Source organism: Mycobacterium sp. NGS48 (genome assembly GCF_059812585.1).
Window position 1 is genome coordinate 112,676 of record NZ_JCALCY010000008.1, and the last position, 50,841, is coordinate 163,516.

Below are 50,841 nucleotides of genomic sequence, written 5' to 3' on the forward strand. Positions count from 1 at the left end.
GCCTGGTCGGGGTACTGGTGCTGCTCAAGGCGGCCGCCTACTGGTTGGACCGCTACGAACTGCTGTCGCACACCCGCGCCGGTAAGCCGTTCACCGGTGCCGGGTATACCGACATCAATGCGGTGCTGCCCGCCAAGCTGATTCTGCTGGCGATCGCGCTGATCTGCGCTGCTGCGGTGTTCTCCGCCGTTGTGCTGCGAGATTTGCGGATTCCGGCGATCGGGCTGGTGCTATTGCTGTTGTCGTCGTTGATCGTCGGCGCCGGCTGGCCGCTGATCATCGAGCAGATCAGTGTCAAACCCAATGCCGCGCAAAAGGAAAGCGAGTACATCGGTCGGAGCATCACCGCTACGCGGCATGCGTACGGCCTGACCGAGGACGTCGTGAGCTACCGCAACTACAGCGGCGACGCCCGGGCAACCGCCGAACAGGTAGCCTCCGATCGCGCCACCACGTCGAACATCCGACTGCTCGACCCGACGATCGTCAGCCCGGCGTTCACTCAATTCCAGCAGGGCAAGAACTTCTACTTCTTTCCCGACCAGCTGTCCATCGATCGATACGTCGACCACGACGGCAATCTGCGCGACTACGTCGTCGCCGCGCGCGAGCTCAACCCGGACCGGCTGATCGACAACCAGCGCGACTGGATCAACCGGCACAGCGTCTACACCCACGGCAACGGGTTCATCGCATCACCGGCGAACACCGTTCGCGGTATCGCCAACGACCCCAACCAAAACGGCGGCTATCCGGAGTTTCTGGTTAACGCCGTCGGCGCCAACGGCGGCGTGGTCTCCGACGGTCCGGCGCAATTGGACCAACCGCGCGTGTACTACGGCCCGGTCATCTCCAACACGCCCGCCGACTACGCGATCGTCGGACGCAGCGGTGCCGACCGTGAATACGATTACGAGACCAACACCGAAACCAAGAACTACACCTACACCGGCACTGGTGGTGTGCCGATCGGTAGTTGGATTTCACGCAGTGTGTTCGCCGCGAAATTCGCTGAGCGAAACTTCTTGTTCTCCAACGTGATCGGCTCCAACAGCAAAATCCTGTTCAACCGCGACCCCGCCGAGCGGGTAGAGGCGGTCGCGCCGTGGCTGACCACCGACAGCGCGGTGTACCCGGCGATCGTCAACAAGCGCCTGGTGTGGATTATCGACGGCTACACCACGTTGGACAACTACCCGTATTCCGAGCTGACGTCGCTGTCGTCGGCCACCGCCGACTCCAACGAGGTGGCGTTCAACCGGCTGCTGCCCGACAAGCGGGTCTCTTACATCCGCAACTCGGTGAAGGCCACCGTCGACGCCTACGACGGAACCGTCACGCTGTATCAGCAGGATGAGCAGGATCCGGTGCTCAAAGCGTGGATGAAAGTCTTCCCCGGCACGGTCAAGTCCAAGAGCGACATCACACCGGAACTGGCCGACCATTTGCGCTACCCCGAAGACCTGTTCAAGGTGCAGCGGATGCTGCTGGCCAAGTACCACGTCAACGACCCGGTGACGTTCTTCTCCACGTCCGACTTCTGGGATGTGCCGCTGGACCCGAACCCGACGGCCAGCAGCTATCAGCCGCCGTACTACATCGTCGCGAAAAACCTTGCCAAAGGTGATAATTCGGCGTCGTATCAGCTGACCAGCGCGATGAACAGGTTCAAGCGCGACTATCTCGCCGCCTACATCAGCGCCAGCTCCGATCCGGCGACCTACGGCAAGATCACCGTGCTGACCATCCCGGGCCAGGTCAACGGGCCGAAGCTGGCCAACAACGCGATCACCACCGACACCGCAGTGTCCCAAGACCTTGGGGTCATCGGTCGCGACAACCAGAACCGCATCCGCTGGGGCAATCTGCTGACGCTGCCGGTGGCCCAGGGCGGGTTGCTCTACGTCGAACCGGTCTACGCCTCTCCGGGCGCCAGCGATGCCGCCTCGTCGTATCCGCGGCTGATCCGGGTGGCGATGATGTACAACGACAAAATTGGGTACGGCCCGACCGTCAGCGACGCGCTCACTGGGCTGTTCGGGCCCGGTGCCGGTGACACCGCGACCGAGATCGCACCCACCGACGGCGGCGTTCCCGCCAGCTCGTCACCGGGAACCGAGCCGCCGGCCGAGTCGGTGCCGGGCGCGACGGAGCCGCCGGCCGCCGCTGCTCCGCCGGCGCCGAACGCGGCCACGCCGTTGTCTCCGGCAAAGTCCGCCGCGCTGAAGGAGATTCAAGCGGCGATCGGCGCAGCGCGCGACGCGCAGAAGAAGGGCGACTTCGCCGCCTACGGGTCGGCGCTGCAACGAGTCGACGACGCGATCACCAAGTTCAACAACGCCAAGTAGCTTTTGGCGAGCGCCCACTACCCGCGGCGAGCGTGCGCGTTCCCGGCCGACACGCCGAGCTAATTTCCGGGTCGACGCACGCTCGCGCATCAAGCGGCCCGCTCGACTGGCCGCAGCACGTGTCAGATTCTGTGGGAAAGACGGCTGGAACGGCGCCGTCGGGTCGCCGCGTACCGCCGCACAATGGGCCACGACGAATAGCGGAAAGGAGTAGACACGTGCACGAGGTTTCATCCCGAAACGGCTGGGACAAGCCGTTCGGTGTCGAAGTACCGCAGCCGCTCTGGCCCACTCAGGACGACATGACGACCGAACTACCCGCAGTTGGGTTCTGAAGGAGGACACCAGATGGCCGATGCGAACGAAATCGGAGTCACCGTTGTCCAGCCTGGGGAAGGGGATTACGTTGCGCTGCCCGGCTTTGGAGCGGTCTTTAAGCTGTCCGGCAAGAGCAACGGCGGCGAGGTGTCCATTGTCGAGCACCCGTTTGAGGTCGGCTTGCTCACCGCGGCGCACCGGCACACGCGCGAGGACGAGCATTCGATCGTGTTGGCAGGCGAGATCGGCTTCCGCTCCGACGACAGTGAAGTCGTCCTCGGGCCGGGCGGCTACATCACCAAGCCGCGCGGCCAGATGCACGCGATGTGGAACGCCGGCAGCGAACCCGGTCGCATCGTCGAGATCATCACCCCGGGCGGGTTCGAGAATTACTTCCGCGAATTGGGTGAGCTGCTCCTCGACCACGCCAACGATCCGGTCAGCAAGGTGCTGCACGAGTTGCCCGAGTTCGGCGAACTCGCCGACAAATACGGGCTGACCTACGGGTCACCCGCCTGGATGGACGACATTGCACAGCGATACGGGCTGAACCCGCCGTCGCACTGACCGGACATGATCGCGATGCCGCCCCCGCGATTTGGCTGCCCCAACCGGGTTCGGTAACCTGGTACTTACCCGTCGCGGGGTGGAGCAGCTCGGTAGCTCGCTGGGCTCATAACCCAGAGGTCGCAGGTTCGAATCCTGTCCCCGCTACTAAGTGAACGGCCCTCGGAGACAATTCCGGGGGCCGTTCTCATTGTCGCGAAATGCCGACGGCCGCTCGTGGTACAACCTGGAACCATGACTGGTCTTGCCGACGAGACGCGATGGATGGACGCCACCGACCAGGCGGCGCTGGTGGAAAAAGGGGAAGTCACGCCGTCCGAGCTGCTGGAAGCGGCGATCGAGCGGATCGAGCAGTCCAACCCACTGCTGAACGCCGTGGTCATCGAGTGGTTCGACCACGCCCGTTCGCTGGCCGCCGATCCCAACCTGCCCAACGGCCCATTCCGCGGCGTCCCATTTCTGCTCAAGGACCTCTACACCAGCTTCGCCGGCCAGACCCTGTCGAACGGAAACGTCGCACTCAAAGCCGCAGGCAGAATCGACACCGCCGACACGACTCTGGTCGCCCGGTTCAAGGCAGCCGGGCTTGTCATCGCCGGGCGGACGAATACCCCGGAGATGGGCAGCCTGCCGACCACGCAACCGCTGGCATGGGGCGCGACCCGCAACCCATGGGCACTGGACCGCACCCCGGGCGGGTCGAGTGGCGGGGCGGCCGCAGCGGTGGCCGCCGGGATGGTTCCGTTCGCCAACGCCTCGGACGGCGGCGGCAGCATCCGCATCCCGGCGTCCTGCTGCGGGCTCGTGGGGCTCAAGCCAAGCCAGGGGCGGATCACGGTCGGGCCGCTGCGCGCCGAAGTGGGGCTGGGCGTCGAACTGTGCGTCAGCCGCACAGTGCGCGACACCGCGCGGCTGCTTGATGCGGTGCGCGGTCCCGGTGTCGGCGATACCGTGATCGCGCCGGCGCCGCAACGGCCCTATGCCGACGAGCTCGGCGCCGACCCTGGCCGGCTGCGCATCGGACTGCTCGACGTCCATCCGCGCGGCGATTTCCTGCACCAGGACTGTGTTGCGGCGGTGCGCGCCGCGGCGTCGATGCTGGAGGGCATGGGGCACACCGTCGAGCCGGCCTGGCCAGAGTGTCTGGCAGACACCACGCTGGTCGACAAGTTCATGGCACTGTGGGCGACGCAGATGGCGGTGGCCACACGGGGTTTCAGCGAAATGCTCGGGCGCGAAATGACCAAAGACGACATCGAGCCGGTGAACTGGGTGCTGGTCGAGCAGGCTCAGCGGTTGACCGCCGTGGACTACGCGACCGCGCAGGCGGCGGGCTGGGCGTTTCGGCGTGAGCTGCAGCAGTGGTGGGCCGACGGCTGGGACCTGCTGCTCACGCCGACGTTAGCCGAGCCCCCGCTACCGCTGACGGAGTTCGAGAACGATCCCGACCAGCCCACGGCGCCGATGCGCCGCGCCGGGCATTTCGCGGCGTTCACGCCGCCGTTCAATATGAGCGGCCAGCCGGCGATCAGCCTCCCGTTGCACCGCAATGCCGAGGGCCTGCCGATCGGCGTTCAGCTCGCCGCCGCTTACGGCCGCGAAGACGTGCTGATTCGCGTTGCGTCTCAACTAGAGTCGGCCCACCCGTGGCTGTCTCAGCACCCGGAGATGCCCTGACGATCCGCCGTTATTCGGTGAAAGTGCAGGCTGACTGCCGTCAATCGGCCTAGACTCGAAGCGTCGACGCATGCGGCTGGGAGGGCGTATGCGGAGGGGAGGCGGCGATGAGTTCTCATCAAGCACAGCGCAAATCTGTCCCGATACCGCTTGAATTGCCGCCGAGCCGAATAGTGCCGGTGCGCGCCCCGGACGGCACCTGCCTGCATACCGAGGTCTTCGGACCCGACGACGGCTATCCGATCGTGTTGGCGCATGGCATCACGTGCGCGATCCGGGTATGGGCGTACCAGATCGCGGATTTGGCCACCGATTACCGCGTCATCGCCTTCGACCATCGCGGCCACGGCCGCAGCGGTCTGCCACCGCGCGGCAATTACCGGCTCCATCACCTGGCCTCCGACGTGGACGCCGTGCTCGAGGCCACCCTTGCCCCAGGGGAGCACGCCGTCATCGCCGGCCACTCGATGGGCGGAATTGCGATCGCCGCTTGGTCGGAGCGGTATCGCCACAAGGTGCCGCACCGGGCCGATGCCGTCGCGCTGATCAACACGACCACCGGAGATCTGCTGCGCGAGGTGAAGCTGCTGCCGGTGCCCGCGCCATTCGCGGCGGTCCGCGTGTTCGGTGGGCGCGCGCTGGTCAACATCTTCGGTTCGTTCACAGTGCCGCCCGCGGTACGGCGTGCGACCCGCGAAATGATTTCGCTGCTGGCAGTCGGCGGCGACGCCGAGCCCGACATCGGGGATCTTATCTACGAGCTGTTCGACGCCACCTCACCGGCGGGGCGCGGCGGCTGCGGCAGGGCGCTGGTCGACGCGCTGGGGTCGCGGCACATCAGCTTGTCCGGTCTGACGGTGCCGACGCTGGTCATCGGCAGCGAACGCGATCGGCTTACGCCGCTGAGCCAGTCCCGTCGGATCGCAGCGGCCGCGCCGAACCTGGTCGGGCTCGTCGTGCTGCCCGGTGGTCACTGCGCGATGCTCGAACGCCCCGCCGAAGTCAACCGCCAGCTGCGCGAACTTTTGGAATCAGTCGCCGACGCGCGGCGCATCAGCTCGTAGCCGGTCAGCCACCTCGGCGGCGGCACGCTGGCCGGATCGCACCGCCCCGTCCAGGAACCCGGTCCACTCGTCGGCGGTCTCGGTGCCTGCCCAATGAATCGGCCCGACCGGCCGGCGCAACCACGGCCCGTACCGGGTCCACGACCCTGGCGGCACCGCGGCCGTCGGGCCACCGGCCGCGAATTCTTCTGCGCCCCAACGGTGATCGACGTAGTCGAGCGGCTTGAGGGCGTCGTCGCCGAACAGCGAGGCGAAGCAGTCCAACGCGCGCTGGCGTCGCTGCTCTGCGGGTAATGCATCGAAGCTACGGGCGTCGACGAATCCCAGCAGGATGCCCGGACCGTCGGGCTGCGGGCTCACGTCGAACGTGATGAACACCGGGCCTTCGTCGGACAGTGCTTCACCTGAGCACCCGGTGTCCCGCCAGAACGGAGTGGGGTAGGCAGCGTAGGCCTTGGACAGTCGGCCCTGCGGCCAACAGGTGGCCAGCCGCTCGTATTCGGCGGGCAGCGCAGGAGCGAACTCGATGTCCGCCCGATGCTCCGGGGGGACCGCCACGACCACGAATCTGGCTTCGGCTCTTCCCTTTTCGCAAGCGATAAGCGCAGCGCCGTCCCGGTGCTCGATACCGCGCACCACGGCGCCCAGCACCACCCGGTCGCCGAGTTCGACGGCCATCCCGTCGGCGATCTGCTGAGTGCCGGCCAAGAAGCGGTCTTGTTGGGCACCGTCGTGCACGTCGAGCAGCCGATCCAGGCCACCGGCCGCCCGCACATATCGGGCGGCGTGCAGCATCGACACGTCGTCGGGCTCGCAGCCCCAGGTCACCCGGGCCATGATCGCCAGCAGGTCGCGGGCAGTGGCACCGGCATGCACCGACTGCAGCCAGCCGCCCAGCGACTGTTCGTCCAGCCGGGCCGCTCGCCGCGCGGTCCACGGTTCGGCCAGCGGTACTTGTCGGGCAATGCGCTCGAATTGCCAACGCACACGACCGATGTCGAGTAATCCGCTCAGCGACAACCTCGGGATGGTGCCGGAATACGAGCGGGTTTCGCCGCGCCACCGGATCAGGTTGGCGCCATCGGCAAACGTCGGGGTGGTGTCGACGCCGAGTTCGGCGGCCAACTTCAAGACCGCGTCCTGCGTCGGGCCGACGAACGTGCCGCCCAGATCGACCGGGATGCCGGCGACATGTCCGGTGTAGGAGCGCCCGCCCACCCGATCGCGGCCCTCGAGGACCAACACCTCGTGCCCAAGCCGCATCAGCTCACGGGCGGCGGTGAGCCCGGCGAAACCGGCCCCGATTACGACAACGTCGGCGGTCCAGTCCATGCCTCTCAGTGAACCGTCCAACGTCGACTTGTTGCGCCCAAACGCCCGAAATATCCCAACAAGTCGACGTTCGCGCCGTTCAGGGCGCCACTGTCAACCAGTCGGCGAATCCCGACGGGTCGTGTCGGCCCAGCGCGCCGTGCTCGTAGAGCCCCCAGCCCTCCACCGGATCGGCGTCGCCGTCGCGGCACACCGCCCGGCCCACATGGTCGATCACCCCGAACCCGGAGCGCGCGACGACGGCCGGGTCGGTCATGTCGTAGGTCAGTCGTTCGGTGAACTTCTCGCCCTTCCACATGCCGTGCAGCCAGTCCGAATCGCCGCCGTAGCCGCCACCGACGTGGATTGGCACCGGCAGCTTGGACTCCACCTCGAACTGCACCGGGGTGCCGTCCGGCCTGGACGCCTCGATCGTGGCGCCGGTCGGGATGCGGGTGCCCGACCGGTAATGAATCTTGACCCGCGGCCAGCCCAACTGCTCGACGCGGCCGTCGCGCCAGACCCGGGTGCAGTCGTTGAGGGACCGGAATCCGTTGGGTTCTTCCTGAATGATCAGCACGATGGCGAACTCGTCGAACGCCATCGGCACGTAGAGCCACCACATGCCCTCGAACGGCGGGTCGGCCGGACGTCCCGCCGGTTCGGCTTCACCGATCGGCCGGATACCCCAGGAACGGTCTCGGCTACCGATCCAGGTCGCCGGATCGACGGCGATCTCCTCTCCGTCGAGCAAGATCCGTCCGCTCCACGAGCCCAGCTGAGCGAAGCGCTGTGCGTTCAGCGTCACCCGATTGCCCGCTCGCAGGATGTGCGGCTGCTCCTGGACGGGGTCGAACAACCCCTCCCAGGCCAGGTCGACGGCGATGCCCTCGGTTTCCTCCAGGATCACCCGGAGCTTGCGCAGCGGTTCGCTGACCTCGACCCGGTAGCCGCCCACGTGCTGGTTGAGCCGGTTCTGGTCGATGGCGTCCGACAGGTGCACCGCGGTTTGGGTGTCGCCGCGGCGGATCAGGACAAACGCGTCCTTGACTCCAAGGTTGGGGTAGTAGCCGATGCCGGTGACCAGGAAGATGTCGCCGGTGCGGTCGTGGGCGTTGAGGTAGGACCGGTCGTAGAAGTTGCGGTCCGACGAGCCCGGCCAGGCGATCGGTTGGGGGATCTGGTGTACCGGAAACTCGTCGAGCGGTCCGAGCATCAGTCTTCTCCTATGAGTCTTTTCATCAATCCGGCGTGGTAGAACAGCGACTCGACCTCGTCGGGCTTCTCCACTTCACCGAAATGCACCCGCCGCGCGCCGGTGCGCATGAACACACAGGCCCACATCACGCCGGAATACACGTAAAACCAGTGCAGGTCACCGATTTCAACACCGGAGAGTCGCAGATAACTGGCCCTGACATCGTCCTCGCGCATCACCTCCGGCAGCCCCGGGAGGGTGGCCAGACCGGCGAGCTCTTCAAAGACCGTGTGCGCGAAGATCATCCACGCCACGTCGAGTTCGCGCGGCCCCAGCGTCACCATCTCCCAGTCCAGCACCGCCACCGGTTTGAAGTCGCGGTAGAGCACATTGCCGATCCGGGCGTCGCCCCAGCACAGCACCGGCTCGGCGGCCGCCGCCTGATGCGGCCAGTGAGTCTCCAGCCAGTCGAAGCTGCGTTCCAGCAAGGCGGAGCGGCCGATGTCCGGAACGGCGAAGTCGTACCAGGACTGCACCCACTCGAAGTGCCGGCGCAATGCTGTATCGCCGGATCGGCCCTCGTCGAGAAAGCCGAACATCTTCTGCGGGTCCGGAATTGAGTGCAGCTTGGCCAGCACCTCGACGGTGCCGTCCTGCAGTTCGCGCTGGCGTTCGGCGGGAGCGTCGGCGAACCAGTTGTCGCCGAAGGTGTAGGGCATCACGTCGGGCGGCACCACGCCCTCGACGTGGTCCATCAGGAAGAACGGCTTGCCCAGAACGTCGCCGGTGGTCTCGATCCAACGCACCAACGGGACGGCCACGTCGGTGAGTTCGCCGACCCGGCGCATCACCTCGAATTGATGATCCAGCCGGTACGACGGGAACACCGGCACGTCCTCGGCGGTGGGCGCCACCCGCGCCACCCAGCGCTGCTCGACCGCAGTCCCGCGGTCGTCCCAGCGTCCGGTCAGAATCAGCGTCTCGGAGGACATCCCGTTGGCGTCGATGCCGCTTTCCACGGTCACCTGCGGAGCAACGCCCCCGGGCATCATCGTGGAGAGCCATCGCGACATCACCGCCGGCACGGTGGTCATGTCGCGGCTGGACCGTTGCATACGGCCGATGTCGCTGACAGCAGGTTGGTTGGCCACAATCGCCTCCGACAATTACGATACGGTGGGTAGCGTTATGAAAGCAGACCTGACTTCGGTTGACAAGTCGGCGAGTGCCGGACGGCCCCGGGACCCGCGCATCGACGCTGCCATACTGGCGGCGACGGCGGAACTGCTTGTGCAAATCGGCTATTCGAACCTCACGTTGGCTGCCGTCGCCGAACGCGCCGGGACCACCAAGACCGCGCTGTACCGCCGCTGGTCGAGCAAGGCTGAGTTGGTGCACGAGGCCGCCTTTCCGGTGGCGCCCACTGCTTTGGTCAGCCCGGCCGGTGATATGGCCGCCGATGTGCGGGCGATGATCGCCGCCGCGCGCGACGTGTTCACCAGCCCGGTAGTGCGGGCGGCGCTGCCCGGACTGGTCGCCGACATGACCGCCGACTCCGAACTCAACGCCAGGGTGATGTCGCGGTTCGCGGATTTGTTCACCGCCGTGCGGGTCCGGTTGCGTGAGGCGGTCGGTCGCGGCGAGGTCCATTCGGACGTAGACCCGGACCGGTTGGTCGAACTGATCGGGGGAGCGACGTTGTTGCGGTTGCTGTTGCGCCCCGACGAGGGCCTCGACGACACCTGGGTGGACCAGACCGCTGCGATCGTCGTGCACGGCGTGATTGCGTAACGATCATGGCGGCAGTGCAGGCATTCCCTACTGACTGGCGCACCGCGCTGGTCTTGGTCCCGCACCCCGACGACCCCGAATACGGCATCGCCGCTGCCGTTTCGAAGTGGACGGCACAGGGCAAGTCCGTCCGCTACGCGTTGGCCTGTCGTGGCGAAGCCGGCATTGCGGGCATGCCCCCTGAGCAAGCCGGGCCGGTCCGGGAAGCCGAGCAACGGCGGTCGGCGGCTATTGTCGGCGTCGCCGACGTCTATTTCTGGGACTTCCCGGACAGCGAAATCCGCGATACCAACGACCTGCGGGCGAGGATCAACTTAGCCATCAGCGACACCAAACCCGATGTGGTGGTGACCATTTACGGCGGGCCGGAATGGGCGCCGGGGATGCCCAACCAACGCGACCACATCGAGTTCGCAGCCGCGGTCAGCGCGGCCTACGATGCCCTGCCCGATCCGCCGCGCTGGTTGTTTCAGAACGGCCCAGATGGCACCCACGCCGAGGTGGTGGACGGCTACATCGACGTCGCCGTGGCCGCGCTCGCGGCCCACACGGTCTATCTTTCGGTACTTGATCCGCAGACACCGGTCATCGAGCAGGCCCGGCGGCAGGTCGACTTGGCGGTACCGACACGGGCAGGCGGTAGGGCGGTGCAATTCATCGTGGAGAGGAGCAGCAGTCGATGACAGGACGACTCGACGGTCGCGCGGCGATTGTCACTGGCGCCAGCCGTGGATTGGGCCGAGCGATCGCACTGGCGCTTGCGGCCGAGGGCGCAGCCGTGGCCGTCGGCGGGCGCACCGAACAGGTCTGGGACGAACGACTGCCCGGCACAATCGGGCAGACCGTCGCCGACATCGAGTCCGCCGGCGGGCGCGCCGTCGCCATTCGCGCCGATCTGCTCGATAGCGGTGACATCGACCGGTGGGTCAACGAGACACGAGACGCATTGGGCCCCATCACAATTCTGATCAACAATGCGGCCTTCACCGCACCCGGACGCCCGCCCAAGCCCGGCGCTCCGACCAGTCCCGCCAAGCCGGCCAAAGCACCGTCGGCTGCGGCCAAACCAGGCTGGCCGCCACTGCTCGGCACACCATTGGCTGCATACCGGCGGCACTTCGAGATTTCGGTGTTCGCCGCCTACGAGTTGATTCAACTGGTGTGCCCCGACATGATCGCCGCCGGTTTCGGGTCGATCATCAACATCACCTCGGTCGCGGCGCGCCTACCCGGCGACGGGCCCTACGCGGACCGCAGCGGCGGTGTCCTGCCCGGCTACGGCGGATCCAAAGCGGCGCTTGAGCACCTGACGTGGTGCGCCGCGTTCGATCTCCAGGGCCACAACATAGCGGTCAACGCCCTCTCGCCGTCCAAAGCCATACTGACGCCGGGACTTTCGTATTACACCCGCGATTTCGACGAGGTGGCGACGGCAGAGGAGTTCGCGCGCGCGGCCGTGGAACTGACGCTGATGGACGCTGCCAAAGTCACCGGACGCACGATCGGGCATCTGCAGGTACTCGACGGCAGCTTTCGGGCCTACGAGTGAGCCGCGGCATAGCTCCGATCATCGGGATCGCTTGTCCGCAAGGACACTGATGCGCAGAGCGACGGCGAGCAGGATGGTGCCGAGCGCAAGGCCGATGAACTCGAGCCATCCGATCAGCCGGCCGTCGGCGTGGCCGGTGTCGACGATGTGGCTCAGCGAATGCAGCACCCAATGCGCCACCGCGAACGCCAGGGCCGGAACCCGCCAGGTCGGCCACCGCAGCGCGGCGAATAGCAGCAGACCCAACGGCAGCTCGAACGACGCGTTGTCGAAGATGTAGTGGTTGTTGCGCGGCCCGAACGCGCCAAGAGTGTCGAAGAAGGGGCCCGGTGCGAACAGCATGAACAGGCCGAGAAGCGTCGAATACAGTCCGAACCCGATCAGTACCGCGTCGACGAAGCGTGAGCGTGTCGTCATGGCTGTGACCTTAGACGCTGGTTCGTCCCAGAGCATGTACCGCCTCGGCTACCGCGTCAGCGAGTGGATCAATCTCGGCGGCAATAAGATTCGAGACGGTAATCCGTATGCCGGGCGGCGTGTTGATTCGGAATCTCGTTCCCGGGGCGGCCGCCCAGCCGGCGGCGAGTAGCCGGGTGATCGCGACGGTTTCGTCGGGCACCGGAATCCAGACGTTGAGGCCGGACCGACCGTGGGAATTCACGCCGCGCTCGGCCAGCGCTGACTGCAGCGTCGCGCGGTTGCGACCGTAGATGTCTTCGGCCTTGTGTACCAGCTGAATTGCCGCCTTGTCGCGCCACAAGCTGGCCGCGAGGTCTTGTAGGAGGTAGCTGACCCAGCCGGGCCCCAGCCGCAGCCGGCCGTGCACCCGTTCGACCGTCCGGCGGTCGCCGGCCAGAACTGCCAGCCGCAGGTCGGGGCCATACGCCTTGGATGCCGACCGGACGAAGGCCCAATGGCGCGTCGATCCGGCCAAGGTGTGCAGCACTGCGCCGGCGATACCGGCGCAGTGGTCGTCTTCGATCAGCAGCACGTCGTGGGCACGGTCGGCCATCAGCCGCCGCAGCTGCGCGGCCCGTTCAGCGGAGATCGCCGCGCCGGTCGGATTTTGGGCGCGAGTGGTCACCACCACTGCCCGTACGCCACGGCGCAGCGCCCCCGCCAGATCCGCGACCAGCGGCCCGTCGTCGTCGACGCGCAGCGGCTCGACCGAAAAGCCCATCGCGGCAAGGAGATCCAGCAGATTCGCCCAACCCGGATCCTCGACTGCCACTCGATCACCAGGCCGCAGGTGAGCTGCGAGAACGCGTTCGATCCCGTCGAGCGCGCCGGCGGTCACCGCGAGGTGCTCGGCCGGCACGCCCTCCGCGCGCAACGACACCTGGACGTACTCGGTCAACTCGGGCGACATCGCGGGCTCGCCATACAGCAGCGGAGTCCGTCGTTGCCGCACAGGTTGGGCGTGGGCGATCGGCAGCAATGCGGGATCCGGGTTGCCCGTCGAGAGGTCGCGCACACCTTCGGGGACGGTCAGCCCGCGCAGGGATCGCGGTGTGGTCGCAGGCCGTTCGCGCACCCGGGTGCCTCGCCGTCCCGCAGTCTCAACCGCTCCGCGGTGACGCAGCAGGCGGTAGGCAGCCGCGACGGTGTTGGCGTTCACGTTGAGCTGCGCGGCGAGTTGCCGGATGGGTGGCAGCTCGGCACCGGGGGCGAGCCCGCCCGTGGAGATGGCCTCCTCGACGCTGGTCGCAATTGCCTCGGCGCCCGAACCGCGAATGATGTATCGTACTGGCACGTAAGACAGTATGCACTAGTACAAACTACTGCGAGGCAAAATTGGAATCGTCGCCGACCTACGCGCCCACCGCGCGCAGCACGCCCACCCGGTATCGGGAACGTGCCCGCTACGAGCGCGCCACCGTCCACCGCATCCTCGACGAGGCGCTGATCTGTCACGTCGGTTACCTCCAAGACGGCCGACCGTTAGTCCTGCCGACGACGCACGCCCGGGTCGGCGAGGTGCTGTATCTGCACGGTTCCACGGGCAGCGGGCCGATGCTGGCGGCCTCATCGGAGGGCCTGCCCGTCTGTGTCACGACCACGCTGGTCGACGGCTTGGTGTTGGCCCGCGCCGCGCTGCACCACTCAATGGCCTACCGGTCGGTAGTCGTGCACGGCAACGCACGCCTTGTCCGGGACCGGCAGGAGAAGCTGCGCGCTTTGCATGCCCTGCTCGACCACGTGGCTGCCGGTCGGGCCGCTGATAGCCGACCTCCTAATGAGCGCGAGTTGGCCGCAACCGCCGTGCTCGCGGTGGACTTGCTCGAGGTTTCGGCCAAGGTACGCGACGGCGGGCCGGTCGATGATCCCGAAGACCTTGCGCTGCCGCTGTGGGCCGGCGTGCTGCCGCTGGCCCTGACCGCCGGGGCGCCCATCCCGGCCGAGGGCCTCGACCCGGCTGTGCCGCTGCCGCCTTACCTGGCGTCCTACCGGCGAGGCTGACAACTACGTGGACAGCGGGTCCATCGCGTCGGAGATGTCTTCGTCATGACGCTCGCCCTCGGCAGCATCCGCAAATTACGTCGTGGCACACCTACGACTGGTCGAAATTGACCGACAAAAACCGCCTCCCGCGGCATCGCTGAACCGGCTCGCCGAGCTCGTTGAGAAGGCGTAACTATCAAGGGCCCGGCTTCGTGCGCTTCTCCGCAAGCCGGGCAGCGCCTCTCGTGCCCAACCGAATGGCGATCGGCCCGAAAATTTGGGTGCCGGGAATGCGTGTCCTGAAGCTGATTTCGGTGGTCAACCGGGCGCCCATTTCCTCGGGTTCGATGGTCACTTCGCCGACGTAATCACGGAACGGCAGCCCGGATAGCAGTGTGTAGCGCAGCCGCTGCAGCGGTTCGAACTCGATGATCTGTTCTCGCGTTGGTGGTCCTATCAAGTAGAGCGCCCGCACCGCCCCTGTTCCGTTCGGGTATGGCTCGCCCGGTCTTTCGACGACGGATCTGCGGAAGGGTGTCCACTCAGCCATGCCGGCATGATCCGACACGACCTTCCAGACGGTCTCTGGATCGGCCGCCACGTGACGCGACACCCGGTAGTGATGAAGCTTGCTCACTTTTCGAACATCATCGGAACGTTGAGCGGCCCGCGGATCGCAGTGGTGTCGCGCCAGGCCACTGAGCCTGCCAACGCCGGTTTGCGGGCGAAGATTTCGCGCAGTGCCACGGTGGTTTCCAGCCGCGCCAAGGTCGCACCGAGGCAGTAATGCGCGCCGTGCCCGAACGACAGCGGTGCCGGCCCGGTGCGCTCGGGCTGGAACTGGTCAGGCTCGTTGAAGACAGCGGGATCACGGTTGGCCGCGGCGATGACCACCACAGCTTGCTGGCCGCACGCTATGTCGACGCCGCCGATCCGCTGATCCTCGGTGGCGGTGCGCGCGGTGGCCTGCACCGGGCCGTCGAGCCGAAGTAGTTCAGTGATCAGCGACGCGTCAGCGGCCTCGACCCGATCGGTGATACGTGTGCCGTCTGGCATCGGAGTCAACAGCCGAAGCATCGCTGCTCCAAGGAGATTTGCGGTTGTCTCATGACCCGCGACGGCAATAAGGATCGCGGTGATGACGACGTCATCGAGCTGCAGGTCGGGGGCAGACGCGATGAAGCTGAGCAGGTCGTCGCGTGGGTTCGTGCGACGGTCGGCAGCGAGGGGAAGAAACGCGGTGACGAGTGCCGCGGAGGCCGCTGCGCCGGCGGCAATCTCGTCGGGATCCGCGAGTGTACCCAGCATCCGGATAATCGCCGGCGATTGTTCACGGAGCAGCCGAGAACTCTCGAGATCTAAGCCAAGCCACTCTCCGGCTACAGCGAGCGGCAGCGGTAAGGCGACATCGGCCATGAAATCGAAGGCCATACCCGTCACCGGGTGGTCGATTACCGCCGATGCAATGGCGTCCACACCAGCAGTAAGACCCGTGATGAACGAGCGGGTGAAGACGTCGCGCACCGCCCCGCGCAAGCGGTCGTGATTAACTCCGTCGGCGAATAGCATCGAGCGGTTGACCAGATCGGAACTCATGGAATCGATCGCCGCGCGAGCATTTGGATTTGCCAGCGGATTACTGGTCCAGCCCGATCCGCCCAACACCTCTCGCGCGGTATCGTAGCCGAGAACAAGCCAGGCTCGGGCGGTTTCGTCCCATACCACATCGCCGTCGCGCCGTCGTTGTTCGTAAAACGGGTAGGGGTCTGCGGGGTTCCATGGGAGGTGCGGAGCAGTGGTGGTAAGGATGGTCATCGGCCCTCCAATCCGTATCGCAAACCGCGTTCGCGCACCCAGGCACCGTGTTGCTTGCCCAGCGGCGTGATCGGTTCGGCGACGCCGTCCATGTCGTCGACCATGGCTCGGGCGTAGATAGTGGCGCCTAGTGCGGCGGATATTGCGTTGACGCTGAGGTTCAGTCGCGAGAAGAAGACGAAGTCGTCGGGGATTGACATGCGGCGAACCGGATGATCTGGCGAACGGGCATCGATCAGACCACGAATAGCACGACGCGAGGTGTCTTTTGTATAGGTCACAGGTTGAGGCGCGAGCAACTCGTAGAGGATTTCGGCCCACCACTGGTATGTCTCATCGACAGTCAGGGTGGAATCGTCTGCCAAGAAACCCGATTCGATCATCAAGTCGTGGAGATCGTGTTTCCGGCCTTCGATTGCCGCACGGTCCAGCTCGACGATTCGGCGGCGTTGATATTCGGCCACGGCCTTGACACAGCCGAAGTCGACGAAACCGACTGTACCGTCCAGACCGAAGCAGTAGTTACCAGGATGAGGATCGGCATTGAACAGATTGGCGTGCCGGTACGAGCCCGCCGCAAACCGCCAGATCACCTCTGCCCAAGTATTTTTCAGCTCCTGGTCAGCCTGTTGCGCGGCGGCCCAGCCCAGTCCGTCGAGATAGGTCATGGTCAGCACCCGATCACCGGACGCCTCGTCGATGACTTCCGGTACCCGGATGAAGGGGTGGTCGCGGTACAGCTCGCTGAAGGCGGTGATGTTGGCGGACTCATGCCGGTAGTCGAGTTCTTCAGAAATGCGAGCAGCTATTTCCTGAGTGGCCTGTCGTAGATCGGACTGCATAGTGGTCCCCGACGCCGAGGCAGCCAATCGGAAAAACGTCCCCAGCAGTTCGGTGTTGGCCAGATCATCGCGAATCGCCGCCGCGGCGCCAGGATATTGAATTTTTACCGCTACTTGGCGCCCGTCATGCAGCACGGCATGGTGCACCTGGCCGATGGAGGCCGCCGCCATCGGTTGTTCGGCGAAGTCGGCGAACACATCTTCGGCGGGGCGACCGAGATCGGCATGCAGGATTCTTTTGGCCAGCGCAGGATCCATCGGTGGCGCGTCAGCCTGCAACCGAGTCAGGGCTTCCTGATAAGGCGAAAGATTGCCCTTCCCAACCGAACCCACGTCTACCATAGATAATATCTGGCCGGCCTTCATCAGCACGCCCTTGGAGTGGCCAAGTAGCTCGGTGTAGCGCTCAGCCGTCCGCTCGTGGAAGCGCTGTACGGCATCCGCGTCGCCCGTCTTCTCCCGGAGGGCGGCGACCATCCGTCCGCCGGCCGCCCGCGCGGTGAACCCGGCCAACGGCATGGTGCGACGGATCCGCCCACGCGGCACCGAGTTATCCCTAGGGGCGGTCATGAGGATCCAATCCGTACGGCAAGCTGCGCTCACGCACCCAGGCATCGTGCAGCTTGCCCAGTGGTGTGGTCGGCTCGGCCACGCCGTCCATGTCGTCCGATATCGACCGGGTATAGACGGTGGCGCCCAGCGCCGCGAAGAGCGGGTTCAACATGAGGTTGACCCGGGGGAAGAAGACCAAGTCGTCGGGTGCCGACATGCGACGGACCGGGTGGTCGGCTGGGCGCAGATCGACCAGGCCGCGGATGGCGCGCTGTGCGGTGTCCTGGGTGTAGGTAACTGGTTGTGGCGCAAGCACCTCCCAGGCAAGGTCTGCCAGCCACTGGTAGGCCTCGTCCACAGAGAGTGTGGAACCACCGGCAAAGTAGCCCAATTCGGCCATCAGATCGTGCACATCACGTTTGCGTCCGTCGATGGTGGCGCGGCTCATCTGAATGAATTTCAGGCGCGCACGCTCGGGCAACACCTTGACACAGCCGAAGTCGAGGAACCCGACCCGCCCGTCCAGTCCGAAGCGGTAATTCCCGGGATGGGGGTCGGCGTTGAACAAATTGCCATGCCGGATAGCACCACCGCCAAATCGCCAAATCACCTCGGCCCAGGTGTTCTTCAGCTCCTGATCGGCCTGTTGCGCCGCAGCCCAGTCCAGTCCGTCGAGATAGGTCATGGTCAGCACCCGGATACCGGATGCCTCATCGATGACCTCCGGTATCCGGATGAACGGATGACCGCGGTAGAGCTCGCTGAACATCGTTATGTTGGCCGCCTCGTGGCGGTAGTCAATTTCCTCGGCGATGCGCGCAGCGATTTCCCGCGCCGTCTGTCGTGGATTGGTCTGGATAGCGACGCCCGCGGCCGAGGTCGCGAACCGAAAGAACGTTGCCAATAGTTCGGTGTTCGCCAGATCGTCACGGATCGCTTGCGCCACACCCGGATATTGGATCTTGACCGCGACTTGGCGACCGTCGTGCAGCGCCGCACGGTGGACTTGCCCGATGGAGGCTGCTGCCATCGGTTCGTCGCTGAACTCGGCGAACACCTCCTCGGCGGGTCGGCCGAGTTGGGTCTGCAACACCTCTTTGGCCAGTACTCGATCCATGGGCGGCGCGTCGGCCTGCAGGCGAGTCAGCGCTTTCTGATAGGGCGAAAAGCTCCCGTTGCCAATAAAGCTGGCGTCGACCATGGACAGTATTTGCCCCGCCTTCATGAGCACGCCCTTGGAGTGCCCGAGTAATTCGGTGTAGCGCTCCGCAGTCCGTTCGTGAAAGCGCTCTACGGCGTCGAGGTCGCCGGACTTCTCCCGGAGCGTGGCCACCATCCGTCCGCCGGCAGCGCGGGCAGTGAAGCCTGCCAATGGCATGGTGCGACGGATCCTCCCCTGAGGGACCGAGTCATCCCTATCCGCCATGGCCGACCTCCTAGCGGCGCTACCACTGAGGCGCTAAAGTATTCACTTGTCGATACTAAGTGAACACTTGGGAGCGGTCAATGCCACCGATGCCGACCCGAGAGCGGCTGGTCACCGAGGCAATGCGGCTTTTCGGCGAGCGGGGATATAACGCCACCAGCGTCGCGCAGATCGAAGCCGCCGCCGGTCTGGCGCCGGGCTCGGGAGCTCTCTACCACCACTTCAAATCGAAGGAGGCGCTCCTGGACGCCGGCATTGACCGGCAGTTGGACCGTCGGCGTGCGATGCGCGATATGCGTGCACTTTTCGCTGGCCTAGGCGACTTGCGGAGCGAACTTACGATGCTGGGCCGATACGTGCTGGCCGTGCTCGACGAAGAAACGCAACTCCTTCAGATCGCCTCCCGCATCCCATCGGGTCAGTCGGCCAGACTCACTGACGCCTATGCAGCATTGTTCGACGGGCTATATGCCGAACTTGCTGATTGGGTCACCGGATGGATCCCAGCGGTTAGCCAACAGGATGCTGCGGCCATCGCCACGGTCGGGGTCAACGCGCTCCATGGCAAACGGGCGACGAGCACCGTGTTTCACGAGCCAGGAGCAGCCATGCCCGACGAACAATACATCGCGGAGTGGACAGCGATGCTCGGCAGCCGGATCGATTCGCTGCGGCAATAGCGGCCAGCGTGCCAGGATGACGCCAGGCCATGCCGCAAACGCGGCAGGCAACCGGTCGAGTGGTGTGCCGATGCCCCTGATCGATAAGGCGACAGGCCGCGTCGTCGCCGTGATCGTGCTCTTGATCGTCGTGGCTGCGGCGTTGCGCGGATATCTGCCCGGCGTCGAACGCGCGCCGCGGCACGAACCGCCGCGCAGTTCGGCCTCACTGGTGTATGTGGTCGCGCTGCTGGCCATCTCGCTGGTGATCGTCGGCGCGGCCGTCATCGCCCGACTCCGTGATCCGCGCACGCCGGCTACCAGCGCCGGCGGTCTGCCAGAACGTTTCGGCGGTAGCGCCGGACGGCCCGGCTGGCGGGTATTGCTGGTCGCAGCCGCGGTCCTGGTCGGGTGGCTGCTGCTGGTGTGGCTGCTGACGCGGTTTTTCGGGCCACACGGCATTGCACAACTCCCAGATGGAACCGCGCCGAACACCCAGCTGCCGACCGGTGACACCGTGCCTCCGCCTGAGCAGCCGCGGGAGCCAGACACTGACGACGACGTGCTGGATTATCTCGTCGCGAGCACGGTGGCGCTCCTGGTGTTACTCGTCGGGGGCGGAGTCGTCGCCGCCCGCCGACGACGCGGCACCGAACCGCGCATTGCCCCCGTCGAATCGGCTGAGCTGCCCGCTTCCACCGCAGCCTCCGAAACACTTGTCCGCGCAGCAGAAGTCGGCCTCGTCGAAGTCGGCGACCTGAGCCGCGAGCCGCGGGAAGCGATCATCGCGTGTTACGCGGCGATGGAGCGCGAACTGGCCAAGGTGCCCGACGCTGCGCCGCAGGAGTTCGACACTCCGACCGAAGTGCTGGCCCGGGCCGTCGAACATCGTGCGTTGCATGCCGATAACGCCGCTCAGCTGGTCCAGCTATTCGCCGAGGCGCGGTTCAGCCCGCATGTCATGAACGAGAGCCATCGCCAGACCGCGGCAGACGTGCTGCAGTTGGTTCTCGCTGAATTACGGAGCCTGGTGTGAAGCGCCTGGCGATCTTGAGTGTGTGCGTTGTCGTCGCGGTGGAGGCGGCGATGTTGGTGTTGCCCGACCGTCGACTCGTGCTGTGGATGTCCGGCGCGGCGGTGGCGTTGGCGGTGATCAATATTCGCCGGTTCATCGGTCACCAGGACGAGTCGCCGCGCGTCGCCACCGGAAATGAGCTGGGGGAGTCGTTGCGTAGCTGGCTGACCCGCAACGAGACACTGATTCGGTGGTCGGAATCCAATCGGGCCGACTGGGATCGGCATCTGCGTCCGATACTGGCCCGGCGGTTCGCCATCGCTACCGGGCAGAAGCAGTCCAAAGACCCGGCGGCGTTTTCTACTACCGGGCGAATGCTTTTGGGCCCGCAGCTGTGGGCATGGGTGGACCCCAACAACGTCGCGCAGACCGGGGGCAAAGAACCCGGCCCCGGTCGAGCAGCGCTCGAGGAAATTCTGCAACGGTTGGAGCAGGTATGACTGGAGGTACGGTGGGGCCCGCCGAGGTGACTACTGCCCGCTGCGAGGCGGTGCTCGACGAAATCGAGCGCGTGGTGGTCGGGAAGCGTTCCGCCCTGACCCTCATCCTCACTACGGTGCTGGCCCGTGGTCATGTGCTCATCGAGGACCTCCCCGGTCTGGGCAAGACGCTGATCGCGCGATCGTTTGCCGCGGCGCTGGGGCTTGGCTTCACTCGCGTCCAGTTCACCCCCGATCTGCTGCCGGCCGATCTGCTTGGCTCGACCGTCTACGACATGCAATCGGGACGTTTCGAGTTCCGTTCCGGACCGATTTTCACCAATCTGCTGCTGGCCGACGAGATCAACCGGACGCCACCCAAGACCCAGGCGGCGTTGCTGGAGGCGATGGCCGAAAACCAGGTCAGCATCGACGGTCAAACTCACCGGCTCCCAACACCGTTCATCGTGTTGGCTACCGACAACCCGATCGAATACGAGGGCACCTATCCGTTGCCGGAGGCGCAGCTGGACCGGTTCGCGGTTCGCCTCGAACTGCGCTACCTCTCCGAGCGTGACGAGACGTCGATGCTGCGCCGGCGCCTCGACCGTGGCTCGGCCGAACCGACGGTGAACCAGGTTGTCGATGCCCATGATCTGCTGGCGATGCGGGAATCGGTGGAGCAGGTAAGTGTGCACGAAGATGTTCTGCACTATGTGGTCTCGCTGGCCGCGGCGACCCGACACCATCCGCAGGTCGCGGTCGGTGCCAGTCCCCGCGCCGAACTCGACTTGGTGCAGCTCGCACGCGCCCGCGCGCTGCTGCTCGGACGCGATTACGTGATTCCCGAAGACATCAAAGCGCTCGCTGTCCCGGCTGTGGCGCACCGGATCACGCTGCGCCCGGAGATGTGGGTGCGGCGGATTCAGGGTTCAGACGTCGTAGAAGAACTGTTGCGCCGCTTACCGGTTCCGCGGGCGCGCGGTGCGGCGACGTGACCCAAATCCACGAGGTCACGTTACGTTGGCGCGCGTCGGCGCTGACTAGAGCGGTGGCCAGTTGCGCGGGCGCGGCTTTGGTGGCGGCGCTGGTCGCGTCGCAGTGGCAGCTTTTGGCGTTCGCCGCGCCGTTGCTGGGCGTGTTGTGTTCGATCGGCTGGCAGCGGCAGCTGCCCAAGGTTCGGGTGCACGCCGAACCTGGTTCGCTGCGCTGCTTCGAGTCCGAGCAGACGCAGCTGAGCGTGACTGCGACCACCGAAAGCCCCGGTGTGGCAGTGGGTCTCACGGTGTCGGCGGTCGACGGCATGCAACTCGCAGTGCTCGACCGGCCCTCTGCTCAGCGACAAACCGTCGCCGCCACCGCCGACCGCTGGGGCCGCTACCCGATCCGGGCCACGGTCGACGTCGTCGCGCATGGCGGGTTGCTGGTCGGGACCGCCACCGCAGATGCCGCCCACGTCAACGTGTTTCCGATAGCGCCCCCGCAGCCCACGACGCTGCCGCAGACCGAACTGCTCGATCGCCTGGGCACCCATCTCACCCGGCACATCGGCCGCGGTGTCGAATACGCCGATATTCGCGCCTACGTGCCCGGCGATCAGTTGCGCACGGTTAACTGGCCGGTGAGCGCTCGGCGCGGCAGCCTGCATGTGACCGAACGGCTGACCGATCGGGCTGCCGACGTGGTGGTGCTCGTCGACACTTATTCGCAACCACCCGGCCCGGCGACAGAAGCGACCGAGCGCACCGTGCGAGGCGCCGCTCAAGTGGTGCAGACCGCACTGCGCAACGGTGATCGCACCGGCATCGTGGCGCTTGGCGGTCGACGGCCGCGATGGCTGGGCGCCGACATCGGCCAGCGCCAGTTCTATCGGGTGCTCGATACGGTGCTTGGCGAGGGCGATGAATTCGAAACCACCACCGGCACTCTCGCACCGCGCGCCGCCGTTCCGCCGGGCGCGATCGTCGTCGCATTCTCCACCTTGCTGGACACCGAGTTCGCACTGGCGCTGATCGACTTGCGGAAGCGCGGTCACGTCGTGGTGGCCGTCGACGTCCTGCAGGGCTCGCCGTTTGAGGATCGGCAGGACCCGCTGATCGGCCGGTTGTGGACCTTGCAGCGGTCGGCCATGTATCGCGACATGGCCACCATCGGTGTCGACGTGGTGGCATGGCAGGCCGATCACACCTTGGACCAATCGATGCGTGCGGTCCCTGACCATCGGCGCCCGGTGTCGGGGCGACGATGATCGCCCGCGTGTTGTCGATCGCCTGCGGGCTGCTGATGGTGGCAGCTGTCGGAATAGGCTCGCAGGCCGCCACATTCGTCGTCACGCTCCTTGCGCTGGTTGCGGTGGTCGCCGGAACACTGATTCGGCCGGCCGCAACACTTGCGGTGCTGCTGACCGTGGTTGCCGTCATTGTGTCCAATCCCGCGCCCACGCTGGTCGCGGCGTCCGGGCTGGCTGCAGCGGCCTATCTGCTGTTACGGCACGCCGTCAGTACAAGCACCGGGCTCGATACCCTCAGCGGGTCGGCTCTCATTGGGGCCGTTGGTTTCACGCTGGTCGGATTGGTCGCGACCGCGTTTCCCTTGCAACTGCCATGGCTGCCGTTGGCCGCGCCGCTGGCGATCTTGGCGATCTACCTGTTGGCGATCCGGCCGTTCACCGTTGATCCGGCGCCGGCGGGTCAGGGCCGCCCCGCAGAAGTTCGACCGGATGATGAGCATGGTTGATTTCGGGCGGGCCGGTGCCGTCGGTCCAGCCGAGCCGGCCGCTTTCGGTGACTGTGGTGCGTTGTTCGCCGCGAGTGGTCATGCCGTGGTCGCAGCCACACGCAAAGAACAGCTTGTCGGCGTCGGTGCGGCCGCCCCGCGCCCACTCCGGCTCGTGGTGGACTTCGCAGCGATAACCGGGTACTACGCAGTTGGGGCGGGTGCAGCCGCGGTCACGGGCGTAACAGATCAATCGTTGGTCGGCGGTGGCGACGCGTTTTTGCCGACCCAGATACAGTGGCCGCTTGATGTGGTCGTCGAACACCGCCAGATAGTGGATTCCGTTGGCGGCCATCCGGATCAGATCGCGCATCGGTAGCCTGGACCCGCCACCGGTGCTGGCGAACGCGGGCATCGGGATCGACGGATCTGCAACAGCGTGGGCAGCACGGTCCAGTTCGGCGAGCGTGGTGGCGACGACCACGGTGACCGGGTGGCCGCGATGCACACCGAGTCCGCCCGACGCGATGGCGGTTTTCAGGCCGAGCTTGAGCGCGTCGTGGCATCGTTGGGACGGGATGCGGTCATCGGGCGCCTCGGGACGGTTACCCTCGGGTTGGTGACGGCCTGGCCGCACGGCCGCTTCGATGGCTTCGAAATACGCGCGGGTCTCGGGATCGAGCAATCCGGACAACCGAGACATGCCATCGGGACCCTGCGCGCCGAGGTGCAAGCCGCGGCGGCGCGCACGATCCTCGTCGGTGAAGTTGCCATCCGGATTGAGGTAATCAACGATGCGCTGCCCCACCCTGGTAACGATCCCGGCATCGCTATTAGTCGCTTCGTGGACCAGCCTGCGTTCAGCCTGTGCTACCTCGGTGGGCGCTACCCGGGCAGGTAGCTCGTCGACAGCCCGGCACACCGCACGAATGTGATCGTCGCCGACAGCGCCGGCCTGCACCGCCGCCGCCAACTCCGGTAGCTCCGGGGGCACCGGCGGGCCGGTCAGCGAGCGGCGGGGTCGAATTCGGGCCGCGAGCCTACAACGGCGGGTGATTTCATGCGGGGTGATCCGCAGCCGCTTCCATAGCGCGGCGCGCACCTGTGCGGTGGACTCGGTCTCGTCGGGAGGGTCTGCGATCTCGCCGAAGAATCGGTACATCAGTCCGCGGTTAGTTCGCTCCTGGGTTTCCAGCCGCTCCGCGACATCCACCCGAAAGTTGTTGCCCACCAGGTCCGACGACGTTTCGCGCAGGACGTCATGAGCAGCATCGATCGCGTCGAGAGCGGCGCTGATGCGCTCCCGTGCCAACTCCGCGCCCAATGCTGCACCCATGCTTCGACGCTATGAAACACCGGTGACAACTACGCGACCAGCGCTCAGCGCGAAGACCGGCCTGTGGATGAAACCGCAACTGTGGATAAGTGCCCGAGGGATTACCGACGGATCTGCCGGCGGTTGCGTTCGCTGATCGCGGCATAGCGGGCACCAAGATCAGTGGTGTCCGACCGCGCACCGGAGATCGCTTGCTCGGCGGCCAGCGCCGGATCGGTCACTGCGGCCGATCCTTTGAGGTAGATCTCCTTGAGCCCAGCCATGATCGGGGCAGGAACCTCGGCGATCTGGCCCGCCAACTCGACCGCCCGAGGTAGCAACTGCGCATGCGGAACGACCCCGGTCACCAGTCCGATCTGCTCGGCACGTGACGCGTCGACGACCTCGCCGGTCATCGACAGTCGACGCGCCATCGCCAGGCCGACCAACTGCGGCAGCCGTGCCGTCATTCCGCCGCCGGGCAAAATACCTACCCGGGCGTGGGTATCGGCGAAGACCGCGCGCTCCGAGGCGATCAGGAAATCGCAGCCCAGCGCCATCTCCAGGCCACCGGTGAACACCGGGCCGTTGATCGCGCCGACAACAGGCTTATTCATCTGCGCCACTCGTGCGATGCAGCTGCGTGAGCGGATTCGTTCGAAATACGCCACGCCCTCGCGCTGCGCCTGCTTCAAGTCGATCCCGGCACAAAACGCCGGGTCGACACCGGTGAGCACCACCACCCGCACCGACGGGTCGTCGTCGGCCTCGCACAGCGCGGCATACACCGTCTCGACCAGCTGGCTGTTCAACGCGTTTCGCGCTTCGGGACGGTTCAGGCTCAACACCCGGACCGGACCGGCGTCGTCGACGAGGACCAGCTGTTGAGTGGTCATGGTCATCTGACGAACTGGGTGGCTTGATCCACTAGGTCGAACAACGGCTGGGGGATGATCCCCAGGACGACGGTGACCGCGGCGCAGACCGCGATGGCGGCCTTGCTCAACACTCCCGGCACCACGACATGCGGTGTGTCAGGCGATGGTTCGGTGAAGAACATTAACAGGATCACCCGCACGTAGAAGTACGCTGCGACACCGCTGGCGATCACGCCGATGACTACCAGCGGTACCGCACCGCCCTCGGCGGCGGCCTTGAACACGGCGAACTTGCTGACGAAGCCGCTGGTCAACGGTATGCCCGCGAAGGCCAGCAAGAACATCGAAAACATCACGCCGACAATGGGGGAACGCCTCCCCAGCCCGGCCCATCGCGACATGTCGGCGTCCTCGTGGCCGTCGGTGCTGCGGACCAGGCCCAGGATGGCGAATGCGCCGACCGTCGAGAAGCTGTAGGCGATCAGGTAGAAGATCGTCGATGAGACACCGGCCGGGATGTTGGCGATCACGCCCGTAAGCACGAAGCCAACGTGGGCGACCGACGAATACGCCAGCATGCGCTTGACGTCGGTCTGGTTCACCGCAGTGATGGTCCCCACCACCATGGTCAGAATCGCGATCGTCCATAACACCGGCCGCCACTCCATGTGCACCGGCGGCAGCGCGACATAGACCACGCGTAATAGCGCGCCGAACGCGGCGACTTTGGTTGCCGCGGCCATGAATCCGGTGATCGGAGTCGGAGCTCCGACGTAGACGTCCGGAATCCAGGAGTGGAACGGAACGGCACCGACCTTGAACAGCAGTCCGACCGCCAACAGGGCGACGCCGATCAACGTCAACGAATCAATACCGCGCGCGGCCAGTTCATCCCGGATGCCGGATATCGCCAGTGTGCCGTTCGCACCGTAGAGCAATGCCGCGCCGTAGAGGAAGAATGCCGACGAGAACGCTCCGAGCAGAAAATACTTCATCGCCGCCTCTTGAGACAGCAACCGACGGTGCCTGGCCAGCCCACACAGCAGGTACAGCGGCAGCGACAGGACTTCCAGCGCAATGAACATCGTCAGTAGGTCGTTGGCGGCGGGGAAGACCATCATTCCGCCGACGCTCAGCATGGTCAGCGGGAAAACCTCGGTCTGAGTCACCCCTACCCGTATCGCATCCTGCTCGCCCTTGCTGCCGGGGATCGCGGATGCTTGCGGCGTAAAGGAATCCAGCCCGGTGGCATGCTCGGCGACCCGTGCACTCGTATCGCTGTCGCCGGTCACCACGGCGGCGGCACCGGGTCCGGCGGCATTGGCTACCAGAGCACGTTCGCCGATGAAGATGACCGCCATGATCGCGACCAGGACCACCGTGCCCTGCAAGACCAACGCCGGGCGGTCGACGCCGACCGCCCCCACCAGGGCGCTCCGACCCGCCACCGGGATGTTGGCGGCGACCACGATGATCGCGGCGAACGCGGCGACCAATCCGCCGAGGGCCAGCGTCATCTGCGCGCCGTAACGGAATCGGCGCGGCAGGAACGCTTCTACCAGAACGCCGATCACAGCAACGCCGAAGACGATCAACATCGGTAACAGAAGGGAGTATTCGACGCTGGGCGTGTTCATCGTGCCGGTCCTTCCGCATTATGCGGCGCGGGATCGTACTGTCCGATCGTGGTCATCGTGTGCCCGACCGCCGGGTTGATGATGTCCAGCACCGGTTTGGGGTAGAACCCGAGGAATAACAACAGCGCGAGCAGCGGCGCGACGACCACGACCTCGCGGGGCACCAGGTCACGAATCCGTTCGTTGCCCTGGGTGACCGGCCCGGTCATCACGCGCTGGTAGAGCCACAACATGTAGATCGACGACAGCACCAGCGCGGTGGTGCCGAACACCGCCGCCAGCCAGTATCTGTTGAATGTGCCCAGCAGAACCAGGAATTCGCTGATGAACGGCGCCAGCCCGGGTAGCGACAGGGTGGCCATCGCGGCGACCAGGAAGGTGCCGGCCAGCACCGGTGCCACCTTCTGCACACCGCCGAAGTCACTGATCAATCGGGTGCCGCGCCGAGTGATCAGGAATCCCGCGATCAGGAACACCGCCGCGGTGGACAGTCCGTGGTTCACCATGTAGAGCGTCGAACCGCTCTGGCCCTGGCTGGTCATCACGAAGATACCCAGGATGATGAACCCGAAGTGTGAGATCGACGTGTAGGCGATCAGCCGCATGATGTCGGACTGGCCGATCGCCACCATCGCGCCGTAGACCACACCGATGACTGCCAGTACGACGATCAGCGGCCGGAAATACGTTGAGGCGTCGGGAAACAACTGCAGGCAGTAGCGCAGCATCCCGAAGGTGCCGACCTTGTCCATCACCGCCATCATCAACACCGCACTCGCCGGCGTGGCTTCTACTGCGGCGTCGGGCAGCCACCGGTGGAACGGCCACAGCGGCGCCTTGATCGCGAAGGCGAACATGAAGCCGCCGAACAGCGCTTTGAGTACCAATGGATCGACGCTTGTCGAACCCGGCGAGAATATGTGCACGACTTCCCGGAAATCGAATGTGCCGGTACCGTGCTGCGCGGTCACTACATACACCCCGATCACTGCGGCCAGCATGATCAGGCCGCCGAACAGGTTGTACAGCAGGAATTTCAATGCCGCACGGGAGCGGTTTTCGCCGTTGCCGAAGCCACCGATCAAAAAATACATCGGGACGAGCATCGCCTCGAAGAACACATAGAACAGCAACACGTCCAGTGAGATCAGCGAAATCAGCACCATCGACTCGACGGTCAGCGTCAGCGCCACATAGGCGTGCACGCCGCGGGTGCGTTCGCCGCCGTCGTTCCAGCCGGCCAAAATCAGCAGCGGCACCAGCACCGCGGTGAGCAGCACCAGCACTATGGCGATACCGTCGACGCCGAGGGTGTAGCCCGCGCCGAATGCCGGGATCCAGGAATGGGACTCGACGAATTGATAGGGTTCGCCACCGGTCTTGAAACCCGCGGTGATCACGATCGCCAGCGCCAGCACCAGCAGACTGACGACCAGGCCCGCCCACTTGGCCAGCCGCGGCGATGCGGCCGGCAGCAGGATCACCAGTACCGCACCGGCGATCGGCACCAGCCACAGCACGCTCAGCCAGGGAAAGGTGTTCACAGCTGCACCGCCAGGATCACCGCGACGACCAAAACCGCGCCTGCGAGCATCGTCAGCGCGTAGCTACGGGCGAAGCCGGTCTGCACACCGCGTAGCCGATCCGACATTCGGCTCACCCCGGTCGCCAGCGCGCCGACCGTTCCGTCGACGCCTCTGTCGTCGGTCTCGACCAGCGCGTGCGCGAGTTGCCCACCGGGCCGCATGAACACCTCCTCGTTGAAGGCGTCGCCGTACAGGTCCTTGCGGGCGGCGACCGTGAGCGCGGACACATCGGTGGGCGCCGTTTCGGGTATCGGTCGGGTCGCGTACATCCGGTAGGCCACGAAGACGCCTACCAGCACGACGGCCAGAGTCACCACGGCGCTGACCCACGCCGGGATGGCATGTGCGGCTTCATGGTTACCGGCGATCGGTTCGACGACCGGCGCGAGCCAGTGCTGCAGGGTGCCGCCGATCGCCAGCAGACCGCCGGAGAACACCGCGCCGACCGCGAGCACGATCATCGGCCATGTCATCACCCGTGGCGCTTCGTGCGGATGCTGGAGTGCGCGATCCGCAGTCACCTCGCTCTGCTCTGTGGCCCAACGCTTTTCGCCGTGGAAGGTCAGCACCATCACCCGGGTCATGTAGAACGCGGTGATGCCGGCGCCCAGTACCGCCGCGACCGTAAGAATCCCGCCCTGTACTCCGCCGGTGCCCAGCGCGGCCTCGATGATCGCGTCTTTGGAGTAGAAGCCGGCGAACGGCGGTATCCCGATGATCGCCAGATAGCAGAACCCGAACGTAGCGAACGTGACCGGCAGGAACGCGCGCAGGGCGCCATAGCGGCGCATGTCCTGCTCGTCGTTCATTCCGTGCATCACCGCGCCGGATCCGAGGAACAACCCGGCCTTGAAGAAGCCGTGGGTGAGCAGGTGCAGGATCGCGAACGCGTAGCCGGCCGCGCCCAGGCCGGCGGCCAGCACCATATATCCGATCTGGCTGATCGTCGACGCGGCCAGCGCGCGCTTGATGTCGTCCTTGGCGCAGCCGATGATCGCCCCGAACAGCAGGGTGGCCGCACCGACCACCACCACCGCGAGCCGGGCGTCGGGGGAAAGGTCGTAGAGCGGGCCGGACCGCACGATCAGATACACCCCGGCGGTCACCATGGTGGCGGCGTGGATCAACGCGGACACCGGGGTGGGACCCTCCATGGCGTCGAACAACCACGCCTGCAGCGGCACCTGGGCCGACTTCGCGCACGCCCCCAGCAGCAGCAGCAATCCGATCGCGGTCAGCATGCCGCGCCCGGCGGTATCCGCCGCGGCGAAGACGCCGTCGAATTGCAGTGTGCCGAAGCTGGCGAACATCGCGAACATGGCCAGCGACAGGCCGAAGTCACCGACGCGATTGCTCACGAACGCTTTCTTGCCCGCGGTGGCCGCCGTCGGTCGCTCGTACCAGAAGCCGATCAGCAGGTAGGACGCCAGCCCGACGCCCTCCCAGCCGACGTAGAGCCCCAGATAGTTGTCCGCGACCACCAGCAACAGCATCGCGGCGACAAACAGGTTCATGTACGCGAAAAACCTTCTGCGGTCCGGATCTTCGGCCATGTACCCGATCGAGTAGATGTGGATCAGCGAACCAACGCCGCTGATCAACAGCACGAAACAGATTGAGAGCTGGTCGATCTGCAGCCCGAAGTCGACGTGCAGGCCGGCGACCGGCACCCAGCTGAACAAGTTGGGATGGATGGTCCGCTCGGACCCGGCCCGACCGAGCATGTCGGTCAGCAGCAGCAGACCCATCACGAACGACGTCAGGACGGTGGCGCAACCCAGCAGGTGTCCCCATCGGTCGGTACGCCGGCCGCCCAACAGCAGGATCAACGCGCCCGCCGACGGCAGTGCCACCAGCAACCAGCTCAGATGTGTCAGATATGTCATGGAGCCGCGGTCTCACCCTTTGAGTAGGTTCACGTCGTCGACCGAGGCCGACTTGCGGGCACGGAAGATCGTCATGATGATGGCCAGACCGACCACCACTTCGCATGCGGCGACGACCATTGTGAAGAACGCGACCATCTGGCCGTCGAGATGCCCGTGCAGGCGGGCGAAGGTGACGAACGCCAGGTTGACGGCATTAAGCATTAACTCGATGCACATGAACATCACGATCGCGTTGCGCCGCAACAGCACACCGGCCGCGCCGATGGTGAACAGCAGCGCCGACAGGTAAAGGTAGTTCTGCGGGTTCATGACTTACCGTTCCGCTCCGAGCCGTCAGGTGAACCGCTGGACGGCCCGGGGCCGGTGGCGTCGCCCGACGTGTCGACCTTTCGGTGCTCCAGCACCGACGACACCGAGAGCTTCGAGAAGGAGCCGTCAGGCAGTAGCGCGGCCACGTCGACTGCGTTGTGGCGGGCGTAGACCCCGGGAGTCGGCAACGGTGTGGGATAGTGACCGTGCTGGAAGCGCCGAATAGACAATTCCCGCTGAGTCATCCGGGGCTCCAACCGTTCCCGGTGCGCCAAGACCATCGCGGCGATCACCGCGGTGATCAGCAGCGCGCTGGTCAACTCGAACGCCCACAGGTAGCGCGAGAAGATCAGCGCGGCCAACCCTTCGACGTTGTGGGTCTTGTCGCCGGCCGACAACCCGGCGAAAGACATTGCCGTTGACCCGATCCCGGCGATCAGCAGGATGCCGAACCCAACCCCGGCGACAACCGAGGCGATCCGCTGTCCGCGAAGCGTTTCCACCAGCGACTCCGCCGAATCGACCCCGATCAGCATCATCACGAACAGGAACAGCATCATCACCGCGCCGGTGTAGACGACGATCTGCACCACACCGAGAAACATTGCGTCTTGCACGAAGTAGAACACCGCCAAGATGAGCATCGTCATCGCCAGAAACATCGCGGAGTACACGGCTTTGGCGGCCATCACCACCCCCAGCGCGCCGATCACCGCGAGCGCTCCCAGGAACCAGAATGTCGCCGCCTCACCGGTGGAGGTGCGGACGAGGGTGTCGGCGGCCAGCAGCTCGGTGGTCAACGCGCTCATCAGGCTTTACCTTGCCTCGCCCTGTCGAGCAGGGCAAAGAGATCCGGATTGTCACGCAGGCCGTCGGCGGTGACGTTTCCGAGGTAGTAGTCGGCCTGGGTGGCACCGTCCGGCATCGGGTGCGGCGGCGCGGTCATGTCGGGTTCCAGCGGTGCCAGCAGCATGTCCCGGTCGTAGATCAGATCGGCGCGGTTGTCGTCGGCCATTTCATACTTGTTGGTCATGGTCAAAGCCCGTGTCGGGCAGGCCTCGACGCAATAGCCGCAGCCGATGCAGCGCAGGTAGTTGATCTGATAGACGCGACCGTAGCGCTCCCCGGGAGAGAACCGTTCCTCGTCGGTGTTGTCGGCGCCCTCCACATAGATCGCGTCGGCCGGGCAGGCCCAGGCGCACAACTCGCAGCCGATGCACTTCTCCAGGCCGTCGGCGTACCGGTTGAGCTGATGGCGACCGTGCCAGTGTGGCACCCGTTTCTTCTTCTCCGGATAGCCGTCGTTGATCGGCCGTTTGAACATCGTCGAGAGTGTGACGCCGAATCCGGCGAGGGCGTCTTTGAAGCTAGCCACCGGCATCCTCCTTGCTGACCCCGGTTGACGCCGGCTCGCGCGTGCGTAGCGGCAGCGGTGGGGTCGGGAATCCTTCGCTCGGAACGGCCGTAGTTACCGGCACCGTCTTCGATGCGCGAATATTTACCGCGCTGAACCGTCTATGCAGAAATACCAATAGCGCCAGCGTGGTGACCGTACTGATGATGGCCAGGACGATTTGCCAGTGCGGGTAGCCGTCGTTGCGGATGCTGCGCATCACCGCGGCGGCCATCACCCACACCAGCGCCACCGGAATGAGCATCTTCCAGCCCAGCGCCATGAACTGGTCGTAACGCAGCCGCGGCAGGGTGGCACGCAACCAGATGAAGACGAACAAAAAGCCCCACACCTTGATGGTGAACCAGAGCACCGGCCACCAGCCCTGGTTGGCGCCGTCCCACATGTTGAATGGGAATGGCGCGTGCCAGCCTCCGAAGAACAGCGTGACGGCCAGCGCGGAGACCGTGGTCATGTTGACGTACTCGCCAAGGAAGAACAACGCGAACTTCAGCGACGAGTATTCGGTGTGAAAGCCTCCGACCAGCTCGCCCTCGGCTTCGGGCAGATCGAATGGCGCCCGGTTCGTTTCACCGACCATCGAGGTGAGGTAGACCAGGAACGACGGCAGCAACAGAAATGCGAACCAAACCCGGTCTTGGGCGGCCACGATGCCCGACGTCGACATTGTCCCGGCGTAAAGGAACACCGCCGCGAACGACAACCCCATCGCCACCTCGTAGGAGATCACCTGAGCGGTGGACCGTATCCCGCCCAGCAGCGGGTAAGTGGAGCCGGATGACCAGCCGGCCAAGATGATTCCGTACACCCCGATCGACGACATCGCCAGGATGAACAGCACCGCGACGGGGAGATCAGCCGTCTGCAACGGGGTGCGATGGCCCAACACGCTCACTTCGGGACCGAACGGCATCACGACGAACGCGGTCATCGCCGGCACCACCGAGATAACCGGAGCCAGCAGGTAGACCACTCGATCGACCTCGGTGGGAGTGATGTCCTCCTTGAGGGCCAGCTTGATTCCGTCGGCCAGGCTCTGCAGCCATCCCCTGGGGCCGACCCGGTTGGGGCCGGGCCGCATCTGCATGCGGCCCAAAACTTTTCGTTCGATGACGATCGCCAGGAGCACGGTCAGCACCAGGAACCCGAAAACGGCGATTGCCTTGGCGATGATCAGCCATAACGGGTCGTGGCCGAAGGTGCTCATGCGCTCGTTCCAATCTGCACGAGGGCACCGGCGGTGACACCCAGCTGGTGATGCAGCGCCGAGCCGGCCGAATTCATCGGCAGCCACACCACGCGCGGCGGCAGGTCGGTGATGTCCAGCGGCAGGCTGATCGACCCGCGCGAAGTGGTAACGCTGACCAGATCGCCGGCGGCCGCGCCAATCTCGGCCGCCGTTTCGGTCGACAGGCGCACCACCGGCTTGCGTGCGGTGCCGGCGAGGTTCGGTTCGCCGTCCTGCATCCGGCCGGCGTCCAGCAGCATTCGCCAGCTGGCCAACACCGCTTCGCCCCGACCTGGGCCGGGTACCTGGCCCGGCGCAACATCGGGAGGAGCGACTCGGTCCCCGGCCCAGGCGCCGAGCCGCTGCAGTTCGTCGCGTGCTGCATCGACGGTGGGTAGCCCCAACGCGACACCCATTTCGTCTGCAATCGAGTCGAGCACCCGCCCGTCGGACAGCGCATTGCTATCACGCAGCGCGACGCCGAAGCGGCGGTACCGGCCCTCCCAGTTCACGAACGTGCCCGACTTCTCCGCCGCGGGTGCGACCGGCAACACCACGTCCGCGCGCTCGGTGACCTCGCTGTGCCGCAACTCCAGGCTGACCAGGAAATCCACCGCATCCAGAGCGGCCAGTGCGGCGCCGGGATCGGTGAGGTCGCCCGGTTCGACTCCACCGACCAGCAGTGCGCCCAACGTCCCGTCGGTGGCAGCGGCCAAGATCGCATCGGTGTCTCGGCCCGGAGTCGACGACAGGTTGTCGACGTGCCAGTGTTCGCAAAGCTGTGACCGGGCGTCCGCGTCGCCCACCGGACGGCCACCGGGCAACAGCCCGGCCAGCGCACCGACATCCAGTGCGCCGCGCTCGCCCGCGCGGCGGGGCACCCAGGCCAGCCGGGATCCGGTGGCGTCGGCCAACCGAACCGCGGCCGACAAGGCGCCCGGTGATGTCGCCAGCCGCTCTCCGACCATGATCACCGCGCCGCGTTGCCGCAGCAGGTCGCCGATCTCTCCGTCGTGCAGTCCGTCCAGCACTTTCGCCTCGGCACCCGGCACGGCGGGTATCAGGGTTCCCGACATCTTCGCCACGGCGCGGTCGGCGAACGGCGCCACCGCGTAGACCCGGGTGCGGTGCTTGTTGACCGCCTTGCGCAACCGCAGGAAGACGATCGGCGACTCCTCCTCGGGTTCGAACCCGACCAGCAGGACGACCGGTGCGGTTTCCAAGTCGGTGTAGCTGACATCGATTGGCTGTCCGGCGACCCGCGCCGACAGGAAGGCCGTCTCTTCGTCCGAATGCGGGCGCGCACGAAAGTCGATGTCATTGCTGCCCAATGCGATTCGAGCGAATTTGGCGTAGGCGTAGGCGTCTTCGGTCGTCACTCGGCCGCCGACCAGGATGCCGGTGCGCCCCTGGGCGGCGGCCAGTCCACGCGCCGCCACCACCAGCGCATTCGGCCACGCGGTGGGGACCAGGGTGCCGTCGGCATCGCGGATCAGCGGAGTGGTGATCCGGTCGCGTTGCCTGGCGTAGGTGAACGCCCACCGGCCCTTGTCGCAGTTCCACTCCTCGTTGACGTCCGCGTCGTCGCCGGCCATCCGGCGCATCACCTTGCCGCGGCGGTGGTCGGTGCGCTGCGCGCACCCCGACGCGCAGTGTTCGCACACGCTGGAGTTGGAAACCAGGTCGAACGGTCGGGCCCGGAACCGGTAGGAGGCTCCGGTCAGCGCGCCCACCGGGCAGATCTGCACAGTGTTGCCGGAAAAGTAGGAATCGAACGGTTGGTCGGTGTAAATGCCGACCTGTTGCAGCGCACCGCGTTCAAGCATTTCGATGAAGACGTCACCGGCGATCTCGTTGGAGAACCGGGTGCAGCGCGCACACAAAACGCAGCGGTCGCGGTCCAGCAATACCTGCGAGGAAATGTTGATCGGCTTGGGATATGCCCGTTTGGCTTCCTCGAAGCGAGTCTCGGGGCGTCCGTTGGTCATGGCCTGGTTCTGCAGGGGGCATTCGCCGCCCTTGTCGCACACCGGGCAGTCCAGAGGATGGTTGATCAGGAGCAGCTCCATGACCATGTGTTGGGCCTTGTCGGCGACTTCTGAGGTGTGTTGAGTGCGCACCACCATGTCGTCGGTCGCTGCCACCGCGCACGATGGTTGCGGCTTGCGTTGACCCTCGACCTCGACAAGGCATTGCCGGCACCACGCCACCGGATCGAGCAACGGGTGGTCGCAGAAACGCGGTATCTCGATGCCGATCTGCTCTGCTGCCCGAATGACCAGCGTGCCCTTGGGCACTGTCAACTTCTGGTCATCGATGGTGAAGGTCACCATCTCGGGCCGCGGCTCATCAGCGCCGGCCGAAGTGTTGGCCGCCGACGTCACGCTGTTCCTCCCTCGGGTTCCCGCTGCGGCACGAAAATGCTCGCGTTCGGGTCAAATGGGCAGCCGCCCTGCTCGACGTGTGCGATGTACTCGTCACGGAAATACTGGATGGACGACTGCACCGGCATCGCTGCGCCATCTCCCAAGGCACAGAACGACTTTCCGAACAACACGTCAGCGATGTCGAGCAAGGTGTCCAAATCCTCGCGCGTGCCACGGCCGGTTTCCAGCCGCTCGTAGATCGGCACCAGCCAATAGGTGCCCTCCCGACACGGCGTGCACTTGCCGCAGGATTCGTGTTTGTAGAACTCTGACCAGCGCTGGGCAGCGCGAACGACACAGGTGGTCTCGTCGAAAATTTGCAGGGCTTTGGTGCCCAGCATCGATCCGGCCGACGACATGCCCTCGTAGTCCAGCGGGATGTCGAGGTGCTCGTCGGTCAGGATCGGTGTCGACGACCCGCCGGGCGTCCAGAATTTCAGCCGGTGCCCGGTGCGCACCCCGCCGGCGTACTCGAGCAACTCCCGCAGTGTGATGCCCAGCGGCGCCTCGTATTGGCCTGGGCGGTTGACGTGTCCGGACAGCGAATACAGCGTAAAGCCAGGAGATTTCTCGGTGCCCATCGAGCGGAACCAGTCGACGCCGTTGAGCAGGATCGGCGGCAAGCTGGCGATGGTCTCGACGTTGTTGACGACGGTCGGACTGCCGTACAGCCCGGCCACCGCCGGGAAAGGCGGCCGCAGCCGCGGCTGGCCGCGGTAGCCCTCCAGGGAGTCGATCAACGCAGTCTCCTCGCCGCAGATATAGGCGCCTGCGCCGGCGTGCACCGTGACGTCGAGGTCATAGCCGGAACCGCCGATGTCACGTCCCAGGAACCCGGCGGCGTAGGCCTCGGCCACCGCCGCCTGCATGCGCCGGAGCACCGGCAGCACCTCACCGCGCACATAGATGAACGCATGGCGGGCGCGGATCGCATAGCAGCAGATGATGACGCCCTCGATGAGGACATGCGGCGTCGCCAGCATCAGCGGCATGTCCTTGCACGTTCCGGGTTCGGACTCGTCGGCGTTGACGAGCAGGTAGTGCGGCTTGGCGGCCGCCCCCTCGTCTCCCTGCGGGACGAACGACCACTTGCTTCCGGTCGAGAATCCCGCGCCGCCGCGTCCGCGGAGCCCGGAGTCCTTGACCTCTTTGATCACCTCGTCCGGCTCCATGGCGAGGGCCTTTTGCAGCCCGACATAGCCGTCGTGGCGGCGGTAGGTCTCGATCGTCCACGATTCGGGTTCGTCCCAGTAGCGGCTCAACACGGGGGTGAGCTGGGTGGTCGTCATTGACCGCCTCCGTCGGCTGAACTATCCGGCTCGGGGGCCTGCATCCCGTTTTCTCGAGCGACCCGAAGCCCGGCCAACGTGGCCGCCCCGGGGCCGCCCTGACCGTCGTCGGGGCGCTCGTCGGGGAAACCCGCCAGGATGCGCTCGGTCTCCCGGAAGCTGCACACCGGCAATCCGCGGGTGGGCCTGGGAGGTTCACCGGAGCGCAGCGCATCGACGAGCGCACGTGCCGATTCCGGTGTCTGGTTGTCGAAGAACTCCCAGTTGACCATCACCACCGGTGCGTAGTCGCAGGCGGCGTTGCATTCGACGTGTTGCAGGGTGATCGAACCGTCCGACGTGGTCTCGTCGTTGTCGATGCCCAGATGGTCTTTGAGCGCATCGAAGACGGCGTCGCCGCCCATCACCGCACACAACGTGTTGGTACAGACCCCCACCAGATAGTCGCCGGTGGGGTCGCGCCGGTACATCGTGTAAAACGACGCCACCGCGGCGACGTCGGCGCCGGTCAGCCCAAGCTGATCTGCGCAGAACGCCAGGCCGGCCGGGGTGAGGTAAGAGTCTTCGGCCTGCACCAGGTGCAGCAGCGGCAGGATCGCCGATCGTGGTTGCGGATAGCGGCCGATGATCTCCTTGGCTTCGGCTTCCAGTCGGGCCCGCACCTCGTCCGGATACGACCGGGGGGCATCGGGGTCGCTCTCGAACTGGCCCGGCTCCTCCGGCGGGCGGCCGAGCTGGATGAAAACGCGCTCACCGTCTGTGCCCGCGGTCGGCGGCATCAGCTTGCCCCGGCCGGTCTTGTTAGGCGCCGTCACCGGTCGACTCCGCCCATGACCGGGTCGATGCTGGCGACCGAGGCGATCACGTCGGCGACCAATCCGCCCTCGCACATCGCAGCGACAGCCTGCAGATTGGTGAACGACGGATCCCGATAATGCACGCGATACGGTCGCGTGCCGCCGTCGCTGACCATGTGCACCCCCAGCTCACCGCGCGGCGACTCCACTGAGATGAAGACCTGGCCGGGTGGCACCCAGATGTCTTCGGTCACCCGCTTGAAATGGTGGATCAGGCCTTCCATCGAGTGGCCCATGATCCACGCGATGTGTTCGGGGGAGTTGCCGAGCCCGTCCGGGCCGAGCTTCAGGTCGGCCGGCCAGGCGATCTTGCGGTCTTCGATCATGACTGGGCCCGGCCCCAGCTTGCCGAGTTTATCCATGCACTGCTCTACGATCTTCAGTGATTCCTTCATCTCGTTGATGCGAATCAGGTAGCGGCCGTAGGCATCACAGCCGTCGTCGGTGATTACATCGAATTCGTAATTTTCGTAGCCGCAGTAAGGCTCCACGCGGCGCAAGTCATAAGGCAGTCCGGTGGAACGCAGGACCGGCCCCGTAATACCCAGCGCCATGCACCCGGCCAGGTCGAGGTAGCCCACGCCCTTGGTGCGGGCCTTCCAGATGTAGTTCTCGGTGAGTAGGTCTTCGATGTCTTTGAGCCGTTTCGGCATCAGCTTGAGGAAGTCGCGAATTTGAGGGAACACGTCGTCCGGCAGGTCCTGCGACACCCCGCCGGGCCGGATGTATTGGTGGTTCATCCGCAAACCGGTGATCGTCTCGAAGATGTCGAGCACCAGTTCGCGTTCGCGGAACCCGAACAGCATCACGGTCAGCGCGCCCAGTTCCATGCCACCGGTGGCCAATGCGACCAGATGCGACGAAATCCGGTTCAATTCCATCATCAGCACCCGAATCACGTTGACGCGCTCCGGGATCGCCTCGGTGATATCGAGCAGCTTCTCCACACCCAGGCAGAAGCCGACCTCATTGAAAAACGGCGACAGATAGTCCATTCGGGTCACGAAGGTCGGACCCTGAGTCCAGTAGCGGAATTCGAGGTTCTTCTCGATACCAGTGTGCAGATAGCCAATCCCGCAGCGGGTTTCGGTGACCGTCTCGCCCTCGAGCTCGAGGATCAAACGCAACACGCCGTGCGTCGACGGGTGTTGAGGCCCCATGTTGACGACGATGCGTTCGCCCGGATCCGCAGCTTTGGCTGCCTCGACGATCTGTTCCCAGTCCTGCCCGCCGACGCTCAGGACCGTCTCGGCAGTGCCGTCCGTGCCAGGGGACGGGGTGGTGGGCTTGCTCATCAGGTGTATGCCCTCCGCTGGTTGGGCGGGGGGATCTGTGCGCCCTTGTATTCGACTGGGATACCACCGAGGGGGTAGTCCTTGCGCTGCGGATGGCCCTGCCAGTCGTCGGGCATCTGGATACGGGTCAGCGACGGGTGGCCATCGAAGATGATTCCGAAGAAGTCATAGGTCTCACGCTCATGCCAGTCAGTGGTCGGATACACGTTGAACAGCGACGGGATATGTGGATCTGCATCGGACACAACCACTTCCAGTCGCACACGCCGGTTGTGGGTGATCGACTTCAGCGGGTATACCGCATGCAACTCACGGTCGGCGTCGTCCGGGTAGTGCACTCCACTCACGCCCAAGCTCAGTTCGAAGCGCAGGTCCGGCTCGTCGCGCAGCAACTGGGCGACGGCTGGCAGCAACTCCCGACGGACGTAGAGCGTCAGTTCGCCACGAAACACCACGATGTTCTCGACGGCATCGGCGGCTTCGATGCCGTCGCGCTCCAAAGCCTCGGTCAAGGTGTCGACCACCTCGTCGAAGTATCCGCCGTAAGGTCGTTGGCTGCGGCCCGGCAACGCAACCTCGCGTACCAACCCCCCGTACCCGGAGGTGTCGCCGGTGCCGCGCGCACCGAACATGCCGCGGCGAACCTCGATCACCTCTCCAGCTTCGGCGTCGTGGTTGTTGCCCGGCTGGTTCACCGCAATAACCCCTTCATCTCCCACGTCGACGGAGCCGACAGTGCGGCCTCTTCGGCCGCGGCGATCGCTTGCTCACGGTTGACGCCCAGTGGCATCGTCTGGATCTTCTCGTGCAGCTTGAGCATTGCGTAGATCAACATCTCCGGCCGAGGCGGACAGCCGGGGAGGTAGATATCGACCGGGACGATGTGGTCCACCCCCTGCACGATGGCGTAGTTGTTGAACATCCCCCCCGACGATGCGCATACGCCCATGGACAGCACCCATTTGGGCTCGACCATCTGGTCGTAGATCTGGCGGAGCACCGGCGCCATCTTCTGACTGACCCGGCCGGCCACAATCATCAGATCCGCCTGCCGGGGCGACGCCCGGAACACCTCCATCCCGAACCGGGAGATGTCGTAATCCGGGGCCATCGACGACATCATCTCGATCGCGCAGCACGCCAAACCGAAGGTCGCCGGCCACAACGAGCCCTTACGGAAATACCCGGCCAGAGACTCAACGGTCGACAGCAGAAAACCGCTGGGCACTTGCTCTTCCAGGCCCACTGCTACCTCAATCCCAATTCAGGCCTCCGCGGCGCCAGACATACGCATAGGCGACGAATACGACGACGACGAACAGCACCATCTCGACGAGTGCGAACAACCCCAGCGCGTCATAGCTGACAGCCCAGGGATAGAGAAAGACGATCTCGATGTCGAAAACGATGAACAGCATCGCGGTCAGGTAGTACTTCACCGGGAAACGCTGACCTGGCGCCGCATGTGGGCCGCTGACCGGCTGATCGATCGGTTCGATGCCGCACTCGTAGGCTTCCAGCTTGGCCCGGTTGTAGCGGGACGGGCCGGTCACTTTCGCGATCGCCACCGAGAACACCGCGAACCCCATCGCGATCGCGCCGAGTACCAGGATGGGTACGTAGAGGTTCATCCTGCGTGACGCTCCCTCGTGGCTGTCGGTGTGAGCTCAAGCACAGCCTAGCGATGATGTGCGCGGCTCCGCTCACGGGTCTGGTTGTGAGCTCGAACACAGCTTGACGAATGTGATGTCTCGGCTTATCGCGCTTGCATCAAGTCCGGTCGTGGCCGCCAATGGCTGCCTCGTTCAACGCGAATTACCGACGGCAACACAACGATTCGCGTTAGCTGTGGTCGCAGGAACGACTGGCCATGCCGAGGCGCTACTGAACAGGCGCGCGCAACAGGCCGAGCACGGTCCGGCCCAGCCGAATGGGGTCCAGCGGATGCGGGACGGCCGCCTCGGCACGTGACCAGCGGGTCAACCACGCGTCGTCGGCGCGCCCAGTGAGGACGACGATCGGCGGGCACTGCGCAACTTCGTCCTTCAGTTGCTTGGCGATGCCCAGTCCGCCTTCCGGGGTGGCTTCGCCGTCGAGTATGGCCACGTCGATACCGCCGGCGTCGACGTGCTGGATTACCACCGGCCCCGTCGCGACTTCCACGTAGCTCAGCTCCGGTAGATCCGGGTGCAGCCGTTTGCCCAGCGCCAACATCACCTGTTCGCGGGTGTGCGCATCGTCGCTGTACACAAGGATCCGAAGAGCATCAGTGGCAGGCATGTGCAGATCGTATTACTCCGCTATGTCGCCCGGACGAAGCACGCGTCGGCCGTGGCCGTCGCGGTCTGGCCGATCATGCCCACCCGATTCCAGTCCAGGTTGAACTGGGCCCGGTCGAGCTTCGTTTCCGCCGTTATCCGCACCGTGCCGTCGCCGAGCACGGTGATCTTGGCCGGCAGCGGCAGCGGTGCGCTGACACCCTTGATGGTGAAATCGGCCCGCAGGTCGGCGCCGTTGCCGGTGGTCGGTTGCACGGCGGTGACGACGACGCTGATCTGCGGGTAGTGCTCGACGTCGAAGAAATCGGCCGAGTGCAGGTGCTCGTCGCGTTTACGGATGCCGGTGCGCAGCGACGCGGCATCGATGTCGAGGCGGCCGAAGACGGCGCCTTTGGCGGTCACCTGGCCGTCGCCGCTGACCTCGGTGAACTGGCCTTTGACGTTGAGCAGACCCCAGAAGTTCTTGATCTTGAAGGTGACAGTTGAGTGGTCGGGAACCAGGTTCCACACCCCCGCGGCGTCCGGGTCGCTCAGCAGTGTTTCCACAGTGGTCATACATGCCTCCGTTGACCGAGCTCAGCTCAACAGCGGCGCCAGCTCGGCCGGGTCGAAGTACTCATCGATACGGCTGATCAGGGCTCGAGAACCCGAGGAGCCACCCAACTTAATCACGATGCAGACCCGCAAGGCGATCGATCCGCCGTTGTGGCCGGTGGCGTGCAAGATGTGCTGCTGGACGAAGCCGTTGGGAAAGAGCTGGCGGTCGAGGATCTCGTAGCGCCGGTCGGCGGTGACGTCGATGAACCAGTGCAGCACCCGGAGCGCACGTTTCTTGTCGTTGTCGCGACCTGCCCCGACCCGCCAGACCGCGATGTCGTCGTCGAAGATCTGCTCGAGCGTTGCCACGTCGCTCTGCTCGATCGCCGCGAACAGCTGATCGGCCACGTCGACAATGACTTCTGCACCCTGGCCGGACTCGGTAGCGGACATCGGTCGCCTTCCTATTCCTCGTGGTATCCGGGGTGTGCGACGGCCAGCCGCTGGCTGACCAGGACATGCAGAGCCCGCAGCACCTCGTCGCCGCGCGCGTCCAACTGGCCGGCCCGGATCGCGGCCGCCAGTCCGGCTTCGTCTTCGAAGCCCAAGCCGGCCAATGCGGCATGAGCCGGTTCGGCACCGGGGTCCAGTAGTTCGCGCTCGACCATTCGCAATGCGTTGGCGGCCACGCGCGCATGGAAGTTGACCTGGCCGCTGGTGGCGGCCCGGACGTCGGTTTCCAGAAATTCGGCTACCGCCGCGACCAGTTCCGCGGCGGTGGGGCGACCATGAAGACCGGTCATCGCGCGTCGGCCTCGTCGAGCAGGGTGAGCAGGTCCCACTCGGTTTCGCAGACCCGCCGTCCGATCGTGGCCAACTCCACCGACCGAGGCTGTCCGCTCAGGTGCCGCTCCGCCTGGTAGCGGCAGATGACGCCCCAGCGCAGGGTGGCCAGCAGCAGCCACCAGTGGAATGCCACCCGGTCGACCGTAGTCCCGCCGGCATCTTCATAGGCGCGAAGGAAGTTTTCGATGCTGCCCAAGCCGCCGGCGCCGCGGCTGGCCGGCGCGCCGAACCGCCAGGCGCGGATGCAGAACCAGGCCAGGTCTTCATAGACCTCGCCGATGTGCACCAGCTCCCAATCGAGCACCGCCACCAGGTCGGATCCGTCCACGATGAGGTTTCCCATCCGGTAGTCGCCATGGACCAACCGCGTCGGGGACGGGGCCGGCCGGTGTGCGGCCAGCCACCGAAATGCCCACTCGAAGGTGGCGGTGGTGTCGCCCATCGTGTCCAGCCGGTTGTGCCACTCGCCGAGCTGGTCTTCGGTTTCCAGCTCCGCATCGTGAGGGTCGGCCCGGTGGATGGCGGCCAGCGCCTGTGCGCATTGGCGCATCAGTCGCTCGCGGCCCGGATCGTCCAGCTGTCGATCGATACGCCGGACAATCGTCTCGCCCTTGATCTCGTCACAGATCAGAAACGGATTGCCCAGTGCGGCAGTCGAATTATCGGCGGTCACGATGTGCGGGACGGGGGCACCGGCCGCTGCGGCGGCTGCCTGGACGCGCGCCTCGAGCTCCATCGACGCATGCATGTCGTCCGGCGGACCGATGCGCAGGATCAGCGGCCGGCGGTCCTCGGGGGTGACCGCCTCGAACGCCCACGTGCTGCGGCTGGCCCCGCCGGTCAGCGCGCGCAGGTTGTCGATCGTGGTTTCGACGCCCAGCGCTGCGGCCACCACACCGGCCAGAGCGGGCTCCTGGACATGCGTCACTTCTTGCCGAACTTGAACAGCCGCTGGGCGACTCGGCGGATCTGAATCTCTTCGGCGCCCTCGGTGATCCGGTAGCGGCGATGGTGCCGGTAGATGTGCTCGAACTGTTCGTGACGCGTGTAGCCGAGCCCTCCGAAGATCTGCATGGCCCGGTCGGCGGCATTGCACACCAACCGGTTGGCACGATAGTTGGCCATCGACACCTTGTCCGACACCTCCAAGTGGTGGTTGCGGTCCAAGTGCCATGCCGCGTAATTGACCAGCAGTCGCACCATCTGCGCCTCGGTCTGCAACTCGGCCAGCGGCCACTGCACCGCCTGATTGACCGACAGCGGCTTGCCGAACACGATGCGCTGACCGGCATACTCGGCAGCCCGGTCGATGCAGTACTGCGCTGCGCCCAGGCTGCTGGCCGCCTGACGAATCCGGTTCTCGTGCAGAAATGTTTGCGCAACTTCGAGACCGCGGTCTACTTCGCCCAAGACCGCGTCGTCGGGCACTCGCACGTCGCGGAGCTCGACTTCACCGTGGTCGCTGGGCATGTTGAAGGTCCACCAGTAGAACGGGACGGTGAAACCCGGGGTGTCGGTGGGCACCAGGAACGCGGTGATGCCGGTCGCCTGTCCCGGGTCACCGGAGGTGCGGGCGAAGACGAGATCGTGGGTAGCGCGGTGCACACCGGTGTTGAACCGCTTGGCGCCGTTGATCACCCAGCCATCGCCGTCGCGTTCGGCGTGAGTTTCCAGCCAGGTCGCATCCGAGCCGTGTGCCGGCTCGGTCAGTCCGAACGCCATCGAGCGCTCTCCGGTGATCAGCGCCTCCGACCAGTCGTGGCGTTGCTCGTCGGTGCCGAACCGCTCCATCATGATCACCTGCGGGAAGTTGCCGACGATCGAGGACTCGTCCTGCAGATCGTTGTGCAGACCAAGGCCTTTGGCGGCCAGGTGCTCGCGGATGACTGCCATGTCCAGGTTGGTGCCGTCCCGGCCGCCGAGCGACGCCGGCAACGCGTAGCGCAGCCAGCCTGCCTGGTCGGCTCGCCGGCGCATCTCGCCGAGCAGATGCTCCCACTCCCGCCGCGGGATGCCGCCGTTGTCGACGTCGGTGCGGGCGAACTCGCGGCGGTGGTCGAAGTACTGCATGTTCTCGGCCTGCAGCGGAGCGATCTCGGCTTCGATGAACGCATCGATGTCGGCAAGCAGTCTCGGAAGGTGTTCGGGCAAAGTGAAATCCACGGTGTTCTCCTTCAGAAGCCGTAGAGGGTTTTCTTCCAGATCCTCGACAAGGTGGTGATTGCATCATCGTCGCTGAGTTTTACGCCCAACTCCGAGGGGCCCACGAATACCGTGGTGAAGTTCTCGAAGAGCAGCGCGATCGCCGCGGCGGTATGTTGCGGATCAAGCTCAGCAGAGTAGCCGTGCTCCTGCGCGCGCCGCACCGATGCGGCCACGATGTCCATGCCGAAGCGGCGGAATTCGTTTTGTACCTCGGCGAATCGCCGCTGAGTAGCGGCCAACTGCGCCACCGCGATCATGATGCCGATGTTCTGCTTGAACATGTTCCAATAGCCGGTGACCACCGAGGTGAAGAACGCGGTGTCATCGGGTGACTGGGGCAACGAGACGCTCAGGCCGGAGGGCGCCACGACGTCGTGCAGAAACGACTCCGCCAGCGCGGCCAGCAGGTCTTCCTTGTCGGCGAAGTAGCGGTAAAACACCGACGGTGATTTACCGGCGGCCGAGGTGATGTCGGCCAGCGTGGTGCCGTGAAAGCCGCGCTCGGCGAACAGTTTGCGCGCCGCCTGCTCGATTGCCTGGCGAGTATGGCGGCCTTTGGAGCTGCGCGCTTCGGTGGGCATCAGTCCCGTTTCCGGTCGCCAGCCCGCAGCAACGCACCGGGAAGGTCATGGCCTACCGCAGTTCGCGCGATTTCGGCGGCCGCGATTGCCGCGTTCAGATCGACGTCGACGTCGACGCCGCTGTCGGTCAACAGGTAGACCAGGTCCTCGGTGGCGATGTTGCCGGTGGCGCCCGGGGCAAACGGGCAACCGCCCAGCCCGCCGACCGAGGAGTCCAGCCGGCTGACCCCGGAGCTGACCGCTGCGTAGGCGCTGGCCAGCCCGGCGCCGCGGGTGTTGTGGAAATGCCCGCCCAGCGGAAGGTCCTCGATCGCCGGGCGCACGGCCTCGATCAGCGAGCGGACCCGTCCCGGCGTGGTGGTGCCGATCGTGTCGGCGATCGACAGCCGGTCGGCGCCGTAATCGCGAGCTGCCGCGGCGATGTCGACGACCCGCTGAGCGAGGGTAGGTCCCTCGAAGGGGCAATCCCACGCGGTCGCGATGATGACCTCGACAACCACGTCGTTGTCGTGGCAGATCGCCACGATGTCGGCGATCTGCGCAGTGGCCTCGGCGCTGGTCCGGCCGACGTTGGCGTGGCTGAATGTGTCAGAGGGCGATACCACGTACTCGATGGCCCGCAGTCCGGCGGCTACCGCGCGTTTGGCGCCGTTGGGGCTGGCCACCAGTGCGGAGAATTCGATATCGGGGAAGCGCTGCAACTCGGCGGCCACCTCGGCGGCGTCGGCCATCGATGGCACCTTCGACGGCGACACGAACGCGCATGCCTCGACCTCGCACACACCGGTGGCGGCGATGGCCTCGAGCAGTTCGAGCTTGGCGGCCAAGGGGATTGGCTGCTCGATCTGCAGTCCGTCGCGCAAGGCGACTTCGCGGATAGTCACATGGGCCGTCATAGCGCCCCCTCGGTGCGCAGTGCTTCGAGTTCCTCGGCGGTCTTGCCGAGCAGACCGATGTAGACGTCGTCGTTGTGCTGTCCCGGCTGCGCGGGGCCGGCATTGCGGACACTGCCCGGGGATTCGGACAACAGCGGCATGATTCCGGGGCCCAGGACGACCCGGTCAACTCGTTCGTCGTAGTGTTCGGCGATCATCCCGCGGGCCTGCAGCTGCGGGTCGGCGACCACGTCGGCCACTGTGTTGATTGGCCCCGCAATGACGCCTGCGGCAGTGAGGATTTCGATGATGTCACCGGGCTGACGTTCGGCGGCCCAGTCACCGATGATCTTGTCCAGCTCGTCCTGGTTGCGGCCGCGGGCGCCGTGGGTGGCGAACCGGTCATCGGTGACCAGTTCGGGGCGGCCCATCGCCTGGCACAGCCGGGCGAACACGGTGTCCTGGTTGGCGGCGATCACCACCCAGGTGCCGTCGCCGCTGCGGTAGATGTTCGATGGCGCAATACCTTCCAGGCGGGTTCCCGACGGCCCGCGCACCACGCCGCCGACGTCGTAGTCGGGGATTGTGGATTCCTGAATCGCCAGACAAGATTCGGTCAGCGCCACGTCGACCACCTGCCCCGCACCGGTCACGCCACGTCGGTAGAGGGCGGCCAGCGCGCCCTGAGCGGCGAACATGCCGGCCAGGCTGTCACCCAGAGACAACGCCAGCCGGGGCGGCGGGCCGCCGGGAAAACCGTTGAGATGCCGTAGCCCGCTGGCCGCCTCGGCCACCGACGCGTATCCGGCTTTACGGGCATCGGGGCCAGTTTGGCCGTAACCCGATACGCGCACCAGGATGATGCCGCGGTTGCGTTGTCGCAGTGTGTCGTAACCCAGGTTCCACTTCTCCAGGGTGCCGGGCCGGAAGTTCTCGACCACGATGTCGGCTTTTTCGACGAGCTCTAGGAACAAGTCGCGTCCCCGCGGCTGACGCAGGTCGAGTGTGACGGCCTTCTTGTTGCGGGCGTGCACGGTCCAGAAGAAGTGATGTCCGTCGAGTTCGGCCTGCCCCCAGGTGCGCAGCGGGTCCGGCGCACCGGGCGGTTCGATCTTGATGACCTCCGCGCCCATGTCGCCGAGCAGCCGGCCGGCGAACGGCCCCGCGATCAGCGTGCCCAACTCGAGCACCCGGACACCGTCCAGCGCACCCGTTGGGGTCACTCGGGTCTCGCGAAGTCGTGACGCACCAGCCAATCGCTGACGACGCCGACGGCCTGACGTAGTGCGCCACGCTGGTCTGGGCCGGCGTAATAGTGGGTGGCGCCGGGGATTTCATGAATTTCTTTGTCGGGATGCCCAATCGCCTCGAACAGCCGGCGAGTGTGGCTGGGCGTGCAGGCGTCATCGGCAAGGTTGCCAATCACCAACGCCGGCACGGCGATATCACGCCCGCATTCCACGCCGTCGCCGTTGGCGTCGTCGTAGCTCCATTGCGACAACCAGCTGCGCAATGTGCAGAACCGGGCCAGCCCGACTGGGCTCATGTTCACCACCTGTGGATCGCCCAGGTAGCACGTTCCGGGGGTGCGTTCGCTCGGATCGACCGACGGGTCGAGCCAGCGCGGGTCGGCCATGGTGCCGTGCACGACGAAGGCGAACTCGTCGTCGGCGCGGCCGGCCGCCTTCAGCTCGGCGAGCTTCTCCTTGACCCAGGCGGTGATTCGTCGGTTGCGGTCGATCTGGGCTTGCCGGTAGCGAGCGAGGAATTCCTGGCTGTAGGGCGGCTGGTTGGGGTTGTCGGGGTTGTAGAGGTCCAGTTCCGGATCGCGTTTGGTGGGATCGGACTCGTCGAGAATCGACGCGTCTAGCCATTCGGTCATGGTGCCGTGCCGGCTGATATGGGCGGCCAACAACATGATGCCGTCGGCGGCTTGCAAGTCCAGCTGGGTGAGGTCGGGCCCGTCGCCCGAGGGGCTCGACGTCACCGTCGCGTGCTGGGCTTGCTGTTGATAGAACACCGACAGTGAGCCGCCGCCGCTCCAGCCGGCCAGCACGACCTTGTCGTAGCCGAGCCGATTCTTGGCGTCGTTGATGCACTCGCCGAGGTCTTGAACCACCTTCTCCATCAGCAGTGCCGAGTCGGTGCCGCGGAATCGGCTGTTGCAGTAGATGACATGGTGGCCGGCGCGGGCCAGCGCGTTCATCATCGGCAGGTAGGCGCCGCCGCCGATGGGGTGCATGAACACCAGCACGGTGTCGGACGGTTTGTCGCGTGGCTTGAGTAGGTGACTTTCCAGCACCACAAGCTCGGCCAGCCCGCCGTAGACGTCGCGAACACCGGAATTATTCTGGAAGGCAATCAGATACGGGATCCGGTCGTACTCATGCTTAATAGCTGTGCTAGTCATCAGTGCTGTCCTAGGTCGTGCGCCAGCACTTCGGCTGACGGGGTGAGCCGGCGGCGGGTGTCGACGGCGATCACCTGCCAGTCAACCTTGTCAAAGTCGTCGAACTTGCGGCGCGCCCGTTCTCGGGCCTTCTCCGGCGCGCCGTGGTGAACGCCTTGCGGCGCATGGGAAATCAAGCCCGGCGGCATCGGGATGCCGTAGAGCGAGCCACCGTGGAAGAACGCGATCTCGTCGTAGTCGACGTTGCGGTGATACCAGGGGGTGCGCTCGGTGCCGGGCACGCCTTCGGCGGGCTTGGGTAGAAAGTTCATTACGTAGACCCCAGTGGCCTGCATGAACAAGTGCACGGTGGGCGGCAGATGCACACTGTCGGAAGTCACCACGTTGTAGTCGGCGATGTTGAAGGTGAACGCGAAGTTGTCGCCTCGCCAACCTTCCACGTCGAGTGGATTGTGTTGGTAGAACAGCGTCGTCGGCCCGCCCTCGTGCACCAGCCGGACCTCGTACTCGTCGCGGCCAGCGGGAGGCGGGTCGTCCGACGCCACCGGCTCGGGGATGGTGGCCTGCGACGGGTCGAACGGGAAGTGTCGGCCCAGCGCGCCCGGTGGTGGCACGCGAAATTCGTCGGTGGCCTCGATCATCAACAGCGTGGTCTCGCCGTTGGGCAACTGACGCCAGGTCGTGGCCTTCGGCAGATACACCCAGTCGCCCTGGCGGTAGGGCAGCGGCCCGAATTCGGTCTGCAATTCGCCGTCACCGTTGTGCACAAAGCACAGCAGATCGCCGTCGACGTGGCGGACATAGAACGGCATCGGTTCGCTGCGCCGGGACAGCGAGATGCGGCAGTCGGCGTTAGAGAACATCAGCAATGGACCGCCGTCGGCTTCGGTGGCGTCGCTGGGCTTCAGCTCGCTGGACAGCACGTCGAGGGGCCGCAGCGCGCCGACTGACCGGTAAGCGGTCGGGTCGTGGCGGCGGTACATGTTCGCGGTGCGGCCGGTGAACCCGCCCCGGCCGAGTTCGTCATCTTTGAGGCCGTCGAGATCGGCGTGCAGACGGCGTGGTGTTTTGCCTTTGCGCAGGTGGACAAAGGATTCCATCGGTGTCTCCCGGATCGGCCGCAATAAAACTGAAAGTGACATTACTTTCTCTTTTGCACCGGCACAAGGGTGTGCCCGCTCAGCACCACCGCGACTGTGCGAACTCATACGCCGTTG

The 50,841-nt window shown here is 65.5% G+C and carries 50 protein-coding genes and 1 tRNA gene (1 of these 51 running past the window's edge); 15 read left to right on the forward strand and 36 right to left on the reverse strand.

Translation table 11 applies throughout. The annotated features are described in order from the left end of the window. The 5 genes from AC5Y42_RS16130 to AC5Y42_RS16150 all read left to right on the forward strand — a co-directional run. A protein-coding gene (locus tag AC5Y42_RS16130; RefSeq protein WP_499899542.1) for a UPF0182 family protein crosses the window boundary here: on the forward strand, positions 1–2,348 show its 3' portion. It extends 640 nt beyond the left edge of the window; the window shows 2,348 of its 2,988 coding nt (coding positions 641–2,988); the start codon falls outside the window, past its left edge; the stop codon is at positions 2,346–2,348. Between the two features lie 348 nt (positions 2,349–2,696). Beyond that, positions 2,697–3,233, forward strand: a complete 537-nt coding sequence (locus AC5Y42_RS16135; protein WP_499899544.1) for a cupin domain-containing protein — start codon at positions 2,697–2,699, stop codon at positions 3,231–3,233. Positions 3,234–3,306: 73 nt separating this feature from the next. Beyond that, positions 3,307–3,380 (forward strand) — tRNA-Met (locus AC5Y42_RS16140). Positions 3,381–3,467: 87 nt separating this feature from the next. Then, positions 3,468–4,910 carry an amidase gene (locus AC5Y42_RS16145; protein WP_499899546.1) on the forward strand — a complete coding sequence of 481 codons (1,443 nt, stop codon included), beginning with the start codon at positions 3,468–3,470 and terminating at the stop codon, positions 4,908–4,910. A 107-nt stretch (positions 4,911–5,017) separates the two neighbouring features. Continuing rightward, on the forward strand, positions 5,018–5,974 hold the full coding sequence (locus AC5Y42_RS16150) for an alpha/beta fold hydrolase (RefSeq protein WP_499899548.1): 957 nt from the start codon (positions 5,018–5,020) through the stop codon (positions 5,972–5,974). On the opposite strand, the gene AC5Y42_RS16155 is transcribed toward AC5Y42_RS16150, so the two are convergent. Genes AC5Y42_RS16155 through AC5Y42_RS16165 form a run of 3 tightly spaced genes read right to left on the reverse strand, consistent with a single transcriptional unit; the run spans position 5,942 to position 9,634 of the window. Beyond that, entirely contained in the window at positions 5,942–7,327 is a 1,386-nt protein-coding gene (locus AC5Y42_RS16155; RefSeq protein ID WP_499899550.1) for a flavin monoamine oxidase family protein, read from the reverse strand. The two genes, AC5Y42_RS16150 and AC5Y42_RS16155, sit on opposite strands and share 33 nt — an antisense overlap. Before the next feature lie 58 nt (positions 7,328–7,385). Beyond that, positions 7,386–8,501, reverse strand: coding sequence for an Rv3169 family protein (locus tag AC5Y42_RS16160; RefSeq protein ID WP_499899552.1), 1,116 nt, complete (start codon positions 8,499–8,501; stop codon positions 7,386–7,388). Beyond that, positions 8,501–9,634 carry a phosphotransferase family protein gene (locus AC5Y42_RS16165; RefSeq protein ID WP_499899556.1) on the reverse strand — a complete coding sequence of 378 codons (1,134 nt, stop codon included), beginning with the start codon at positions 9,632–9,634 and terminating at the stop codon, positions 8,501–8,503. The genes AC5Y42_RS16160 and AC5Y42_RS16165 overlap by 1 nt, the downstream gene beginning before the upstream one ends. Before the next feature lie 37 nt (positions 9,635–9,671). Here AC5Y42_RS16165 and AC5Y42_RS16170 point away from each other — a divergent pair, with 37 nt between their 5' ends. The 3 genes from AC5Y42_RS16170 to AC5Y42_RS16180 are packed head-to-tail and all read left to right on the forward strand — an operon-like array spanning position 9,672 to position 11,823. After that, entirely contained in the window at positions 9,672–10,274 is a 603-nt protein-coding gene (locus tag AC5Y42_RS16170) for a TetR/AcrR family transcriptional regulator (RefSeq protein ID WP_499899558.1), read from the forward strand. A 5-nt stretch (positions 10,275–10,279) separates the two neighbouring features. Next, positions 10,280–10,957: a PIG-L deacetylase family protein gene (locus tag AC5Y42_RS16175; RefSeq protein WP_499899560.1), complete on the forward strand. Its 678-nt coding sequence runs from the start codon at positions 10,280–10,282 to the stop codon at positions 10,955–10,957. Then, the gene (locus tag AC5Y42_RS16180; RefSeq protein ID WP_499899562.1) at positions 10,954–11,823 is read left to right on the forward strand and encodes an SDR family NAD(P)-dependent oxidoreductase; all 870 of its coding nucleotides are present in this window, start codon (positions 10,954–10,956) and stop codon (positions 11,821–11,823) included. Before AC5Y42_RS16175 ends, AC5Y42_RS16180 begins: the two co-directional genes overlap by 4 nt. 18 nt (positions 11,824–11,841) lie before the next feature. Here the strand turns inward: AC5Y42_RS16180 and AC5Y42_RS16185 are convergent, their stop codons facing one another. Both AC5Y42_RS16185 and AC5Y42_RS16190 read right to left on the reverse strand, forming a co-directional pair. Then, on the reverse strand, positions 11,842–12,240 hold the full coding sequence (locus AC5Y42_RS16185; RefSeq protein ID WP_499899564.1) for a hypothetical protein: 399 nt from the start codon (positions 12,238–12,240) through the stop codon (positions 11,842–11,844). A gap of 10 nt (positions 12,241–12,250) precedes the next feature. After that, complete coding sequence (locus AC5Y42_RS16190) at positions 12,251–13,576, reverse strand: aminotransferase class I/II-fold pyridoxal phosphate-dependent enzyme (RefSeq protein ID WP_499899566.1); 1,326 nt, start codon at positions 13,574–13,576, stop codon at positions 12,251–12,253. Between the two features lie 41 nt (positions 13,577–13,617). On the opposite strand from AC5Y42_RS16190, the gene AC5Y42_RS16195 reads away from it, so the two are divergent. Then, complete coding sequence (locus AC5Y42_RS16195) at positions 13,618–14,283, forward strand: pyridoxamine 5'-phosphate oxidase family protein (RefSeq protein ID WP_499899568.1); 666 nt, start codon at positions 13,618–13,620, stop codon at positions 14,281–14,283. A gap of 178 nt (positions 14,284–14,461) precedes the next feature. Here the strand turns inward: AC5Y42_RS16195 and AC5Y42_RS16200 are convergent, their stop codons facing one another. Genes AC5Y42_RS16200 through AC5Y42_RS16215 form a run of 4 tightly spaced genes read right to left on the reverse strand, consistent with a single transcriptional unit; the run spans position 14,462 to position 18,900 of the window. Beyond that, on the reverse strand, positions 14,462–14,902 hold the full coding sequence (locus AC5Y42_RS16200) for an SRPBCC family protein (protein WP_499899570.1): 441 nt from the start codon (positions 14,900–14,902) through the stop codon (positions 14,462–14,464). Beyond that, entirely contained in the window at positions 14,899–16,080 is a 1,182-nt protein-coding gene (locus AC5Y42_RS16205; RefSeq protein ID WP_499899571.1) for a cytochrome P450, read from the reverse strand. Before AC5Y42_RS16205 ends, AC5Y42_RS16200 begins: the two co-directional genes overlap by 4 nt. Next, positions 16,077–17,492, reverse strand: a complete 1,416-nt coding sequence (locus AC5Y42_RS16210) for an ABC1 kinase family protein (RefSeq protein ID WP_499899573.1) — start codon at positions 17,490–17,492, stop codon at positions 16,077–16,079. The genes AC5Y42_RS16205 and AC5Y42_RS16210 overlap by 4 nt, the downstream gene beginning before the upstream one ends. Further along, positions 17,479–18,900, reverse strand: coding sequence for an ABC1 kinase family protein (locus AC5Y42_RS16215; RefSeq protein ID WP_499899575.1), 1,422 nt, complete (start codon positions 18,898–18,900; stop codon positions 17,479–17,481). The genes AC5Y42_RS16210 and AC5Y42_RS16215 overlap by 14 nt, the downstream gene beginning before the upstream one ends. Before the next feature lie 80 nt (positions 18,901–18,980). Here AC5Y42_RS16215 and AC5Y42_RS16220 point away from each other — a divergent pair, with 80 nt between their 5' ends. The 6 genes from AC5Y42_RS16220 (at position 18,981) to AC5Y42_RS16245 (ending at position 23,789) form a co-directional block, all read left to right on the forward strand. Then, positions 18,981–19,580 (forward strand): TetR/AcrR family transcriptional regulator, encoded by a 600-nt coding sequence (locus AC5Y42_RS16220; RefSeq protein ID WP_499899576.1) that lies wholly within the window; start codon positions 18,981–18,983, stop codon positions 19,578–19,580. 70 nt (positions 19,581–19,650) lie between these two features. After that, positions 19,651–20,595: a DUF4129 domain-containing protein gene (locus tag AC5Y42_RS16225; protein ID WP_499899578.1), complete on the forward strand. Its 945-nt coding sequence runs from the start codon at positions 19,651–19,653 to the stop codon at positions 20,593–20,595. After that, a complete protein-coding gene (locus AC5Y42_RS16230; RefSeq protein WP_499899580.1) occupies positions 20,592–21,074 on the forward strand; it encodes a hypothetical protein in 483 nt (160 codons plus the stop codon). Before AC5Y42_RS16225 ends, AC5Y42_RS16230 begins: the two co-directional genes overlap by 4 nt. Then, positions 21,071–22,051 carry an AAA family ATPase gene (locus AC5Y42_RS16235; protein ID WP_499899582.1) on the forward strand — a complete coding sequence of 327 codons (981 nt, stop codon included), beginning with the start codon at positions 21,071–21,073 and terminating at the stop codon, positions 22,049–22,051. Before AC5Y42_RS16230 ends, AC5Y42_RS16235 begins: the two co-directional genes overlap by 4 nt. Beyond that, a complete protein-coding gene (locus AC5Y42_RS16240) occupies positions 22,048–23,301 on the forward strand; it encodes a DUF58 domain-containing protein (protein ID WP_499899584.1) in 1,254 nt (417 codons plus the stop codon). The genes AC5Y42_RS16235 and AC5Y42_RS16240 overlap by 4 nt, the downstream gene beginning before the upstream one ends. Further along, a complete protein-coding gene (locus AC5Y42_RS16245) occupies positions 23,298–23,789 on the forward strand; it encodes a hypothetical protein (protein ID WP_499899586.1) in 492 nt (163 codons plus the stop codon). Before AC5Y42_RS16240 ends, AC5Y42_RS16245 begins: the two co-directional genes overlap by 4 nt. Here AC5Y42_RS16245 and AC5Y42_RS16250 read toward each other — a convergent pair. The 27 genes from AC5Y42_RS16250 to AC5Y42_RS16380 all read right to left on the reverse strand — a co-directional run bounded on the left by AC5Y42_RS16250 (position 23,719) and on the right by AC5Y42_RS16380 (position 50,724). Next, entirely contained in the window at positions 23,719–25,104 is a 1,386-nt protein-coding gene (locus tag AC5Y42_RS16250) for a 13E12 repeat family protein (protein WP_499899588.1), read from the reverse strand. The two genes, AC5Y42_RS16245 and AC5Y42_RS16250, sit on opposite strands and share 71 nt — an antisense overlap. A gap of 101 nt (positions 25,105–25,205) precedes the next feature. Continuing rightward, positions 25,206–25,979, reverse strand: coding sequence for an enoyl-CoA hydratase (locus AC5Y42_RS16255; protein WP_499899648.1), 774 nt, complete (start codon positions 25,977–25,979; stop codon positions 25,206–25,208). Between the two features lie 2 nt (positions 25,980–25,981). Beyond that, on the reverse strand, positions 25,982–27,598 hold the full coding sequence (gene nuoN / locus AC5Y42_RS16260; RefSeq protein ID WP_499899589.1) for an NADH-quinone oxidoreductase subunit NuoN: 1,617 nt from the start codon (positions 27,596–27,598) through the stop codon (positions 25,982–25,984). After that, positions 27,595–29,142: an NADH-quinone oxidoreductase subunit M gene (locus AC5Y42_RS16265; RefSeq protein WP_499899591.1), complete on the reverse strand. Its 1,548-nt coding sequence runs from the start codon at positions 29,140–29,142 to the stop codon at positions 27,595–27,597. Before AC5Y42_RS16265 ends, nuoN begins: the two co-directional genes overlap by 4 nt. Next, complete coding sequence (gene nuoL / locus AC5Y42_RS16270) at positions 29,139–31,070, reverse strand: NADH-quinone oxidoreductase subunit L (protein WP_499899592.1); 1,932 nt, start codon at positions 31,068–31,070, stop codon at positions 29,139–29,141. The genes AC5Y42_RS16265 and nuoL overlap by 4 nt, the downstream gene beginning before the upstream one ends. A gap of 12 nt (positions 31,071–31,082) precedes the next feature. After that, complete coding sequence (gene nuoK / locus AC5Y42_RS16275; RefSeq protein WP_499899594.1) at positions 31,083–31,382, reverse strand: NADH-quinone oxidoreductase subunit NuoK; 300 nt, start codon at positions 31,380–31,382, stop codon at positions 31,083–31,085. Next, on the reverse strand, positions 31,379–32,191 hold the full coding sequence (locus AC5Y42_RS16280) for an NADH-quinone oxidoreductase subunit J (protein WP_499899596.1): 813 nt from the start codon (positions 32,189–32,191) through the stop codon (positions 31,379–31,381). The genes nuoK and AC5Y42_RS16280 overlap by 4 nt, the downstream gene beginning before the upstream one ends. Continuing rightward, a complete protein-coding gene (nuoI, locus tag AC5Y42_RS16285) occupies positions 32,191–32,757 on the reverse strand; it encodes an NADH-quinone oxidoreductase subunit NuoI (RefSeq protein WP_499899597.1) in 567 nt (188 codons plus the stop codon). The genes AC5Y42_RS16280 and nuoI overlap by 1 nt, the downstream gene beginning before the upstream one ends. Further along, on the reverse strand, positions 32,750–34,003 hold the full coding sequence (nuoH, locus tag AC5Y42_RS16290) for an NADH-quinone oxidoreductase subunit NuoH (protein ID WP_499899599.1): 1,254 nt from the start codon (positions 34,001–34,003) through the stop codon (positions 32,750–32,752). The genes nuoI and nuoH overlap by 8 nt, the downstream gene beginning before the upstream one ends. Beyond that, positions 34,000–36,408 (reverse strand): NADH-quinone oxidoreductase subunit G, encoded by a 2,409-nt coding sequence (locus AC5Y42_RS16295; protein ID WP_499899600.1) that lies wholly within the window; start codon positions 36,406–36,408, stop codon positions 34,000–34,002. The genes nuoH and AC5Y42_RS16295 overlap by 4 nt, the downstream gene beginning before the upstream one ends. Further along, positions 36,405–37,739, reverse strand: a complete 1,335-nt coding sequence (nuoF, locus tag AC5Y42_RS16300; protein WP_499899601.1) for an NADH-quinone oxidoreductase subunit NuoF — start codon at positions 37,737–37,739, stop codon at positions 36,405–36,407. The genes AC5Y42_RS16295 and nuoF overlap by 4 nt, the downstream gene beginning before the upstream one ends. Beyond that, a complete protein-coding gene (gene nuoE, locus AC5Y42_RS16305; RefSeq protein WP_499899650.1) occupies positions 37,736–38,518 on the reverse strand; it encodes an NADH-quinone oxidoreductase subunit NuoE in 783 nt (260 codons plus the stop codon). Before nuoE ends, nuoF begins: the two co-directional genes overlap by 4 nt. Positions 38,519–38,550: 32 nt before the next feature. Then, a complete protein-coding gene (locus AC5Y42_RS16310) occupies positions 38,551–39,891 on the reverse strand; it encodes an NADH-quinone oxidoreductase subunit D (protein WP_499899603.1) in 1,341 nt (446 codons plus the stop codon). After that, complete coding sequence (locus AC5Y42_RS16315) at positions 39,891–40,586, reverse strand: NADH-quinone oxidoreductase subunit C (RefSeq protein ID WP_499899605.1); 696 nt, start codon at positions 40,584–40,586, stop codon at positions 39,891–39,893. The genes AC5Y42_RS16310 and AC5Y42_RS16315 overlap by 1 nt, the downstream gene beginning before the upstream one ends. Beyond that, positions 40,583–41,137: a NuoB/complex I 20 kDa subunit family protein gene (locus AC5Y42_RS16320; RefSeq protein ID WP_499899606.1), complete on the reverse strand. Its 555-nt coding sequence runs from the start codon at positions 41,135–41,137 to the stop codon at positions 40,583–40,585. The genes AC5Y42_RS16315 and AC5Y42_RS16320 overlap by 4 nt, the downstream gene beginning before the upstream one ends. 7 nt (positions 41,138–41,144) lie before the next feature. After that, complete coding sequence (locus AC5Y42_RS16325) at positions 41,145–41,522, reverse strand: NADH-quinone oxidoreductase subunit A (RefSeq protein ID WP_499899608.1); 378 nt, start codon at positions 41,520–41,522, stop codon at positions 41,145–41,147. Positions 41,523–41,772: 250 nt separating this feature from the next. Beyond that, positions 41,773–42,171 (reverse strand): Rv3143 family two-component system response regulator, encoded by a 399-nt coding sequence (locus AC5Y42_RS16330; protein WP_499899610.1) that lies wholly within the window; start codon positions 42,169–42,171, stop codon positions 41,773–41,775. Positions 42,172–42,191: 20 nt separating this feature from the next. Further along, positions 42,192–42,725 carry a YceI family protein gene (locus tag AC5Y42_RS16335; RefSeq protein WP_499899612.1) on the reverse strand — a complete coding sequence of 178 codons (534 nt, stop codon included), beginning with the start codon at positions 42,723–42,725 and terminating at the stop codon, positions 42,192–42,194. Positions 42,726–42,746: 21 nt separating this feature from the next. Then, complete coding sequence (locus AC5Y42_RS16340) at positions 42,747–43,160, reverse strand: nuclear transport factor 2 family protein (RefSeq protein ID WP_499899614.1); 414 nt, start codon at positions 43,158–43,160, stop codon at positions 42,747–42,749. 11 nt (positions 43,161–43,171) lie between these two features. After that, on the reverse strand, positions 43,172–43,510 hold the full coding sequence (locus AC5Y42_RS16345) for a DUF6285 domain-containing protein (RefSeq protein WP_499899616.1): 339 nt from the start codon (positions 43,508–43,510) through the stop codon (positions 43,172–43,174). Further along, the gene (locus AC5Y42_RS16350) at positions 43,507–44,481 is read right to left on the reverse strand and encodes a phosphotransferase family protein (protein ID WP_499899618.1); all 975 of its coding nucleotides are present in this window, start codon (positions 44,479–44,481) and stop codon (positions 43,507–43,509) included. Before AC5Y42_RS16350 ends, AC5Y42_RS16345 begins: the two co-directional genes overlap by 4 nt. Continuing rightward, entirely contained in the window at positions 44,478–45,716 is a 1,239-nt protein-coding gene (locus AC5Y42_RS16355) for an acyl-CoA dehydrogenase family protein (protein ID WP_499899620.1), read from the reverse strand. Before AC5Y42_RS16355 ends, AC5Y42_RS16350 begins: the two co-directional genes overlap by 4 nt. Before the next feature lie 11 nt (positions 45,717–45,727). Continuing rightward, positions 45,728–46,339, reverse strand: coding sequence for a TetR/AcrR family transcriptional regulator (locus tag AC5Y42_RS16360; protein ID WP_499899623.1), 612 nt, complete (start codon positions 46,337–46,339; stop codon positions 45,728–45,730). After that, on the reverse strand, positions 46,339–47,235 hold the full coding sequence (locus AC5Y42_RS16365) for a hydroxymethylglutaryl-CoA lyase (protein WP_499899625.1): 897 nt from the start codon (positions 47,233–47,235) through the stop codon (positions 46,339–46,341). The genes AC5Y42_RS16360 and AC5Y42_RS16365 overlap by 1 nt, the downstream gene beginning before the upstream one ends. Continuing rightward, a complete protein-coding gene (locus tag AC5Y42_RS16370; RefSeq protein WP_499899627.1) occupies positions 47,232–48,437 on the reverse strand; it encodes a CaiB/BaiF CoA transferase family protein in 1,206 nt (401 codons plus the stop codon). Before AC5Y42_RS16370 ends, AC5Y42_RS16365 begins: the two co-directional genes overlap by 4 nt. Then, positions 48,434–49,609 (reverse strand): alpha/beta hydrolase family protein, encoded by a 1,176-nt coding sequence (locus AC5Y42_RS16375; protein WP_499899651.1) that lies wholly within the window; start codon positions 49,607–49,609, stop codon positions 48,434–48,436. Before AC5Y42_RS16375 ends, AC5Y42_RS16370 begins: the two co-directional genes overlap by 4 nt. A gap of 14 nt (positions 49,610–49,623) precedes the next feature. Further along, entirely contained in the window at positions 49,624–50,724 is a 1,101-nt protein-coding gene (locus AC5Y42_RS16380; protein WP_499899630.1) for a homogentisate 1,2-dioxygenase, read from the reverse strand. Positions 50,725–50,841 lie beyond the last annotated feature (117 nt).

What these genes read in the sequence shown, in the direction of transcription:
- AC5Y42_RS16135 (WP_499899544.1), top strand. Translation starts at nt 2,697, where the DNA reads ATGGCCGATGCGAACGAAATCGGAGTCACCGTTGTCCAGCCTGGGGAA.
- AC5Y42_RS16145 (WP_499899546.1), top strand. Translation starts at nt 3,468, where the DNA reads ATGACTGGTCTTGCCGACGAGACGCGATGGATGGACGCCACCGACCAG.
- AC5Y42_RS16150 (WP_499899548.1), top strand. Translation starts at nt 5,018, where the DNA reads ATGAGTTCTCATCAAGCACAGCGCAAATCTGTCCCGATACCGCTTGAA.
- AC5Y42_RS16160 (WP_499899552.1), bottom strand. Translation starts at nt 8,501, where the DNA reads ATGCTCGGACCGCTCGACGAGTTTCCGGTACACCAGATCCCCCAACCG.
- AC5Y42_RS16170 (WP_499899558.1), top strand. Translation starts at nt 9,672, where the DNA reads ATGAAAGCAGACCTGACTTCGGTTGACAAGTCGGCGAGTGCCGGACGG.
- AC5Y42_RS16175 (WP_499899560.1), top strand. Translation starts at nt 10,280, where the DNA reads ATGGCGGCAGTGCAGGCATTCCCTACTGACTGGCGCACCGCGCTGGTC.
- AC5Y42_RS16180 (WP_499899562.1), top strand. Translation starts at nt 10,954, where the DNA reads ATGACAGGACGACTCGACGGTCGCGCGGCGATTGTCACTGGCGCCAGC.
- AC5Y42_RS16185 (WP_499899564.1), bottom strand. Translation starts at nt 12,240, where the DNA reads ATGACGACACGCTCACGCTTCGTCGACGCGGTACTGATCGGGTTCGGA.
- AC5Y42_RS16205 (WP_499899571.1), bottom strand. Translation starts at nt 16,080, where the DNA reads ATGACCATCCTTACCACCACTGCTCCGCACCTCCCATGGAACCCCGCA.
- AC5Y42_RS16210 (WP_499899573.1), bottom strand. Translation starts at nt 17,492, where the DNA reads ATGACCGCCCCTAGGGATAACTCGGTGCCGCGTGGGCGGATCCGTCGC.
- AC5Y42_RS16215 (WP_499899575.1), bottom strand. Translation starts at nt 18,900, where the DNA reads ATGGCGGATAGGGATGACTCGGTCCCTCAGGGGAGGATCCGTCGCACC.
- AC5Y42_RS16220 (WP_499899576.1), top strand. Translation starts at nt 18,981, where the DNA reads ATGCCACCGATGCCGACCCGAGAGCGGCTGGTCACCGAGGCAATGCGG.
- AC5Y42_RS16225 (WP_499899578.1), top strand. Translation starts at nt 19,651, where the DNA reads ATGCCCCTGATCGATAAGGCGACAGGCCGCGTCGTCGCCGTGATCGTG.
- AC5Y42_RS16235 (WP_499899582.1), top strand. Translation starts at nt 21,071, where the DNA reads ATGACTGGAGGTACGGTGGGGCCCGCCGAGGTGACTACTGCCCGCTGC.
- AC5Y42_RS16245 (WP_499899586.1), top strand. Translation starts at nt 23,298, where the DNA reads ATGATCGCCCGCGTGTTGTCGATCGCCTGCGGGCTGCTGATGGTGGCA.
- AC5Y42_RS16250 (WP_499899588.1), bottom strand. Translation starts at nt 25,104, where the DNA reads ATGGGTGCAGCATTGGGCGCGGAGTTGGCACGGGAGCGCATCAGCGCC.
- AC5Y42_RS16255 (WP_499899648.1), bottom strand. Translation starts at nt 25,979, where the DNA reads ATGACCACTCAACAGCTGGTCCTCGTCGACGACGCCGGTCCGGTCCGG.
- nuoN (WP_499899589.1), bottom strand. Translation starts at nt 27,598, where the DNA reads ATGAACACGCCCAGCGTCGAATACTCCCTTCTGTTACCGATGTTGATC.
- nuoL (WP_499899592.1), bottom strand. Translation starts at nt 31,070, where the DNA reads ATGACATATCTGACACATCTGAGCTGGTTGCTGGTGGCACTGCCGTCG.
- nuoK (WP_499899594.1), bottom strand. Translation starts at nt 31,382, where the DNA reads ATGAACCCGCAGAACTACCTTTACCTGTCGGCGCTGCTGTTCACCATC.
- AC5Y42_RS16280 (WP_499899596.1), bottom strand. Translation starts at nt 32,191, where the DNA reads ATGAGCGCGTTGACCACCGAGCTGCTGGCCGCCGACACCCTCGTCCGC.
- nuoH (WP_499899599.1), bottom strand. Translation starts at nt 34,003, where the DNA reads ATGAGCACCTTCGGCCACGACCCGTTATGGCTGATCATCGCCAAGGCA.
- nuoF (WP_499899601.1), bottom strand. Translation starts at nt 37,739, where the DNA reads ATGACGACCACCCAGCTCACCCCCGTGTTGAGCCGCTACTGGGACGAA.
- nuoE (WP_499899650.1), bottom strand. Translation starts at nt 38,518, where the DNA reads ATGCCGCCGACCGCGGGCACAGACGGTGAGCGCGTTTTCATCCAGCTC.
- AC5Y42_RS16310 (WP_499899603.1), bottom strand. Translation starts at nt 39,891, where the DNA reads ATGAGCAAGCCCACCACCCCGTCCCCTGGCACGGACGGCACTGCCGAG.
- AC5Y42_RS16325 (WP_499899608.1), bottom strand. Translation starts at nt 41,522, where the DNA reads ATGAACCTCTACGTACCCATCCTGGTACTCGGCGCGATCGCGATGGGG.
- AC5Y42_RS16330 (WP_499899610.1), bottom strand. Translation starts at nt 42,171, where the DNA reads ATGCCTGCCACTGATGCTCTTCGGATCCTTGTGTACAGCGACGATGCG.
- AC5Y42_RS16335 (WP_499899612.1), bottom strand. Translation starts at nt 42,725, where the DNA reads ATGACCACTGTGGAAACACTGCTGAGCGACCCGGACGCCGCGGGGGTG.
- AC5Y42_RS16340 (WP_499899614.1), bottom strand. Translation starts at nt 43,160, where the DNA reads ATGTCCGCTACCGAGTCCGGCCAGGGTGCAGAAGTCATTGTCGACGTG.
- AC5Y42_RS16345 (WP_499899616.1), bottom strand. Translation starts at nt 43,510, where the DNA reads ATGACCGGTCTTCATGGTCGCCCCACCGCCGCGGAACTGGTCGCGGCG.
- AC5Y42_RS16360 (WP_499899623.1), bottom strand. Translation starts at nt 46,339, where the DNA reads ATGCCCACCGAAGCGCGCAGCTCCAAAGGCCGCCATACTCGCCAGGCA.
- AC5Y42_RS16365 (WP_499899625.1), bottom strand. Translation starts at nt 47,235, where the DNA reads ATGACGGCCCATGTGACTATCCGCGAAGTCGCCTTGCGCGACGGACTG.
- AC5Y42_RS16380 (WP_499899630.1), bottom strand. Translation starts at nt 50,724, where the DNA reads ATGGAATCCTTTGTCCACCTGCGCAAAGGCAAAACACCACGCCGTCTG.